The organism is Marivivens sp. JLT3646 (genome assembly GCF_001908835.1).
GTDB classification, from domain to species: Bacteria; Pseudomonadota; Alphaproteobacteria; order Rhodobacterales; family Rhodobacteraceae; genus Marivivens; species Marivivens geojensis.
Map to the genome: position 1 here is coordinate 1,950,745 of NZ_CP018572.1, position 55,905 is coordinate 2,006,649.

Consider the following 55,905-nt stretch of genomic DNA (forward strand, 5'->3'; position numbering starts at 1 on the left):
ATAGGTGATCATAACGTTCCAGAGGTGACCGTTCGGAGTACAGGGCGCCGAAGCGTCCGCGATGAAACGCGCACCTTCAAGGCACATGTACTGAACGCCCGGATGCATCAACTCGAGACGCATGTAGACGGTAAAGGCGACCGAGATGAAACCTACGATACCCGATACGAACAGGTACATAATCCCGATGTCTTTGTGGTTGGTGGACATGAACCAACGGGTAAAGAAGCCCCGTTCGTCGTGATGTTCATGGCCATGGATGGCTGCATCTGCCATGTGGCTCTCCCCTTTTGGTCAAATCATGAACGGACCGAGTCATGGACTCCGCCCGGGCTTTGGGGAGGTTCTAGTGCCTCAACGCGCTTTCGGCAATATTCGAAAGGTCTAATACGTTGAGATATTATGGCGCACCCCATCCGCAGGGGAGGTAGCGTCAGGGGGCGCCGTGGGTTCACGATGCCATTCGTACCCCCTGAAAACTTTGATGCATGTCAAATTTCACATATCCAAAAAGATTTTTTTTTCACGAACATCCCACGAATTGGGCTCTAACGGGACTGTTAGGTCAGCCCTATTGACTTAATGACAGGCCAGATCAATTCTCAAACATCGCAGACCCCACGGGAGGGAATCATGGACTGGGAACAGGTTTTCGCAACGCGCCAATCACGGATGAAGGCGTCTGAAATCCGCGAATTGCTCAAACTTCTGGACCAGCCTGATATTATTTCTTTTGCGGGCGGCATTCCTGACCCCGCACTTTTCCCAAAAGAGGCCTTTGCGGACGCCTTTGCGGACCTGTTTAGCGGCCTTCAGGCTGAACAAGCACTCCAATACTCCGTCTCCGAAGGCTATCTGCCGCTTCGCGATTGGATCGCCGGTCAGATGCGCGACATCGGGATCGACTGCACCACTGACAACATTCTGATCACATCGGGATCGCAACAAGCCTTGGATTACTTGGGCAAACTGTTCCTATCTCCTGGCGATACTGCTTTGGTGGGTTGGCCCACATATATGGGCGCACTCGGGGCATTTAACGCTTACGAACCCTCATATGACCGTCTAGACCCTGCCTCAAACCGCTCTGCGGCGGACTATGTTGCCTCTGCCGAAGAAGCTGGTGGCGAAGTGAAATTCGCCTACACCAGTTCTGACTTTGCTAACCCCACAGGGATCACATTGGATGAACGCGCACGGAATGCCCTGCTCGATCTGGCAGAATCCCTCGATATCCCTGTGATCGAAGACGCCGCCTATCAAGGTCTGCGGTATGATGGCGAGGCGGTCCCACCGATCCTCGCGCTCGACATTCAGCGGTCGGGCGGGATTGAGAATACACGCACTATATACTGTGGCAGTTTCTCCAAAACGCTCGCCCCTGGTCTGCGCGTTGGTTGGGCCGTTGCGGCAAAGCCCGTGATCCAGCGTCTCGTCCTGATCAAACAGGCGGCGGACTTGCACTCCTCTACCCTGAACCAAATCGCGATTCATCGCGTCGCCAAGGACGGTTTTGCCGATCAGGTCGCCAAACTGCGCGACGTGTATTCGAGCCGTCGTGACAACATGCTCGCCGCGCTCGAACGGGAAATGCCGGAAGGTGTGACTTGGACCCGTCCCGAAGGCGGCATGTTCGTATGGATCACCCTGCCCGCTCACATTGACGGCGCCACGCTTCTCGCCCAATCGCTTGAAACGGAACGGGTCGCATTCGTGCCCGGTCGGGCCTTTTTCGCGGATGGGTCCAACGGAAATACGATCCGCCTGTCGTTCTCGTGCGCCCGTCCGCCCGAAATCAACGAAGGCATCGCCCGCTTGGGTCGCCTGATCCGATCTGTCGCCTAAGACAGCAGAAACAAAAAGGGGGGCCAGCGCCCCCCAATTTTTTATCCCAGTTTTGCTTTGACCATCGGGCCAACAGCGCCAAAGTCCATTTGGCCGGTGTATTTGGCCTTAAGAGCCCCCATGACCTTGCCCATGTCGCGGATCGACTCCGCACCGACTTCGGCCATGGCCGCAGTAATCGCGGCATCAACTTCAGCATCATCCAACTGACGCGGCAGGAAATCTTCGATCACACTGATCTCGCCACGCTCTTTTTCTGCCAACTCAAGCCGGCCACCTTCTTCGTATTGGCGAGCGCTTTCCTGACGTTGTTTTACCATTTTGCCAAGGATCGCGAGAACCTCATCATCACCGATGACCGACTCTTCTCCATCCCCACGAGCAGCAATTTCGCGGTCCTTGATCGCAGCACTGATCAAACGAAGTGTCGAAAGACGTCCCGCGTCCTTCGCCTTCATAGCTTCCTTGAGCGCCGCGCTAATCCGTTCACGCATGTCCATCCCGTTCCCCTTGCGAGCGATAACATCCGCGCAGCTTTACCTGTCCTATCCGTTCGTGACAACCTCATCTGAGGCTTGGAACGTTACGGCCTTGACCCTATGGTGGCTCATGCCTAGTAACGCAGCAATTTGACCATAAGGAGTCGCCGCCATGCCGAACGGAACCGCCCAAAAACCGACCGCCTGCCTCGCGCTAGCTGATGGCACTCTGTTTTATGGTAAGGGGTTCGGCGCGACGGGCCAGACCACCGCAGAGCTTTGCTTTAACACAGCGATGACGGGATATCAGGAAATCATGACCGATCCGTCCTACGCCGGACAGATCGTCACCTTTACCTTCCCCCACATCGGCAACACTGGCGTCACAGAAGAAGACGACGAAACAGCCGATCCTGTTTCGGCTGGCATGGTTGTCAAATGGGACCCGACCGAGCCGTCGAACTGGCGCGCTACCGAAGAGCTGACCGCTTGGCTCACCAAGAAAGGTCGCATCGGTATTGGCGGCATCGACACCCGTCGTCTGACCCGCGCCATCCGTCAGCAAGGTGCACCGCACGTTGCTCTTGCTCACGACCCCGAGGGTAACTTCGACGCGGAAGCGCTCGTCGCTGCGGCACGTGGGTTTAAAGGTCTGGTTGGTCTCGACCTCGCCAAAGATGTGACCTGCGCACAATCCTACAAATGGAACGAAATGCGTTGGGCTTGGCCAGACGGCTATCAGCCGAACACCGCACCAAAACACAAGGTCGTTGCTGTCGACTACGGCGCAAAGCGTAACATCCTACGCTGCCTTGCCTCCGCGGGCTGTGACGTGACCGTTTTACCTGCGACCGCAACCGCAGAAGACGTTCTGTCTCACAATCCTGATGGTGTGTTCCTGTCGAACGGCCCTGGTGACCCAGCTGCGACTGGCGAATACGCCGTTCCGATGATCAAACAGGTTCTCGACACCACTGACCTTCCCGTCTTTGGTATTTGCCTCGGTCACCAAATGCTGGCGCTCGCGCTCGGCGCGAAGACCGTGAAAATGAACCACGGTCACCACGGCGCGAACCACCCTGTAAAAGACAAAGATACAGGCAAGGTTGAAATCACATCTATGAACCACGGCTTTACCGTGGATAGCCAAACGCTGCCTGAAGGTGTTGTTGAAACCCACATCTCGCTGTTTGACGGTTCGAACTGCGGCATCCGCATGGCTGATCGTCCGGTGTTCTCGGTTCAGCACCACCCAGAGGCATCGCCGGGTCCGCAGGACAGCTTCTACCTGTTTGAGCGTTTCGCCGATGCTATGGAAGCACGCAAAGCGTGATCGCGTTAACGCCGCTTTAAGTCTAATTAGAGTGAACTCCCGCCTGAAAAGTCGGGAGTTTTCTTTTTGCACCACACGCGCAGTTTCAACACGGCTTTGGCCCAACCCTTTGCTCCGTCACTAAGCCCACTGGGTAAAGAGGTGATCCGCCGTGGGTTCGCCTCTGCCCAGCGCGTGGCGGTCGCCGAACAGGATGCGAGCAGACAGGGCTGCCGATTGGCCGATACCTTGCGTCTGCGATTGTCGATTAGCGCAGCCAAAATGGCCGAGGTTGAGGCCGCTATTGCGGGTGTCGGCGTGGTTGATCCGGTCAAGCATAAACCCGACGTGCGGCTTCTGCATCAAATCGGCGCAACCTACTGTATCGAAAATGCCATTCTCCCGTGGCGGTCTATGGCGGGCGAAGTCATCATTCTCACCTCTCGCCCCGAAGATTTTGCCTGCCATCGCGAAAAACTATCCTCGCAACTCGGTGCAATTCGGTGGGCTGTGACGACCGAAGCTGCGCTTCACGCCGCAATTCGCTCCTGCGCCAATGACACTCTAGCCCGCCTTGCCGAAGAAAAAGTAGCGAGCGAGGAAAGCTGCCGCGGCTGGAATGCCCGTCAGGCGGCGAATGTCACGCTGAGCCTTATCGCGTTTGCCATCGCCAGCCTCTTTGCGTGGTTTGGGCCGACCGCGATTGCACTCTTTGGCGTCATGCTATTTTGGACCGTGGCCAATACCGCGCTCAAGGCTGCCGCCGTCATCATGCAATTCCGCCCAGAAGCAAAGCCGGCGGCCCCAACCACGCCCCATCGCTTACCAATCGTGACAATCATGGTGCCGCTCTATCACGAAAGCGAAATCGCGGTGCGTTTGGTAAACCGTCTGTCGGCCTTGGACTATCCCCACGATCTGCTCGACGTGTGTCTCTTGCTCGAAGCTGACGATCAAATGACGCGGCAAGCCTTGCTGGCGACCACCCTTCCCCGGTTCATGCGGGCTATCGTCGTGCCCCAAGGGACAGTAAAAACGAAACCGCGCGCGCTGAACTACGGACTGTCCTTTGCCAGAGGGTCCATCATCGGCGTTTACGATGCCGAGGACGCCCCCGACCCGCAGCAAATCCGCGCGATTGTCGCCCGCTTTGCCGCTGTCGGACCAGAGGTCGCCTGCCTCCAAGGAATGCTCGACTTCTACAACGCTAAAACCAACTGGCTGTCGCGTTGCTTCGCGCTGGAATACGCCACATGGTTTCGCGTCATCCTCCCCGGTCTCGAACGTCTCGGTTTTCTGATACCCCTTGGCGGCACCACGCTGTTTTTCCGACGATCGGTTCTAGAAAAGCTTGGCGGTTGGGATGCGCATAACGTGACAGAGGACGCGGATTTGGGAGTCCGCCTTGCCCGACATGGCTAGCGCACTGAAATCGTTCGAACTGTCACGGGTGAAGAGGCCAACAGCCACGTCTGGCCGTGGATCAAACAACGTTCACGATGGCTTAAAGGCTATGCGATCACCTATGGTGTTCACATGCGCAACCCGCGCCAATTGCTCTGCGATCTTGGCTGGCGAAAATTCTTAGGGTTTCAGGTGCAGTTCCTCGGCACGCTGACCCAATTCGTAACTGCCCCCATGATGTGGAGCTTTTGGGCGATCCCTCTCGGCTTTTGGCATCCAGTCAGAGAGGTTCTTCCACCGTCAGGCTTGATCACGCTCTCAGTTCTATTCGCGACCTCCGAAGCCGTCCACCTTACCGCTGCCATCCTCGGGGCTAGAGCATCGAGACGGCTGTGGCTTTTGCCGTGGGTGCCGACACTGCACCTCTATTTCCCCCTCGCCAGCCTCGCAGCTTACAAAGGGTTAGGTGAACTCCTGCACCGCCCGTTTTACTGGGACAAGACGGCGCATGGGAAATTCGGTGGAGCTTAGCTGTTTTCGACCTTCGCTGCGTCTAGCTTCAATCGCGTGACAAAAGCCTTTGAGATGTGTTCACGCAGAGCCTTATCTGCTGCATCCCCATCACCCGCCGCAATTGCTTCTACGATCGCATCATGTTCAGCAAGCGCATCATCACCGCGCCCCTCTGCTGCCAGCGATGTCGTTGCAAGCAAAGCCATGGATCGATGTACCAGGTCGAGCTGTTGGACCAAGAACCGATTGTGTGAAGCAAGGTGAATCTGTTTGTGGAACCGCTTGTTCGCACGGCTGAGCGCGGACGGATCGCCCAGCAACTTGCGGTCGGCCTGAACCATATCTTTCAACACTCGAATTTCTTCGGGTGTGGCGTGCCGCGCAGCTAGACGCGCCGCCAAACCTTCGAGTTCGCCACGCACCACATACAGCTCTGCCATTTGCGTATGATCTAAGGACGCAACAATCAGCGACCGACCGTCACGGGTCAGCAAGCTCTGCGTCTCAAGACGCTGGAGCGCCTCGCGGATGGGAGTCCGCGACACACCGAACCGATCTGCAAGGTCACTTTCCACCAACCGGTCACCCGGCTTGTAGATGTGGCTGTCGATTGCCTCGAGAATCAATTGGTAGGCGTCTTTTTGGGCGTGTTTAGGGTCTTGCATGGCCACTTTCGTCTTAATGAGTGTTAGAGCCTAGTCATCATTTCGCCCCGCAATCAAGCCAAAGCCGTTGCAGGCGTCAATGCGTCGCTTTAGCTGTGTCATCATGGTTGCTGCATCTTTCAAACATGTCCGCACGTGGGTCTTTGATTTAGACAACACGCTCTACCCACCCTCGGCTCGGCTTTTCGACCAGATCGAAGTCAAAATGACCGACTATGTGGCGAAGGCGTTGAACGTTTCAACAGAGGTGGCCGACCATCTGCGCGACACTTATTGGAAGCGATACGGGACCACCCTTGCGGGACTAATGGCCGAACATTCGATTGACCCCGACCCTTACCTCGAAGCGGTGCATGATATCGATTTTTCGGTGCTGTCGCCCGATCCAACCCTTGCTGCGCGGATTGACGCGCTCCCTGGTCGTAAGGTCGTCTACACGAACGGCGCGCGTCCCTATGCGCTCAAAGTGTTAGAGGCACGTGGACTGACGGGGTTATTTGATGCGGTCTACGGCGTTGAACACGCGGGCTATCGCCCCAAACCCGAACAAGCCGCCTTTGAGGCGATCTTTGCGCTCGACAATCTAGCGCCCGAATTCGGCGCAATGTTCGAAGACGATGTTCGCAACCTCGCGGTGCCTCATGCATTAGGAATGCGCACTGTTCACGTAGGCCCTGATCCATTGCCAGCTCCGCATATTCATCATCATACCGATGATCTCTCGGATTTTCTGTCGCAGGTGATCTAACAGACCTTTCCCCTCCTCTTAGACAGGCCTATGTCTATCCCTATGGAACGGATTTCTGCGGATATTGTGATCGCAGGTGGCGGCGTTGCCGGCCTGTCTTGTGCGGCGGCTTTTGGGGCAGCTGGTTTTTCGGTTGTCTGCGTGGATCCCGCACCACCCGTGACAGATAACAACAGCGTCGGAACCGATCATCGCACGACAGCGTTTTTCCAAGGGTCGCGGAATTTCCTCGCTGATGCGGGCATTTGGGACAAGCTGGACGCCCACGCAGCACCCCTTCAGGTCATGCGGATCGTTGATGCAGGCGGGGTCGATCCCGAACCGCGCGTCATCAAAGATTTCAACGCATCGGACATTTCGGACCTGCCGTTTGGCTGGAACCTTCCGAACTGGCTCCTCCGCCGTGAAATGGTGGCCCGTTTGACTGAATTGGATACAGTCGATTTCCGCGCTGGCGTCGGGTTCAAATCCATGACCACTCGCGAAACCGAAGCTCTCGTCATGCTGACCGATGGCACCCAAGTGCGGTGCAAATTAGTGATCGGGGCGGATGGTCGTAACTCTGCCGTTCGCCAGGCCGCTGGTATTGAAGCGAAAACAACGCGTTACGGACAAAAGGCCGTGGTCTTTGCCGTAACCCACGAGGCCCCGCACTATAACATATCAACCGAAGTTCACCGCTCGGGCGGTCCCTTCACGCTGGTGCCCCTCCCAGATCAGGACCGCAAACCTTGCTCTGCCGTTGTCTGGATGGAAAACGGCGCAGAGGTTTTGCGTCTACGCGACCTCCCCGAGGATGAGTTCAACAAGGCCGCAACCGAACGGTCCGCTAACATTTACGGTCCCCTGCGAGTGGTAGGGAAGCGTCAAGCGTGGCCGATCATCAGCCAAGTTGCCGACCGTATGACCGCGCAGCGTTGTGCACTCGTCGCCGAAGCCGCGCACGTTGTGCCGCCGATTGGTGCACAGGGGCTGAACATGAGCCTCGGCGATATGATCTGCCTTCTTGACCTCGCCAAAGAACGCCCCGAGGGCTTGGGCGACGCGCAAATGTTGGCAACCTATGAACGCCGCCGTCACAGTGAAGTCGTTCTGCGCGTCAAAGGCGTCGATGCCCTGAACCGCGCCTCAATCGCAGGCGCGCAGAGCATCCGCGATCTGCGTGCAAAAGGCATCGAGGCGCTTTATTCCGTTGCACCCGTGCGCAAGGTCCTGATGGAAATGGGCCTCGGCGCACGATGATTTTAGTGATGCCGCTGCATCATCATCTCATGAACGGCCATCATCCCGCGCTCTGCCATGGCCGACACTTCAGCCGCGTGGATATGCATTGCCTCAACCAATTCGGGATCTTCTGAGGTCTGCTTCACGACGATACCCTCGTCCGTCACGTCAATCGTTGTCTCGATCTGGTCACCACGTTCGAAAAAGATATCCAAGGTAGGGCTTTGGATAAAAATGTCGGGACTGTCTTTCGCCTCGACCCGCCCGATCATGCCGACAACGTGGCTGACCAAGGCATCCATAACGGCAGGATCAGAGCTCGTCGTGACAGAGCGGATACCATTCGGCAGGTTCTCGACCGAGCGCGATAGTGTGTTGAAATTGTTGAACATCACCGCCAATTCCGCACTTTCGTGCGGCTCCGCATTGGTTCCCTGCAATCCGGGCATATTGGTCATATCGTGGATGGGCATGCCGTTGCTATCAACAGGATGACCATGCATCGATTGCGCAACAACTGGGCCTGCAACAGCGATCACAAGTGCAATAATAGCGTATTTCATCGGCATCTCCCTCTGTTCAGGAGGTCTTAACCGATTTTAACTAGCAAGGCGCATAACAACTTTGTCACAGGGGGCCGGGTCGCCGCTCTTCGGTCAAAAGCACGTTCGCCTCAACGTTCCCTACCCCAGGGAGGGTCATGATACGTCGACGCAGGACACGTTCAAAATCGGCAAGGTCGGTCGCGACGACACGCAGGCGGTAGTCATAAAGCCCCAAGACGTGCTCCACCGTTTGCACTTCGCGAATGGCGGACACGGCACGTTCGAAATCCTCTAGGCTCACCCGACCTTTGGCGACCAGTTTAACGCCCAGAAAAACCGTCACACCGAAACCAAGCTTTTCACGGTCGAGCACCAAACGCCGCCCTGCGATGGCACCCGCCTCTTCCAGCCGTTTAATCCGACGCCATGTTGCAGGTTGCGACAGATCGAACCGGCGTCCCAACTGGCTCGCCGATTGGGTCGCGTCCTGCTGTAATGCCCGTAGGATTCTGCGGTCGATCTCATCCAGTTCTATCATAGCGGAAGAGCCTCCTCTCGTTTGACAGTCGCCACGGTCAAAAGCGATTCAATTTCGGCAATGTGAGGCAGTTCGAGCACACGATCACGATAGATGGACTGCCAATGCGCAAGGTCCCGCGCCACGATATGCAATCGCACGTCCACACGCCCGAGGAAGGTTTGGATTTCGATGACTTCGGGCACCTGACGCGCTGCCTCAAGAAAATCGTCAAAAGCGCGGCCTTGGGTCTTATCCAAAGTGCAGCGCAATGAAACCGCCACGTCGAACCCTAATGCCCGCCAATCGATCACGGCCTCCTGCCCCTTGAGAACACCCAATTCGCGCAGCTTGTCCAACCTGCGTGTTGCGCGGCCAGTTGTCAGCCCACAAGCCTCCGCCAGATCTGGCAAAGGCATCGTAGGATCAGATTGAAGTAGTCGAAGAATACGACGATCGAGGTCATCAAGCATAAAATTTATATTATCAGACCGAATAACGAATAACTATTCCGAAAATTTTGCAAAATTCATCGCTTCCGCTATCGCGTTTTCTGCAAACCAAACCTAATCTGCGCCCAATCGAAACCCGATACACAAGGAGCGCCAAAATGCGCGTTTATTACGATCGCGATTGCGATGTGAACCTGATCAAAGAAGCTAAAGTTGCTATCCTCGGCTACGGCTCCCAAGGCCACGCACACGCACTGAACCTGCGTGACTCTGGCGCGAAAAACGTTGTTGTTGCTCTTCGTCCGGGTTCGGCATCGGCTAAAAAAGCCGAAGGTGAAGGCCTCAAAGTGATGGACATCGCTGAAGCAGCAGCATGGTGCGACGTCATCATGTTCACCATGCCCGACGAACATCAGGCAGAGACCTACAAGAAATACGTTCACGACAACCTTCGTGAAGGCGCAGCGATCGCATTCGCTCACGGCCTGAACGTACACTTCGGCCTGATCGAGCCAAAAGCTGGCGTAGACGTGATCATGATGGCGCCGAAAGGCCCTGGTCACACCGTTCGCGGCGAATACCTCAAAGGTGGCGGCGTTCCTTGCCTCGTAGCTGTTCACCAGAACGCAACTGGTAAAGCTCTCGAAATCGGTCTGTCCTACTGCTCCGCTATCGGCGGCGGTCGTTCGGGCATCATTGAAACCAACTTCCGTGAAGAGTGCGAAACCGACCTCTTCGGCGAACAGGCAGTTCTCTGCGGTGGTCTCGTTGAACTGATCCGTTGCGGCTTTGAAACTCTCGTTGAGGCTGGCTACGCACCGGAAATGGCATACTTCGAATGTCTGCACGAAGTGAAACTGATCGTTGACCTGATCTATGAAGGCGGCATCGCTAACATGGACTACTCGATCTCGAACACTGCAGAATACGGCCAGTACGTCACCGGCCCGCGCATCCTGCCGTACGAGCAGACCAAAGCTGCGATGAAAGAAGTTCTGGCTGACATTCAGCAGGGCAAATTCGTTCGTGACTTCATGCTGGAAAACGCCGTTGGCCAGCCGACCCTCAAAGCGTCGCGTCGCGCAAACGACGAGCACCTGATCGAAGCAACTGGTGCAAAACTTCGCGAAATGATGCCTTGGATCTCCAAAGGCAAAATGGTCGATAAAGCGAAAAACTAATTTGGCCGCGTGGCGGGGAAACCCGCCACCCCAAATGCAAAAGCGCCCCAAACGGGGCGCTTTTTTCGTGCCTGATGCTCTAGCGGTTAGGCTGCGGTTTGAACTTCCGCCACGATACCCTCGACGACTTGCTCTAGCAGAGCCGCATCTTCGCATTCGGCCATAACGCGCACGAGCGGTTCGGTTCCCGATTTACGGATCAAGAGACGCCCCTTACCGACCAACAGTCCCTCTGCGTCAGCGATCGCTTTCTTCACGCTCTCCGCAGACAACGGATCGCTGCCTGCCGAATAGCGCACATTCTTCAGCATCTGCGGAACTGTCTCAAACGACTTTGTCAGTTCGCTGGCTTTCTTACCTGTCGCGATCATCGCAGCAAGGAACTGCAGACCAGCCAAGAGGCCATCCCCGGTCGTTGCAAAATCCGTCATCACGATGTGGCCAGACTGTTCACCGCCAAGGTTATAGCCCCCTGCCCGCATACGTTCGACAACATAGCGATCGCCGACATTGGTGCGCTCTAGCCGCAGACCGCGGCCGTCGAGATAACGCTCAAGGCCAAGGTTCGACATCACCGTCGCAACGAGCGCACCGCCCGACAGACGGCCCTCGTCCGCCCAACGTCCTGCCATCAGCGCCATAAGCTGATCGCCATCCGCGACATTACCTTTTTCATCGAGGATCATGATGCGGTCTGCATCGCCATCGAGACAGATACCAACGTCAGCGCCATGGCTCACGATTGTCTCAGCCGCAGTGCGTGGGCTGGTCGAGCCGCAGTTTTCATTGATGTTGTAGCCGTTGGGTGAAACGCCAACGGGGATAACCTCTGCGCCAAGTTCCCAAAGAACCTCTGGCGCAACCTTATGCGCCGCCCCATTCGCGCAGTCGATCACGACTTTCAACCCCTTGAGGTTCTGCCCCTGCGGGAAGGTCGCCTTGACCCGTTCGGCGTAACGGAACCGACCGTCGTCGATACGTTTCGCACGACCGATATTGATCGACTGAGCGAGCTGAATATCAGCGAACACCATCGCTTCGATCTCTGCCTCGGCCTCATCCGACAGTTTAAATCCGTCAGGGCCAAAGAATTTGATGCCGTTGTCATGGTGCGGGTTGTGGCTCGCCGAAATCATGATGCCAACGTCGGCACGCATCGTCGTGGTCAGCATCCCAACAGCGGGTGTCGGCACGGGGCCGAGCAATAGAACGTTCATACCAGTTGAGGTCAGGCCAGCAGTTAGAGCGTTTTCAAACATATAGCCCGAAAGGCGTGTATCCTTACCGATCACCACACGGTGGCCGTTCGATCCGTCGTTGCGAAAATATCGCCCAGCCGCGGCCCCAATTTTCAAGGCCATCTCAGCAGTCATCGGATATTGGTTTGCGGTCCCACGCACCCCATCCGTACCAAATAATTTACGAGTCATTAAAGTGTCCCAAACAATGCAGTCTGCAGGCTAATGGCCTGTCTGGTCTGCAAAGTATCATGCACTCGCACGATCTGCACCCCTTGGCGAATACCATCAAGCGCGACAGAGACCGATCCAGCCATCCTTTCGGCAGCATCCTGCGCACCAGATATTTCACCAATGAAACGTTTACGGCTCGCCCCGAGGAGGATCGGACAGCCCAAGCTGTGAAAGATCGACAAGCGCCGCAAGAGTGCAAGGTTATGGTGTTGGGTTTTGCCAAAGCCGATTCCCGGATCAACGATGATCTGCGATCGCTTGATCCCAGCAGAGATTGCCACCTTTATACGTTCCGCCAGATAGTCATAAACGTCGAGCACGACATCGTCATAACGCGGGTCAGCCTGCATAGTCTCAGGTGTGCCCTGCGCATGCATCAGGCAGATCGGCAAACCAGCAGAGACCGCAACCTCCGCCATCGCTGGATCATAGGACATTGCCGACACGTCATTGAGTATCTTGGCCCCCAATTCGGCGGTCTTTGCAGCGACAAGAGCCTTTCGCGTATCAATCGAAACGCAAACGCCAGCCTGCGCCAATGCCTCAACAACCTGCGCGACACGCGCCGTTTCTTCTTCGACGGGAACAGCAGCCGCGCCAGGGCGCGTGCTCTCGCCACCGACGTCAATAATCGTCGCACCTTCGCGGATCATGGTTTGCGCTTGGGTCAGCGCGCGTTCAGGATCAATGTATCGCCCGCCATCGGAAAAACTATCTGGGGTGACGTTCAGGATACCCATGACCTGCGGCGCCGCCATCGACAACCCCGCGATATCTCCACGTGGCGAGGCAATCGCATGCAGAACGCTCTGCGGAGCCTCGGTCACTGGGATAATCTCCGCCGCTTTGCCACGCGACAGAACCTCGACCCGATCAAACCAGCACCAGCCCCCCGCAATTGGCAGAGCCGAGGCGGGCCGCGCAGGATCGGTCATCGGAATGGCGCGGTAATATTTGGTCATAGCAGGCGCTCCGCCGTAACCTCCGCCGTTCGAACGGGGATTGAGGCCGTTGGCGCATCAGCATCAATCACCAATAGCTCTGCAGCTTGCATGTGTTCGGCGAACCAGGACACCAGTGCCAATGCCTCACGCGGGCTGGCCGAGGGGCTTTCGACGGCATCGAGGACGATTTTCGACGGCGCCCAAACGCAAATCTGCGAATGTTTCATCGCCCAATCCAATTCGGTGCGCGTTCCGACCACCATACAACGTCTATCGCGACCAGCCAAAACCCACGCGTTCTGTTCAATGGCCAAGAGGTCAATACGACGCTGCGCCAATGCGGCAGCAGACTGCGGCGCTGGCGTATCTGCCGCGCCAACGGCAATAATAAGTGGAGCTTTCTCTGCAGATAGCTCATCAATCCAGCCCTTCAGACGGTCGGACATGATTGCGTCATTCGACAGATACAGAACCCGAGGATGAGGCACTTGAACGTGGTCTTGTCCCTTGCGCGCAACTTCGCCTTTTGCACGAACGATTTCGACGCCAAGAGAGAACGGACCGCGATCTAGCTTTTCGATGCGAACGAAGACGCGCAGGGCTTGCGGTTCACGCAAGATGCGTTCAGCCACTCGCGCGGCCAAAGTTTCCAAAAGGTTTATGCGTTCGGCACCCAATTCGACATCAATGGATTCAGTGATCGTGTCATAGGACAGAATCCGATCCACATCGTCGTCGATTTCGCCCGTCTGAGGCGCAACTTCGACCACAACATTGAAACGCACCCGTTGCAGATGGCCGCGTTCCTGCTGAAACGCGCCGATTTCAACCTCAACAACATAGTCGCTTAGGGAAATACGGTCACAGGGTTGGGTAGCGCTGGCTTCAGCTCGTTCCGAGGGATGGGCAAAAGCCATGCGGATATCGTCAGTCATTGTCGCACTTTCGGTCGTTCGAGTGTCGGCATACTAGGCCGACACCAAAGGGACAAGCGATCACGCACGCCCCTTTGGTTCCGAAACGCGACTAGTTCGACGCCGTGCGCGTCGGCTGACGATAGAAAAGATGCGAGTCAATCGCTGCCGTCTGCGGGAAACGGCGGGCCCACGACGGATTTACGTTGCGGGTGTGATAATGGGTTGCACCTGCGGTCAGGTCACGCGGCGCACCGTCCAGCAACAGGCGAGCGACCTTACCAACTTCTTCCCATGCGCCACGTTCGTTGATCGCTTCGGCGCGACCATCGCAGGTGTAGGAAAACTGGCACGCGTGCAAACGACCTGTGCCCTGATTTACAACGCCACAGACCGAATTCGGGTAGGCGCTGCTATCAACACGGTTCAAGATTACTTCGCCTACTGCAAACTGACCTTTAAGGCTTTCACCGCGGGCTTCGAAATAGAGGGCCTCTGCGAGGCATTCCCACTGGGCACCGCCAGACGCGCTCGGCATAGCGTCGAGGGTCGCGGTTTCATAGAGGCCAGCTGGGACGGTCGCGATGTTACGCGCTTCGGGCGCGGGCGGGGTCGCCAGAGCAGTCATGCTCGACGACGAAATCTCTGCGATGGCTTCACGCTCTTGACCCAACAAAGAGGACAGGCGGCTCGCCAAAAGGTTCTGTGCGGACGCATAAGCGCTGCCCGACAAAATAAGCGCCGCAGTCATTGCGGCGCGGATCGTCATAGTGACGAGTGACTTCTTCATCACTCTGCTCCGGTTTCACGCGGTCTGCCCCACGCTGGCCGGAGGGGACTACAAGAAACTTTAGAACAGAGTCTACCCACCCATTCGTGCAAATTTAAACACGAATGAGTGTTCCAGCAATATATCGCGCGATGGCCGAACTCGACTACCGCATACTGTTTCTACGGGAGTCAGAAATTGCCAATTGTGCAGCAGAAAGTCGCGCAGATGGGACGCGGAACGGCGAACATGACACATAATCAAAGCCTTGGCGGCGACAGAAGTCGATCGCGCTACGGCTTCCGCCATGCTCACCACAGATCGAAAGCACCACATCGCGGCGTCCCAAACGCCCCCGTTCAGCCCCGATTTTGAGCAACTCACCGACACCTTCAATATCGAGCGTATGGAACGGATCTTCGGCGTAAACATGCGCATTGACGTAAGATGACATGAAACGGCCAGCGTCATCGCGGGACAAACCGTAGGTCATCTGGGTCAAATCGTTCGTCCCGAAGGACAAGAAGGCCGCGTATTGAACAATGTCTTCTGCCCGCAAAGCCGCCCGTGGCGTTTCCACCATCACGCCATAGCGATAGGTGAAATTGGTGCCTGTCTCAGCCCGCACGTGACCTGCAACGGCGTCGATCCGGCTCTTAACCAGTTCAACTTCGCGCATCGCGCTGACGAGCGGGATCATGATTTCAGGGACCACGGGGTCACCAGAACGGCTCGCCTCAACGGTCGCCTCAAAAATTGCGCGGGCCTGCATGTCGTAAATTTCAGGATAGGTCAGCCCCAACCGAACGCCGCGCATGCCGAGCATGGGGTTGTATTCCGACAGGGCTTCAACGCGAGCATTGACTTCGGATAATGGCAGCGACAGCTGTTCTGCCAATTCGCGATGACCCGATTTGTCGGCAGGCAAAAATTCATGCAAGGGCGGGTCAAACAGGCGGATGCAGACGGGTTTGCCCTGCATAATCTCGAACAATTCGATGAAATCGCCACGCTGCATCGGTAACAGACGTTCCAGTACGGCACGACGATCCTCTGAGGTATGCGCAAAGATCATCTCGCGCATCACACCCAAACGGTCCCCTTCAAAGAACATGTGTTCCGTGCGGCACAGACCAATGCCTTGGGCAAGGAAGTTCCGCGCGGTCTGCGCGTCAGCAGGGGTGTCGGCGTTCGCACGCACCCCAATGTCGCGGTATTCATCTGCCCATTTCAGCAATGTTTGGAACGCATTATCCAGCGCGGGCTCTTCGAGCGTTGCCGTCCCTGCCAGAACATCACCAGAAGAACCATCGACGGTGATCACCGTTCCTTCGGCAAATTCACGACCATCTGGCGCAATCATCACGCGGCGTTTTTTATCAATCACAAGGTCGGAGGCACCAACCACACAGGGCAGGCCAAGCCCGCGTCCGATCACAGCAGCGTGGCTTGTGATACCGCCGCGCACGGTGAGAACCGCATTGGCGGCGTGCATCCCGCGAATATCTTCGGGCGTCGTTTCGCGACGAACAAGAATACAAGGCTCGCTCCTCGCGGCACTGGCCTGTGCATCGTTCGCCGAAAACACAATCCGCCCAACAGCAGCACCGGGGCTCGCTGCGATACCACGAACGATCCGGTCGCGTTCTGTCATCGGCGCAACCTGACGGTGGAGCAATTCCGACAGAACCGCAGGATCCACTCGCATCACGGCTTCATCGGTTGGAATAATCCCATCCTCGGCAAGCGCGACCGCAATACGCACGGAAGCGCGGTTCGATCGCTGAACCCGCACACCATCGAGGATATGCAACTTGCCGTTTTCAATCGTGAATTCGATCTGCATTTCCTCACGCAGACGAATACGAACCAATTCCCCAAATCGGATAAGCTCTCCGAACAACTCGGGCAGTTCCTCTTCGACCGATGGACCGCGCCCGTCTTGAACGAGGTAAAGTGCGCCCTTCGCAGCAGATAAGGCCTCGCGGCCTTGGCTTTGGCTGAGGTAACGCCCTTTGATCCGACGTTCGCCTGTCACTTCGTCCACGAATTGGATGACGCCAGACCCAGAGGTCCCCTGCCCCACGCCCAAGGCAATCCGTTGAACGACGAGGCCGAGGCCTGCATCAATCGGGGCACCTTTGGCCTGCCGCAACAGACGCGCTGTGGTCCCATCCCATGCCCGCGCCATCGAGCGCAGAACCTCGCCCAATTGCTGAACAGGGTCTTGGGGGAAAACCTCATCGGTTTCGTATTCAAAGGCATCCAACATCACCCGAACAGATTCTGGGGTAGGTGTGTCGGGCAGATAGAACGGCTCAGGGTCCAACCGAGCGACTTGCACGGCGTAGGATTGAATAAAGCGTAGATAGATCGCCGTCGCGGCCTCTTCGCCTATTTCGCGGCTCAGCGCGGCATGACGTTCGTCATTCATCCCAATATTCAGGATCGCCGAGGGACCGCCCCAATCGGGGTCTTGGCTCGATGGACGGACAGATAGAAGAGGCGCATCCCCAAAGGGCGCGATCAGCTCGTCCATGTCAGGCATTTGGCCGCGTGCAATGTCGCGAACTGCGTCAAACGACAGCGCGACCGTCGTCGGCACCGGCATGTCCAAACGGATCAAACGCTGCAAACATTTTGCCCGTCCACCATGCACCGATGGAGACATCGAAGCGGTCGGGGTGATCAGAGTAATCGGGTCGTAAATACGGTCTTGCTGCACTGCGGCGAACTCCTTGCTGCGACGCACTTTAGAGCAAGCGCGATTCGCAGCAAGGGTAACGTGACGGTTTTATTAACCTTCGACGCGCGAAAGATCGGCTACAGAGGTACAAATCGTCCGAATGCGCGACAAAAGGTTCAGTCGGTTGCGACGGATGATCTCGTTTTCCGAATTCACCTGAACCGCTTCAAAGAATCCATCGATCGGTCCACGCAAAGACGCCATCGCCGACATAGCAACAGCAAAGTCCTCGGCCTTCATCGCGGGTGCAATCGCGGCCTCAGCGGTGTCGAGCGCCGCGAAGAGCGCCTTTTCCGCATCCCCTTCGGCGAATTTCACATCCGCACCGAACGAATATTCGACGCCGTCTTTGTCTTCGGCTTGGGACAGGATGTTCGAGGCACGTTTGTAACCTTGCAGAAGGTTGGTGCCATCCTCAGTACCCATCATGTCTTGCAGCGCCCGCGCCCGTTTGACCAACAGCGCGATATCATCGCTTCCGTCCATCGCAAGACACGCGTCGATCACGTCGTGACGAATGCCTTCGTCGCGGAGGAACACTTTCAGTCGATCATGGAAGAACGACAGGAGGTCTGCCGCATCCGCGCCAGCGGTCGCCTTTGCGATGACGTCCGACAGTTTCAATGTCAGGCCATTCGACAGGATCAAACGGATCACACCCAGGGCTGCACGGCGCAGCGCAAACGGATCTTTGGAACCTGTCGGCTTCTCGTCGATCGCCCAGAAGCCAGTCAATGTGTCGAGCTTGTCAGCGAGTGCCACCGCCACAGAAACGGCCTCGGTCGGAACGTCGTCCGACGGGCCTAGCGGGCTGTAGTGATCGCGGCAAGCATCAGCCACCGCACCAGACAGATTTGCACTTTTCGCGTAATAACGCCCCATGATCCCCTGCAATTCAGGGAATTCGTAGACCATTTCCGATGATAGGTCACATTTAGCAACTTTCGCTGCCAGCTCTGCCTCAGCCGCATCCGCACCAACAACAGGCGCGAGTTCTTTAGCGAGTGCAGCGATGCGCGCAATACGTTCAGCCTGCGAACCGAGCTTGTTGTGGAAAGTCACATTGGCGAGCGGCGCACCCATCGCCTCGAGCCCTTCGCGTTCGACTGTGCGTAGATCGTTTTCCCAGAAAAACTTTGCATCCGACAGACGGGCAAAGAGAACCTTTTGGTTGCCCTTCAGGATCGTCGCACCTTGATCGGCCGTCTCAATGTTGGCAACTGTGATGAATTTTTCGATGCGGCCCGTTTTCGGGTTCCGAACCGAGAAGAACTTCTGGTGCTCTTTCATTGAGGTTTGCAGAACCTCTGGCGGAAGACCAAGGAAGGCGTCGTCAATCGATCCCATCAGAACAACTGGCCATTCAACCAGCCCAGAGACTTCAGCAAGCAGGCCCTTGTCATCGACGACTTCCAGACCGGCGGCGAATGCCATGTTGGTGGCGTCCTGCCAGATCGCATCGGCGCGTTCGTCCGCACGCAGGATAACCTTTGCGCGTTTCAGTTTCGCCTCGTAGTCGTCAAATCCTGTGACCGTAAAAGCGTCAGGCGCCATGAAACGGTGCCCTTTGGTCGTGTTCGATGAGGTGATGCCATCGATATCAACGGGAACAACTTCGTTGCCGTCAGCATCTGACAGAATGCAAACGATGGAATGCAACGGACGCACCCAACGTAGCGGTCCGGCACCCCAGCGCATGGATTTCGGCCAAGGGAAATTGCGGATCGTTTGTTCGAGAACCTCTGCAATCACCTCTGCCGCCTTGCGGCCCGGTTTTTCGATCACAGCGAAATAGGCCTGACCCTTTTTCTGGTCACGCACTTCCAACTGATCAATTGTCAGACCTGTCGAACGCAAGAAGCCTTCGATGGCCTGTTCAGGCGCGGTGGTCGCAGGGCCCTTGCGCTCTTCACGCACGGGTTTGGACTCCGCCAGAAGATCATCAATCGACAGCGTCAAACGGCGTGGGGTCGAAAAGGCCGCTGCACCAGCATAGGTCAAACCTGCCTCAACCAGTCCGTCGGTGACCATCTTGCGCAGATCGTCAGCCGCTTTGGACTGCATACGTGCGGGGATTTCTTCAGAGAAAAGTTCGATCAGAAGATTAGGCATTAGTTTGTCCCTTCGACGGGTGTCGGGCATCCTTCGGGAAGCGGATCGCCGTTGAATTTGGCTTCGCCACATTTGTTGATCTGGTGCCAGACATAGCCATGTCCGTCGCCCGTAAAGGCCACCACGCGATCAACGCCGTAGGTGATATTTTCATGACCCATAAAGGCCACAGCTTCACCAGTTTCGAGCGCTGCGCCAACGTTTCTCGCGTCGTAGCAATCGAACCAGTTTGGACCGTTCAGCGGCACTGGGTCTGCATACATTTCATAATTGTCGGTCAACGACCCCATGCTGATCGGGGTCGAGAAACATGCGCGAAAACGGATTGGAGAGCTATCGCTGTCAATCGCCTCGAACCCTTCGGTCATGATGCCTTCGGGCTGGCCAGTGTGGATCGAAGTTAGTTCGACCTCGCCAAACGAGGCAGCGTCCACGCGATCATAGAAGGCATAGACCTGATTGTAATAAAGGACGACACCAGCCAGAAGCGCAGACACAACAATCCCCGAAAGAGCCCATTTTACCGCGTTCATTCCGCAGCCTCGGCGGTATATCCACCGGCCTCTGTCTGAACGAAGGCATCCGCACACAGTTTTGCCAACGCACGAACACGGCCAATATAGGCCTGACGTTCGGTGACCGAAATCACGCCACGCGCGTCGAGCAGGTTGAACAGATGAGATGCCTTGATGCACTGGTCATAAGCGGGGTGCGCCATCACGATACGCTTGCCCGTCTTCGGATCAACCGCGGGGTTGTCGAGGATACGCTGACATTCCGCCTCTGCATCGATGAAGTGACGCAATAGTTTTTCGGTATCCGCCACATCAAAGTTATGGCGCGAATATTCTTCTTCCGTCTGACGGAAGATGTCGCCGTATTTCAGCGCAATCGGAGCGTCCGGGTTGTTGAACGGCATCTCCATAACGTGATCGACACCAAGCACATACATTGCCAGACGTTCAAGGCCGTAGGTCAATTCGCCAGAAACCGGTTTACAGTCGTGACCGCCAACCTGCTGGAAATAAGTGAACTGCGACACTTCCATGCCATCGCACCAAACTTCCCAACCGAGACCCCATGCACCCAAGGTCGGGGATTCCCAGTCGTCCTCAACAAAGCGGACGTCATGCAGGCCAAGGTCGATCCCGATCGCCTGAAGCGAACCAAGGTAGAGGTCCTGCAAATCTGGCGGAGACGGTTTGATCAGCACCTGATACTGATAGTAGTGCTGCAGACGGTTCGGGTTTTCACCATAGCGACCATCGGTCGGACGGCGGGACGGCTGAACATAGGCCGCAGCCCATGCCCGATCACCCAACGAACGCAATGTCGTCGCAGGGTGGAAGGTGCCAGCACCGACCTCCATGTCGTAGGGTTGCAGAACTGCGCAGCCCTTTTCAGCCCAGTAAGTCTGGAGCCTCAGGATGATCTCTTGGAAAGAACGGGGTTTATCGGCCATGGTCGCCCTCTTTTCGGTTCCGCGCCTGAATAGGCTGCACATGGGGCGGGGTCAATTGGGGCGTCGGTGTCACATTCGCTTCAGTGCTTCTATTTTCGGGCGTCGGGGGCTTGGTAATGCCCGTCGAGTGGTGTCATAAAGCCCCATACTTTGACTGTAGAATTGGGAACAGTATGATCCGTCGCCTATCCGTTTTTCTTATTTTTGTATTTACGTCCTTTTCTGCGGCTGCCCAGCAGTCGTCTTGGGTTCAACTCGAAGCGCACCCCACATTGACCGCCGCACAGGATGCAGCGCGCAAATATGCGGCTGAGCTGGATAATGTGAACGGATTCTATCTGGGTTCGGATTGGTATGGCGTGGCACTCGGCCCCTACACACGTCCTGATGCCGATGCGCTCCGCCGTCAGCTGCGTAGCTCAGGCCAGATCCCGCGCGATGCATTTGTCAGCGACGGCGAACGTTTTGGCCAACAATTCTGGCCGATTGGCGTTGGCGCACCGATCAAACCGCAACCCCTGCCGACTGAAACGGCCGACCTCCCCGTCGTGACGATCGTTCCTGATGAAGCACCTTTGGAACCCGCTGTTGTCGACGAAACACTAGCCGAAGCCCGCGCAAGCGAAGCAGCGTTGGACCGTGGCGAACGTGAGATGCTTCAGATCGCGCTCAAATGGGCTGGGTTTTACAATTCCTCCATCGACGGCGCCTTCGGTCGGGGCACCCGCGCTTCGATGAGCGCATGGCAGGACGCGAACGGCTACACCAACACGGGCGTTCTGACCACGCTGCAACGTGCAGACCTCTTAGCGCAATACAACGCCGTACTCGAAGGTCTGGATATGGAACTGATCCGTGACGAGGCCACGGGCATCGCCATTGAAATCCCGACCGGCGCTGTTGAATTCAAAGCCTATGATTCCCCCTTTGCTCGGTTCGAGGAAAAGGATGGGTCGGGTGTAACGGTCCTGCTAATTTCTCAACCCGGGGATCGTACACGGTTCTTTGGTCTCTATGAAATCCTACAAACGCTGGAAATCGTGCCGACAACGGGCGACCGAAATCGCCGTGACAGTTCGTTTGAAATCGAAGGCGTGAATGACAGCATCCACACCTACGTGACTGCGTCGCTCTCTGGTGGTCAGATCAAAGGCTTTGCCCTCGTTTGGCCCGCTGGTGACGACGAGCGCCGCACCCGCGTGACCGAGATCATGAAGGCGAGTTTTGAAACGCTGGACGGTGTGCTCAACCCCGCCCAAGCTGCCAACGAGCAGTCGATTGATCTGGTCTCTGGCCTCGCGATCCGTAAACCGCAACTCGCACGCTCTGGGTTCTATGTGGATGGCTCAGGCACTGTTGTCACGGCAGCTACCACTGTTGCGAATTGTGAGCGGGTGACGCTGGACGATAGCTTTGACGCGGATGTTGTGTTCAACGACGGCAGCGTTGCCGTTCTGCGCCCACAGAGCCGTCTTGCCCCGATGGGATCGGCAGACATTCAAACCGCCCTGCCCCGCATCCAGTCGCAAATCACCGTGGGGGGGTACCCCTATGGCGGCGCGCTTACTTTGCCGACGCTGACATTTGGCACGCTCGCTGATGTGCGTGGCTTGGATGGGTCTGACAGCACCCTGCGCCTGAACATGCAGACCGAGGACGGCGACATCGGCGGTCCTGTGTTCGACAATGGCGGTGCTGTGATTGGCATGCTCTTGCCGCACCCCGCGACGGGTAATCAAGTCCTGCCCGAAGAAGTCAGCTTTGCCTATTCCGCTCAAGGCATTTTGAACGCGCTCAGCACTGCAGGCGTGGCGGCAAAAACAACGGACTCGATGGCTTACATGCCGCCAGAGACGCTCACATCAATGGCGTCCGACATGACCGTCTTGGTCAGCTGCTGGTAACGGATTGGGGCGCTTCGGCGCCCCTTTTTACGACCGCCAGAACCGTGGCAGGATGAGAACGATCACCGATACGATCTCTAGCCGTCCAAGGAGCATCCCCAAGATCATCAACCATTTGGCAGTATCTGGGAACGGATGCACAGCGCCAGACGGTCCCACCTCTGGGCCGAACACCGGGCCAATGTTGAAGATCGACGTCCACGCCCCAGTGATCGCCGCAAAAAAACTCAGCCCTGTCATACCCATCAGAACGACCAGAATACCAAAGGTCATCACAAAGCAGCTAAACAGCAGCATGACGGAACTTAGAACCTCGTCGCTCACGGCACGGCCTTCGAACCGAACAGAGACAACGCGGCTCGGGCTATAGAGGCGCCGAATTTGGGCCGAGATCGCACGCAGCATGAACTGATAGCGGAAGACTTTGATCGAACAACCTGTCGATCCCGAGCAGCCGCCAATCATCCCAACGGCAAATAGGATCGCAAAGGCAAATGGGCCCCAAGCGACCACATCCCCGTCCCCGAATCCAGTCCCAGAAAAGATCGAGACAACATTGAACAAGGTCGAGCGGAACATCTCTTCGCTGTAGTCCCCATTGGCGAACATACGGTATACTACAATCAGCGCCGTGGCGTAGAGGGTCCACGTGAAATAGGCCCGCACCTGTGCATCTTGGAACAAGGGTTTTGGATCACCCGTGACCATTTGCAAAAATCGCAAAAACGGCACTGAGGCGAGGAACATAAAGACCACAGCCACATACTGCGGCGCACCGGGGAACGCGGCGAATGATGCATCCGAGGTCGAATACCCACCCGTCGCAATCGTCGTGAAGGCATGCACGATCGATTCCTGCATGTTCATCCCCGCGATCCCGTAACAAAGGGCACAAACGACCGTCAAACCGATGTAAATGTTCAGCAACCCCTTAGCGATATCCAGGGCACGAGGCAGAGATTTCCCCGAAGTATCAAAGCCCTCGGACTGGAAAAACTGCATCCCGCCGACTTTCATCACAGGCAGAAAAATCATCGCGACGATGACAATCCCAAGCCCGCCTAGCCATTGCAGAATGCCGCGCCAGAGCAGAATGCCGTAAGAGTGCGTCTCTAGCCCTTCAATCGCCGTAGCCCCTGTCGTGGTCATACCGGACATAGATTCGAACATCGCATCAACGAGCGAAAGCTGGGTTTCCCCTATCATAAACGGAATAGCCCCGAAGGCGGGCAACGCGATCCACACACCTGTGGTGAGGATAAAGCTCTGTTTCAGGGTCAGCCCATCGCCCAATTGGTTCGAACAAGCCAAGGCGAGAAAAACCCCCGCCATGGTCGTTAGAACCGAACTTTGCAGAAAGGTCTGCCATTCGGGGTCCTTATGAAAAAGGTCGAACAGCATCGGGGCGACCATGGTCACCCCCATTACGGCTGTTAGCAATCCGATCACGTATCCAACTGGGCGCATATCAATCATGGCCGAAGGCTTGGCGTTAGGCTGCTGTTCTGTCAACCCGCGACGCAGGCAAATTCCCTGCCGCGGATCACAACATCATCAAACGTAGAACATGTCGCGGAAAACGTGCACGGCGATCTGATCGCGGCGAAGACCCATCGCAGCCAACTGATCATCGGTTTTTGCGTTAAGAACGGCAATTTCACCAGCGCGCGATTTATGCGCTCCATATGCCTTAACGCCACGACCCAGTGCAGAAAAGAACTCGTCGATTTTTCTGCGAAGCGCTGATGCATCAAAGGTCGATTTTTCTGCGATTTGTGCCATTTAGGAGCATCCATGTAGAGCGGGCCGTTTCCCCGATACATGAACGATAGCACCAATAGCTCCGCATGTGCACCGCTGCTTTTTGCATTGCAGCATTTCATCTGCTGCAATGCAGAAATTATCCGACGTGGAACAACGTTGTGAACAAACGCGGGTCAATGCTGTCGCTGTCAAAGGTCTCCCCTTCGACCAAGACCGACACAGCGTCATGACTGTGCAGGCTCTCTTGATGGCTGGCCACAACGCGGAAGTCGCCGACGCGCGGATCCTGCTGAAGCTGTTCACAGAACAAACGCGCCGCATCCTCGACAAAGATAGGATTGGCCGCGTTGAGTTCAGCGAACGCCTGTTCGTCTTCGCGTTTGACCATCACTTGGGTCTCGGTCGGGACAGCAACGCGCGCCATGTCGATCAAATCTTCGAACCACAACATAGGGCCGTCTTCCATCACCGCCGACATACGCGCCACAGAACGTTGCGAATGCGGCGTGGCCAACTGACCACGGAATTGACGAGCGTGCTCGGAAAGTTCCAACGAACAGGGGCAAGTCGACGAATAGACGTAATCGAGATGGATTATCTTTTTACGCACGCCGGCGCGTTCGACCAATTCGAGCGCGATATCGTAATACTGGAACCCTTCGAGCCCAGAGCGCAACGAACGGACTTTCATTGGGAAACGGAACCGCATCTGGATACGTGCGTCGAAACTTTCGAGGTCTGCCATATAGGCGTCCAGCGCGTTCTCCATCACTTCAAAGCTAAACGTCTGCTCTGAGTGTTTATAGAAGGACCGCATGATGCGGGACATGTTGATGCCCTTCTTTTCCGCCTCTAGGCTCACCGTTCCCGTCACAGACGTCTCGAGCGTCACATCCCCATTGTCGCGGGTGTGAAACCGGATCGGCAGGCGGAAGTTTGAAATCCCGACGTGCTGGATTTGCTGCTTTGCCCCTTTGATCAGGCTACTTGGCCCGTTCTGGAGGTCAGGCATCGACGCCTTGTAATCCTCATCCACAACGAAATCTTCGGGATAAGCGCGAGCAAGGGCTGGGTAATTCGAAACTTCCTGCCCCGGGATCAAACGTGACACGAGAGGATCGAGCGTTGCCACCTCTTCGGGTGTGGCATCGCCAGCCCAGCGCCGCAAAAGCGCCAGAGCCGCCTCGGCTTCTTCGCGCGACGGTTCACGGTCCATATCGGACGAATGGATATTCATGTCGGAGCCTCCCGCAGGTGCAGCACGCCCCACTATATGGGATGCGCGCGACAGTTTTCCATCAAATGCGAAGGGAATACGCTTGGAACCGTCGCGCGGATCACTCATCAGATGGCATCCAATGCTTGTTTCAGGTCTGCCAACAGATCGTCAGCATCCTCAAGGCCACAGGACACACGCACCAAACCAGGTGTGATACCTAGCGTGTCTTTCTGATCCTGCGGCAAACGCTGGTGCGTTGTGGTCGCAGGGTGGGTCACCAGTGATTTGCTGTCCGCAAAGTTATTGGTGATTGTGAAAATCTTGAGCGCGTTGAGAAAACGGAAGCATTCTTCTTTGCCACCTTTCACGTCAATCGCCAGAACAGTACCGACGCCCTCGTATTGCGACTTCGCCAGTTCATACTGAGCATGACGCGGATCGAGAGGGTAGCTCACCGAGTTCAGTTTAGGATGACCTGCAAGCGCATCAGCCAACTTCAGTGCGGTTTCGGACTGCTGACCCACACGAAGGAACAAAGTATCGAGCGATTTTAGCATGACCCAAGCGTTGAACGGACTCATCGCGCCGCCTGTATGTTTAAGGTATGCCTCGACCGGCCCCCGAACGAGCTCTTTCTTGCCCAAAACCATACCGCCAAGGCAGCGGCCCTGACCGTCCACGTGTTTGGTCGTCGAATAGACAATGAGATCAACGCCCAGTTCGCCCGCGATCGAATACGCAGGCGTGACCATCGCATTGTCACACACAACAATCGCACCATTGGCGTGCGCCAGTTCGACGACTGATTTCATGTCGATCACTTCGAGCGTCGGGTTCGAAATCGATTCAAAGAAGACAACTTTGGTGTCGGGACGGATCGCAGCTTTCCACGCATCCAGATCACGACCATCGACCAGCGTCAGTTCGACGCCAAACCGCTGAAGCACGTCCTCGAGAATATAGAGGCACGATCCAAACAAAGCGCGGCTCGACACGATATGATCGCCCGCTTTGAGCATGGACATCAGCGCGCCGTTCACCGCGGCCATACCCGAAGCGGTGGCAAATCCTGCCTCAACGCCCTCAAGGTCTGCCATACGATCTTCGAGCATGGCAACAGTCGGGTTGCCATATCGTGCATAGATGAATTCGTCTTCGCCGAGTTTCACAAAACGGGCTTCAGCCTGTTCTGCCGTTTCGTAAACAAACCCCTGTGTCAGAAAGATTGCTTCTGACAGTTCGTTATACTGGCTACGACGAGTACCCGAATGCACAGCGCGAGTGCGTTTGGAAAGTTTGTCCATGTCTTTGTTCCTTACGGCCATTAAAAAACCCCTACACCGAATAAAGGGAGCAGGGGTTGGCCTGTTTCCTTTTTAGCGGCTTATTTAACGTGGCCCGCAATCCGGTTCAAATCGCCACGGCGGAGTGGTTACGCCGTTGTGACATTCTGGTCAAGGAAAACGCCTTGCAGCCCCCTGTGAAACCCGCATTGTGACCTCAACTTGCGAACAGGAGTTTCAGATGACCGCTGCAATCGATCTCTACTACTGGCCGACGCCAAACGGCAAAAAGATCACCATCGCCTTGGGCGAGATGGGCTTGGACTACAACCTGATCCCAATCAACATCGGTGCTGGCGACCAGTTTGCGCCAGACTTCCTCGCCATTGCGCCGAACAATCGCATGCCCGCCATCGTCGACCGTGATGGCCCCGACGGCGAACCTATCTCTATTTTTGAATCGGGCGCGATCCTGCAATATCTTGCGCGAAAAACTGGGAAATTCGGTGGCACGACAGAGCGTGAACGGGTGATGGTCGAACAGTGGCTGATGTGGCAAATGGGCGGCGTCGGACCGATGGCTGGTCAGGCGCATCACTTCCTCAAATACGCTCCCGATATGTCTCCGCCCCAAGTGCTCCCGTATGCGCAGGACCGTTACCGCAACGAGGTCGGCCGCCTCTATCGCGTCTTGGACAAGCAGCTTCAGGACCAAGACTATGTCTGCGGCGAATACTCCATCGCGGATATGGCGATCTATCCGTGGGCCGCGAGCTGGGAGGGTCAGCAACAAACGCTTGACGATAAACCAAACTTTGCCGCTTGGATGGCGCGCATGGCGGAACGTCCCGAAGTTGCAAAAGGGATGGAAGTCGGCGCCGAACTGCGCCAAAAGGCCTTCTCAAAAGAAGAAATGGAACGGCTGTTCAAACAAAAATGATACGTCACATCGTCTTTTTCACAGCGAAGTCAGCAGATGATCGCGACGCTGTTTTCCAAGGGCTTAAACTCTTGGAAAACATCAAACAGTGCCGCCATATCGAAATCGGGGAAAACCTGAACTCTGACCCCATCAGCCCCGATGGCCCAGACTTCATTGTCTATGCTGAGTTTGACGATACCGAACAGCTAGCAGCCTATAAGGCCGACCCGCTCTACGCTGAATCGATCCGCATTGTGCGCCCTCTGCGCGACATGCGGATCGCCGCGGATTTCTTTACTTAGGCTCTTCGATCAGGAACCGCTGGAGCGTTACGATCTGCGACCATAGGAACAAGAACAGGACCACGGGGAACGCAAAGGTTTCGAGCGTGACCCAAAGTTCCTCGCTCTGCGTGCGCCAGATGAATTCGTTGGCCGCGGCCAATCCCGCAAAAAATAAAGTCAGTCGGCGGGTGAGGATCATCCAGCCCTCGCGCTGCATAGGCAGGAACTCTCCCATCACGTATTCGAGCCAGCTCTGACCACGTAGTAGCCCGATCCCAAGCAGCAGCGAAAACAGCCCGTAAACAATCGAGGTCTTCATTTTAAAGAAGGCCTCATCGTTGAACCATGCGGTCAACCCACCGAAGAAAATCACCATAATCGCGGTGAATACTTGCATCCGTGAAAGCTTTTTCGTGAGGAACCAGAGCACCGCCATGGCTGCCAGAAGCACAGGAATAAACACGACTGCCGCGACGATAAAGCCGGAATAGTCAGTGCCCATAATGGTATAGGTGTTATCCTTGATCTTAATGTAGAGCAGGAAGAACGCCAATGTCGGCCCCAGTTCCAGCACCTGTTTCAGGATCGGATTGATCGGTTTTGCTGACATTCTAGCCTCCCATTTCCACAATGATTGCTCCGATGGCGATCAAAGTCATCAGCGCCAAACGGCGCGGCCCCACCTTTTCGCCCAAGATGAACCATCCAATCAAGGCCGCAAAAACGGTAGATGTTTCACGAAGCACCGCCGCTTCGCCGACCTTATCCAAACGCGTCGCGATCATCACTCCACCAAAGCTGATCCACCCAATCACAGCCCCAGCAAAACCGCGCCACATCAACGGGCCAATTTGCGGACGATCACCGGACTTGCGCAACTTCATGATCGCGATGATGGGCATATCGACGCCCGATAGGAAAAAGAACCACGCAAGGAAGGTGAACGGATCGGTCGCCTGACGAATGCCCCACGCGTCATAAGTCGTATACACCGCGACCATCAATCCGCAGAGCACTGCCCAAACCAGAGCGACTTTGACCCGCCAAGGGTCGATGACCTCTTCGCTCAGATTGCGTAGTGCTAAAAGGAGAATGCCCCCTGATAAGCAAGCCACGCCGAGCCACTGAACCAGCGTGAAATGTTCGTGAAAGACGACCGAGGCAAAGATCACGGTGACCAGCGGGCCAGAACCGCGTACAACGGGATAGACCACCGTGTAGGCCGCGTATTCATAGGCTAACGCCATTGTCACTTTGTAAATGAAATGGATCACCATCGCGCCAGCGAGAACGCCCCACATCGCCCCTTCGGGCCACGGGACAACGAATAGTGCGACAGGGGCTGAAACCAGCGTGAACCACAGGTCAATCGACCCACGCGCCACCCACGGATCATGTTTGCCCTTTTGCAACGCGCCAAAAGCCGCGTGTGCCAAGGCCGCCGTCAAAACCAACAATGTCGCCAGTTGTCGACCTTGGTCCGTGCCTTCGAGAGAAACGAGCCACTCACCCATTGAACAGACGGACCAGTATCGGCATTTAGTTCAGACCAACCAGCGCTTTGGCAAAATCTTCGGGATCGAAGGGCGCAAGGTCGTCGATCTGTTCACCCACACCAATCGCATGGATCGGCAGACCGAATTTGTCAGCGAGCGCGACCAGAACACCGCCTTTGGCCGTGCCGTCGAGTTTTGTCATAACGAGGCCCGATACATCCGCCAATTTCTGGAACGCATCGACCTGCATGATCGCGTTTTGCCCAGTCGTCGCATCCAACACCAGCAGCGTGTTATGCGGCGCATCGGGGTCTTTCTTGCGGATCACGCGAACGATTTTCGACAGCTCTTCCATCAAATCCTGACGGTTCTGCAAACGACCCGCCGTATCGATCATCAGCAGATCAGCGCCATCCTCGTGAGCCTTTGTCATCGCGTCAAAAGCAAGGCTCGCAGGGTCAGACCCTTCGGGCGCGGTCAAGACTGGCACGCCAGCGCGCTGCCCCCAGACCTGCAATTGTTCTACGGCCGCAGCGCGGAACGTATCGCCAGCCGCGATCACCACGGATTTACCTGCAGCCTTAAACTGGCTCGCCAATTTTCCGATGGTCGTGGTTTTGCCCGACCCATTCACACCGACCACTAATACGACCTGCGGTTTCTTCGCATAGATCGGCAGGGGACGCGCCACTGGCTCCATGATGCGGGTCACTTCATCGGCGAGAAGCTGTTTGATCTCGTCGACGGATAGCTTTTTGCCCATCCGCCCTTCGGCCATGCTCGACGTGACGCGGAGCGCGGTATCGACCCCCATGTCAGCGGCGATCAACAACTCTTCGAGCTGTTCGAGCATGTCGTCGTCGAGCGTCCGACGCGGCGCATCGGGCTTACGCCCGAGCATACGACCTAAGATGCCTGGCTTCGCGGTTTCATCGGCGGGCGCGTCTTCGATCATCGGCATCGGCGTGACGGTTAGCTGAACCGGAACGACAGGCGCAGGGGCAACTTCATGCTCAATATCTGCCTCAAGCTCGTCTTCATCGTCGTCCTCAACGTCAACAAACGGCTCTTCGACCATCTCTTCAACGATAGGCTCGTGCTCTTCCTCGGGAGGCAGATCAACCTCTGCCTCTTCGACAATAGCCTCCAGCCCTTCATCGATTTTCGACGAAGATTTGGTCAAACGGTCACGAAGTTTCTTGAAGAACGACATAAGCAAGCCCTGAACCGGTTTTACCATCACCTAATGGCAACGGAGGGCGATGGAAAGACCTGCACCACTGGTCAGTCGCGATTAGGGGGCATATCACTGCACCAACAGGAGAGTCCCATGCGCCCAATGACGCTTTTTACGATTGCGACACTGACACCCCTGCCCCTGATCGTGCTTGCTGCACTGACGGGCGGATGGTGGGCCGTTTTAGCGCCGCTTTACATGACCCTGATGACCGCATCTCTGGACGAATTGGTGAAACGGATCACCCCAACCGTTCCCGAGGCGGAATTTCCGGTGGCAGATCGTTTATCAGCCGTAATTGCCATCGGTCAGTTTTGTTTATTGGGTGCAGTCACTTACGGGATGGGACACGGCTTAAACAGCTGGGAAAAGGTCGGAGTATTTGTCGCCACTGGACTGTACCTCGGGCAGGTCGGCAATTCTAACGCCCACGAACTGATCCATCGCGGCAGCCGTTTTCTACATAACTTGGGCATGTGGGCCTATATCTCTGTTCTCTTTGGCCATCACACCTCTGCCCATGTGCTAATCCACCACCGCTTTGTCGCGACAAAGTCTGACCCCAATTCCGCTCGCAAAGGTGAAAGTTTCTACCGATTTGCCCCTCGTGCATGGATCGGGTCCTTCCATGCAGGCCTCAAGGCGGAATCAGAGCGGTTGAAACGTGCGGGGCGGGCCTGGTGGCTGCATCCCTACATCACCTACATCGGTGGGGCGATTTTGATGATCTGCGCAGCTTATTTGATTGGCGGCAGGATTGGACTCCTCTGGTATCTCGCGATCGCTGGTTTTGCCCAAGTGCAGTTGCTGATGTCGGACTATGTTCAGCACTACGGCCTCCAACGCTATGTGGCCGAGGATGGTAAAGCTGAACCTGTCGCAGGTCGTCACAGCTGGAACAGTCCGCATTGGTTTTCATCAGCTCTTATGCTGAATGCCCCGCGGCATTCGGACCATCACGCGCACCCTGCCCGACCTTACCCTGCGTTGGAGCTGGGTGAAAATCCTATGCTGCCGCGATCGCTCCCCGTTATGGCCTGCGTCGCGCTGTATCCACGGTTCTGGCGCAAGATCATGGACCCACGCGCAGCAAAATGGCGTTCGGTCACCAAAACCTGAATTGAGCGTAGACGGAAAACAGGGGACACTCCCATCATGCGGATCATCACACTCATCCTCGCCCTCTGCGCCCTGCCCGTTTCGGCACAAACAGCCCTGACAGCCGACGAATTCGAAGCACGCGTCGAAGGCAAGACGCTCGACTTTGGATATGACGGCGAAACGCCCTATGGCTTAGAACGCTACCTCCCCGACCGCCGCGTTTTATGGAGTTGGGGAGACAACACCTGCGAGCCGGGGAATTGGCACGAAGAGAACGGCGAGATTTGTTTCGTCTACGACTTTGACCCCACACCCCAATGCTGGACCTACTACGACATGGACGGGCGTCTCATGGCCGTCTTTATGAATGACATCGATACCGCCACGGGCACGGTTGTCTATGAACTCTCGCCCGTGGCCCGTGAATTGATTTGCGATAACTTTGGTATGTGATCAGACAGGGATCAGCGCATCATCGCGCAGAACAGTCGCCACGCTACGGATATCTGCAGCAGAAAAACCCGCTTCAACGGTAAAGCTGCCCGCCTCAATGCGCCATTGCCCCGCGGTCACGTCAAAGAACGCAAAGGCCCTTGGCTGCAGTGTCATCCGAACGATCTTGGTTTCACCTGCGTCTAAGGTAACTTTCGCAAAGGCTTTCAATTCTCGCGCTGGCCGCTCGACCGAGGCTTCAAGATCACCAACGTAGACCTGCACCACCGTTGAACCGCACCGCGCCCCAGTATTGGTGACAGGGATCGTGCAAATGACGTCGTCACCGTCGTCTGACAGGTCCATCTGTCCAAGATCAAAGTCCGTGTAAGACATGCCAAAGCCGAACGGGAACATCGGTGCGATACCGTGTTTTTCGTAGTGGCGGTATCCAGTCATCACCCCTTCGGCGTATCGAACATGGCCATCAAGACCGGGATAGATTTCAGGATCTTGCGAATGGGCTGGATTATCCGACAGCTTGATTGGGAAGGTCTGGGGCAAACGCCCTGCGGGCTCCGCGTCCCCATAGAGAACATCAACAATAGAGTTCCCCGCCTCTTGCCCACCATACCACGCTTGCAAAATCGCTGCGACATCAGAGACCCAAGGCATCTCAACCGGCCCACCCGTCTGCAGAACCACAACCGTATTCGGATTGGCTGCCGTTACCGCAGCGACCAATTCATTCTGACGACCAGGAAGGTGGATATCCTCCATATCCCAACCTTCGGTATCCCATTCGCCCGAACGCCCGATCACAACAACAGCCACATCGGCCTGCGCTGCAATCTCAGCCGCCTGCGCGATATCAGCCTCGGTCATCGGCACAGAAATACCGACACGCAACGCAGAATGGTTCAGGTTGTCAGGCGTTTTCGAACGGAACTCGATCCGAATGTCATGGGCGCGACCCGCCGTTAGCTCGACCGCACCGACGACTTCATCGTTCCCTTCTTCAAAGAAAGTGCGCCCTTTGGTCCATGCATCTTCCCAGCAATCCACGATCAACTCGTCATCAACGTAGACGCGCGCATAGCCCGCAGCATGTGCACCGATATGATGGATACCCGATGTGGTCGGCGTATAAGTGCCCGTAATTTTAGCCGCAAAGTTGGTCGGATCGACCTGACCGCCCGCGAAGGGCGGGACCCAGAAGGCATTCACACTATCCATCGATTGAGTATGGGCGGGTTCAGAAGTGAGGTCGTGACCACGATAGAACGAAAGTTCGAAATCACCCGTCAGGATCGGTTCCCAACGGTGATTGGTGCAGCCCTTGGCAAAGCTGAGGTTTTCAACCCCAATGCGGGCCAGAAGCGCATCAAAGGGCGACACCATATAGTGCGGGTTCAACTGGGCAGAGCCGCCCCCCATGATCTTAACCTCTTTGGCGTTCGGACCGATCAAAGCGACCTTAGCCTCGGGCGATAGCGGTAAAACACCATCGTTTTTGAGCATAACCATGCCTTCCGCCCCCGCCTTACGGATCAAGGCGCGGTGTTCGGGCAGATCATCCGCGCGTTCTCTGAACGGGGTCGTGTCGTTGAGGCTACCCACCCGCTCCATAAGACGCAGCATGTTCAGGGCCGCAGAGCGCACTGTTTCACGGCTCACCTCACCCGAATGAACGGCAGCCACTAGTTTGTCACCACGATCACGAGTTGGACCAGGCATTTCTAGATCGAGCCCCGCGTTGACGGTCGGCGCGGTGCTACGCGACCCAAACCAGTCAGACATGACGATGCCGTCGTAACCCCACTCTTTGCGCAGCACATCGGTGAGCAGCCATTCGTTTTCAGCAGTGTAGGTGCCGTTCAAACGGTTGTAGGACGACATAATCGCCCAAGTGCCCGCCTTTTTCACAGCATCCTCGAACGGGCGCAGATAAAGCTCGCGCATGGTGCGCTCGTCGATATCGGAACTGATGGTCGTGCGCTCAATCTCGCTTTCGTTGCCGGCGAAATGCTTGGGTGATGCGGCGACACCCTTGGACTGCAGACCACGAATATACCCGACCGCGAGAGCCGAGGTCAGTTCGGGGTCCTCAGAATAACATTCGAAATTTCGCCCGTTGGTCACCCCACGATGTAGGTTAATCGTAGGGGCCAAAGCGACATGCGCACATTTTGATTTCACCTCATCCGCAATGGCGCTGCCAATCTGTTCGGCCAATTCAGGGTCCCACGAGGCGCCAATCGCGATACCGACAGGGAAAGCTGCGGCTGTAACGCCACCGAACAACGATCCGCCCCCGCGCGCTCCATTAGGGCCATCGGTGACGCGCATCTTTGCAATGCCGAGGCGTTGGTTCTCTGGCGTTGACCAAAAATCTGCCCCCGCCAGAATGGCGACTTGTTCTTCAAGCGTCATCTCGTCCACGATAGCTTCAATCGATTGGGTCGCCATTTCAGGTGCTCCTTTAGCGGGATTCTAAAATCTAAAACGTTATAGATTTTTCTATAACGTTTATGTAGGGTCCAACAATAGGAATAAAAGGAACCTTTGAAACATGACCGACGCGCGAAAGAACACCGACACGAATGCCGCGCAGGTCACAGGGAAACCCACACTCAAAACGATTTCAAAACTAAGCGGATTGGCGATCCCAACGGTGTCACGTGCTCTCAGTGATGCGCACGACATCAGCGAAAAAACAAAGAAAAAGATCCGAGAAATCGCCGCAGAGATTGGCTATGTGCCCAATCGTGCTGGGGTTCGACTGCGGACAGGCAAAACGCTGGTGATCAGCCTGATCCTCGCGCCAGATTCCGAACTGATGCCCCATACCGCACAGCTTATCGGATCAATCGCCCGCACCTTGCGAGAGACACCTTATCACCTAAACGTTACGCCTTATCTACCGGACGATGACCCGATGAAGCCCATTCGGCAGATCGTCGAGAATAGGCTGGCGGATGCGGTAATCCTAAACAGAACCCAAGCGGACGATCCTCGTGTCGCTTATCTATTGGAGAAGCAATTTCCCTTTGCCACGCACGGACGCACCAATATGTCCGACCGTCATGCCTACTTCGACTATGACAACGCGGCATTTGGGGACTTTGCCGTTCGTCACTTGGCAGCGCGTGGGCGCAAATGCATCGCACTCCTCGCGCCGAAACGGGACCAGCTTTACGCAACTCACATGATAGACGGGGCCTTGGCCGCTGCCACAGAATGCGGCGTCTCGTTGACAGTTTTGGATGATGTCGATAGCGACGCACGGATTAACGAAATTCGAGCTGCGATTGCACTACGGCTGAAGGACAACCCAGAAGTCGATGCGTTGATAACCGCATCGGGTGTTGCAGCAATGGCCGCCGCCGCAGGTGCCAAAGAGGCAGGACGACACGTCGACATCTTTGGCAAAGAGGCAACGTCGATCCTAAGGTTCTGCAACCCCAACATCCTCACCCTACGCGAAGATGTCGCACGCGCTGGCGCGTTTCTAGCCGAGGCCGTGGTTGCGGCGCTCAACGACCCGCTTGGCCCGCCAAAACAAGGGCTTCAAGTACCAAGCGAGGCTGACTTCAACCTCGCTTGAGATTGATATTTCAGAGTGCCCGCCAGCCGATATCGCTACGATAGAAACCTTCGACCCAGTCGATCTGCTCTACCATCGCATAGGCGCGCGCGCGGGCCTCAGCCAAGGTCGCACCACGTGCGGTTACGTTCAGAACACGCCCACCCGTCGCAACAATCGCGCCGTCTTTTTCGGCGGTGCCCGCGTGGAAGCAATATTCGCTGCTAGTTTCAGGCAAGTCGCCCAGACCCTTAATCATGGTACCTTTCTGATAGGCGCCCGGATAGCCGTTCGACGCCATTACGACGGTGAGCGCGTGATCATCGGCCCATTGCGCCTGAACTTCGTTCAAACGGCCCTCAGAGCAGGCAAGCATCAGGTCAAGAGCCTGACCACCTAAGCGCATCATCAGAACCTGACATTCAGGGTCACCGAACCGGCAGTTGTATTCAACCAGTCGAGGTTGCCCGTCTTTGATCATCAGACCCGCATAGAGGACGCCTTGATAGGGCATGCCCTGATCTTTCATCGCTTTCATGGTCGGAATAACGATTTCGTTCAGAGCTTTCGCGGCAACCTCATCGGACAAAACAGGCGCAGGCGAATACGCCCCCATCCCGCCCGTGTTCGGACCAGTGTCGCCGTCACCCACACGTTTGTGGTCTTGGGCGGTACCAATCGGCAGCACGTTTTCACCATCCACGAGGAGAAAGTAGGACGCCTCTTCACCGTCCATAAACTCTTCGATCACGACCTCAGCGCCAGCGTCACCGAACTCACCACCGAACATATCGTCGATGGCATCCAGCGCGTCTTGTTCGTTCATCGCAACGATCACGCCTTTGCCCGCCGCTAGACCGTCGGCCTTAACCACGATCGGCGCGCCCTGTTCGCGGATGTAGTCTTTCGCTGGGTCCGCCGAGGTAAAGCGCGCATAAGCCGCCGTCGGTGCATTCGCCGCATCACAGATTGCTTTGGTAAAGGCTTTAGACGCTTCCAATTGTGCAGCAGCCTTGGACGGACCAAACACCTTTAGTCCAGCCTCGCGTAGGCGGTCAGCGACACCGGCGGCCAAAGGTGCCTCAGGCCCGATGATAACAAAATCAATCGCGTTCTCTTCGGCGAAGGTCGCAACAACATCGCCATCCAGAATGTCGATTGCCGCACATTCGGCGATTTGCGCAATACCAGCGTTCCCTGGCGCAACGATCAGTCGATCACATTTCGGGTTCTGCTTCACAGCCCAAGCAAGACTATGTTCACGTCCACCACTACCCAAAATTAGGATGTTCATTGCGCCCTCCGCTTGGCCTTTGCTTGCGGGCGTTCTAAGGTTGCAGGACGAATATAACAAGGGCGAGCAGATGGACCTTTTCGAAGAGCCGAACGACAACGCACATGAATTTTCCGTCTCGGAAATTTCTGGGGCGATCAAACGCACGCTCGAAGGTGAATTTGGCAACGTCCGTGTCAAAGGCGAGGTTGGCCGCGTGGTCATTGCCCGCACGGGTCACATGTATTTCGACCTCAAAGATGATCGTAGCGTTATCGCCTCGGTCAGCTGGAAAGGCCAAGTTTCCAAGCTATCCCACATGCCCGAAGAAGGGATGGAGGTTGTCGCCACTGGCCGCCTGACGACCTTTGGGCCGCAATCGAAATACCAGCTCAACGTCGAAGACATTCGCCCTGCGGGTGCTGGTGCGCTTATGGCGATGTTGGAAAAACGCAAAGCAGCGCTCGCTGCTGAAGGGCTGTTCGCGACTGAACGCAAACGCCCCCTTCCCTACCTGCCCGAAGTCATCGGCGTTGTCACGTCTCCGACTGGCGCAGTCATCCGCGATATCCTCCATCGTCTGCGGGATCGTTTCCCGCGCAAAGTGCTCGTTTGGCCTGTCGCCGTCCAAGGCAAGGACTGCGCCCTTCAGGTCGCCCAAGCCATCGAAGGGTTCAACCACATGACACCGGGTGGCGCACTCCCCCGACCAGACGTCATCATCGTCGCCCGCGGTGGTGGCAGTATCGAAGACCTTTGGGGCTTTAACGAGGAAATCGTTGTTCGCGCCGCAGCCGCGAGCCAGATCCCATTGATCTCTGCTGTGGGCCACGAAACTGACACGACGCTGATCGACTATGCTTCGGACATGCGCGCGCCAACCCCGACGGCCGCGGCTGAATTGGCTGTACCTGTGCGCCTAGAACTTTTGAACTGGGTCGAAAATCAGGGAATGCGCCTCACCCGTTCGGGAACGCAAGCCGTCACGTTGCGCCAACAACGCTTGTCTGACCTGTCCCGCGCCATGCCAAAAGCGACCGAGCTTCTCGAAGGGCCGAGCCAGCGGTTGGATATCCTGTCCGACAAACTCGACAACGCGTTGCGGGACTTCACCAGCCAAAAGCGCCTCAATTTGACCGAGGCTTCAGGTCATCTCCGCCCGTCAGTCCTGACAAGCCGGATCGCTGAACAAAACCGCCGCCTCTATGATCGTTCGGCTCGACTGGCACCTGCACTGTCTCGCGGAACACGTCAGCAGCGCCGTGATTTCACGGCATTGACCAGCCGTATCCGCCCCTCTGCTCTGAAAGAGAAAACAGCCCTTTTATCGGAACGCCTCATCCCGCTTGCCCGCCGACTGACAGACCACGCGAACCGCGATTTCGCAGATCGCAAGGCAAAGCTAATCGCATTGGACCGCCTGCGCCTGACCCTCGGCTACGAATCTACGCTACAACGGGGCTACGCCGTGATCCGCGACGGCGACAAAGTCATCACAACAACCAAAGAAGCGAAGTCCGCCAACGCACTCGAAATCCAGTTCGCGGACGGACGGATCACGCTCGACGACACCCCAAAAGCTGCCCCCAAGGCCAAGAAGCCAAGACCACCAGAACAAGGCAGCCTCTTTTAACCTACCTTTGTGCCGTAAATATCTCGGGGGATTTGGGGGCAGCGCCCCCATGAGTTAAAAACGAAAAAGCCGCGCAATTTGCGCGGCTCTTCCATCATCAAAATATCACCGGATCAGGCGGCGCGACCAACCAGAACGCTATCGATTTCTTTCGCAGCGTCTTGCTCGTTGTGACCACCGACAGCCGCGATTTCGCGGGTCAGGCGCTCGAGCGCAGCTTCGTACAGCTGACGCTCAGAATAGGACTGCTCGCGCTGATCGTCTGCGCGGTGCAGGTCACGAACAACCTCAGCAATCGCGATCAAATCGCCAGAGTTGATCTTCTGTTCGTATTCCTGAGCGCGACGCGACCACATCGCTTTCTTCACCTTCGCTTTACCCTTCAGGGTTTTCATCGCATGAGCGACAACGTCAGGCGACGAAAGGCTACGCATCCCCACTTCGGTTGCCTTGTTTGTCGGCACGCGAAGAGTCATTTTGTCTTTTTCGAAGGAAATCACGAACATTTCGAGTTCGAACCCAGCGACTTCCTGCTTTTCGATGTTCACGATCTGGCCAACGCCATGAGCGGGATAGACCACAAATTCGTTCGGGCTGAAGTCGTTCTTCTTGGATTTAGTCATTTTCGTCCTTCCTATGGGCCGACCCCAAACAGTCACAAAAGCCGGCGGGGCAAAGGCCTCCGTCGGGGTAAGTTGGATATAGGGATGGGTCAGTTTTCCGGCAGCATTTGTAAAACTTATATCACAAAATCCGACTTCTTGGAAGCGCCGCACCGCAGCAGGGGCAAACCGCCTAGCCCCATATAAAACAAGGCGATTCTATCGCGTGGACAGAATCGCCTCGAATCAACTCAGTCGAATCAGATCAGTTGCCTTCGCCAGGAGCCTCAGAGAAGAGTTCCATCTTGCCGGGCTTGCCGTCCATCTCTTCTGCGGTCGGCATCGGGTCTTTCTTGGCCGTGATAACAGGCCAAATTTCCGAATACTTGCGGTTGAATTCAACCCATTTTTCCATATCCGGCTCAGTGTCCGGACGGATTGCGTCTGCAGGGCACTCCGGCTCGCAAACGCCGCAATCGATGCATTCATCGGGATGGATGACGAGGAAATTCTCGCCTTCGTAGAAACAGTCTACTGGGCAGACTTCAACGCAGTCTGTGTATTTGCAGGCAATGCAGTTTTCCGTAACGACGTAGGTCATGGATCGGTCCTATGATGTTCGGGCGCCTTGCTAGACCGCCCTGCCCAATCATTCAAGCGCGAATGGATCGTCAGGGCTCAGATGCGACGCCATGTTCCGTCTCTCGCGTTTTCCAGGGCGTCCTTTCCCATCAAATGCGGGATTTTTGGGAGCTTTTTCTGATGTGTCTTTGGTGATCGGCGCCAAATCTTCATAGAGCGCCTGCGCTTCGGGGGCTGGACCGCGCCGTTCTCCGATCGCAAGGATTCGAACAACGCGGATATCGTGCCCTTGGGCAAAGGTCAGAACGTTGTCTGGACCGACCATGCGCGCTGGTTTGGAAATGGGTTGGCTGTCGATCCGCACCTTGCCCTGTTTGACCACATCGGCAGCTAGCGTGCGCGTCTTGAAAAAACGCGCATGCCAGAGCCATTTGTCGATGCGGATAGTGGGCCGCGGATCGTCCACGCCTTACTTGGCCTTAAAGCCCGACAGTGCGGCCGCGAACGGGTTGTTCGGGTCGATCTGTTTTTCTTTGCGAGGTTTCGCTTCGAACGACTGAGGCTTGTTGCCACCTTTGCCGCCCTTGCCTTTCGGGCCACCTTTGCCACCTTCGCGGCGCGGCTTGCCTTGCTGGCCCTGCGGTTTACCGCCCTGACGACGTGCGCCAGCTGGGCGACCACCCCAAGTAAATGTGAAGAAGACTTCCATTTCCTCGGGCGCAACCTCTGCTGGGGTCTCGGCAACCTCAGCAACAGCTTCTTCGGTCGCTTCGGCTTCGGGCTTTGCGGCGTCGGACGCTTTTACCTTTGCACGCTCACCACGTTCGGCCTTGTAGCCGAGACCTTGCATCAGGTCAGCGAACTGTTCGAGTGTCATACCCGTGATCGACAGCATGTCAGGGTTCGCTTCGAACCCGCCACGGCTGTCTTTATCGCGCAGCATGTCCGCGAGACGTTCCAGCATGTCGATACGCACAGCGCGTTCGCCAGCAGCACGATAGCCCGCCATCGCGTAGTAACCCGGCTCCGCGTCTTTGGACGCAGGAACAGTCACCAAACCCGGAGGCGGAGCTTCGGGGAATTCATCGAGTTTGTTTGCCAGCGACCAGAGAACCAGACGCAGACGTGTCGGCGCAGGTTTCAGCAAAAGCGGCATGAAAATGGTGAACTGACCAAAGCGAACGCCGTGTTTACGCAGCGCGCCACGGGCATCTTGGTCGAGTTGCTTAACGTCATCAGCAACTTCGCCACGAGGCAAAATACCGAAACCTTCGGCCAGACGGAACGCAAAGCCTTTGGCCATACCAGACAGGGCCTCGTCACGCTGCATGTTCAGCATAGGTTCGAACAGCGCAGCGATCTTACGGTCGATGAAGTGTTGCAGACGACGCTGAACCTTTTGGGCCACGTCATCGCCAGCTTCTTCGTCAACAAAGGCAACGACCTGCGGCTTCATCGCGTCTTGGGTCGCGACCAGTTTACCAACCGCGTGTTCACCCCACATCAGCCCACCCTGTTCGGTGTAATCAATTTCGGTGTCCGGCGCGTTGTAGAAACGGTCTGCGCGCAGATGGAACTGCGGTGCCAATGCCTGAACCGACGCCTGACGCAGGGTCTTGGCCTCGTCTGGGCTGCCAGTTTTGTCCATACGGAAACGGAAGCCTTCCAACTTGCCGACGTATTCACCGCCAACAGTTACTTCACCCTGATCGTTTACTTCGGCCACAAGGCCCTCCTTCTGCTTGAGCCGGCGAAGCAATACGCTGGTCCGCCGGTCCACAAATCTTTGCGTTAACGCGTCGTGCAACGCGTCAGATAGTCGGTCTTCTACAGCGCGAGTCGCGTCACGCCAATGGGTTTCGTCCCTCAGCCACTCGCGGCGTTGCGCCACATAAGTCCAAGTGCGGATATAGGCCAATCGTTTTGACAGAGTGTCAATGTCCCCGTCTGTCCGATCAATGCGCTTCACTTGCCTCGCAAACCAATCATCAGGCACCTGTCCATGCTGGTGAAGAAAGTTGAAGATCTCGCGCAACAGGTTCGCATGTTCATTGCGCGAAATTCCGCGGAAATCGGGAATGCGGCAGACGTCCCACAACAATTGAACGGACGGCCCATCGGTCGCTCGTGCTACAACTTCGGCGTCCTGCGACAGGTTTCGCAGCGCGGCGAGGTCATCTGATTCCCGCACCCGCGTCAGCCAAGGATCGTCGGTGCGCTGTTCGAGTGTCTGGATCAACCGTGTCACCGATCCAAACTGAAGCCGCCCATTCCGCCACTGCAGTTTCTTGATCGGGCGGAACTGGTGGTTCTCAATCGCTTTGACGACCTCATCATCGAGATCATGCGCCTCTCCCGTCACGCCAAAGGTGCCATCCGTCATGTGGCGACCAGCGCGTCCCGCGATTTGCGCCAACTCGTCAGGTTCGAGATACCGCATACGCTGCCCGTCGAACTTTGTGAGAGCAGAGAAAGCGACATGATTAATATCGAGGTTCAGACCCATACCGATCGCATCAGTGGCAACAAGGTAGTCCACGTCCCCGTTCTGATACATTTCAACCTGAGCGTTTCTGGTTCGCGGCGACAGCGCGCCCATGACAACAGCGGCACCGCCTTTAGTTCTGCGAAGAAGCTCAGCAATCGCATACACATTTTCGACCGAAAACCCGACAATCGCAGTTCTTGCCGGCATCCGACTTATCTTTTTCGAACCTGCGTAGGTAAGGGTCGAAAAACGGTCCTTTTTCATGAACTGCGCATCAGGCACCATGGCGGCAATCGCGTTGCGCATGGTTTCCGAGCCAAGGAAAACAGTCTCTTTCAACCCACGGGCGTTCATCAAACGGTCAGTGAAGACGTGGCCGCGTTCAGGATCAGAGCAAAGCTGGATCTCATCAACCGCCAGAAAATCACAGCCCATCCCGGGGGGCATCGCTTCGACGGTGCAGACCCAATATTTGGCGCGGGGCGGCACGATACGCTCCTCGCCCGTGATCAATGCCACCACCATCGCACCGCGTTTTTCAACGATCCGATCATAGACCTCGCGCGCCAAAAGGCGTAGCGGCAGGCCGATGATCCCTGTCGGATAGGCCAACATCCGTTCAATCGCGTAATGCGTTTTACCCGTGTTGGTGGGGCCTAAAACGGCCGTGATGCGCGAAGGCGTCGTCATGTGCATCCCCGGCGGTGCGGAAGGTCAGAGGGTCTGTCCTTCAAGGTCGAGTTTCAATCGCTCAATGGCTTCTTGCACATTTGTAGCGGCGGGGACCAGATCAAGAATCTGCTCATAGACCTCAAGTGCCTCTTTGGGGCGGTCGAGTTCTTCGAGGATGACCGCAAACCCGCTCATCGCCCCAAAGTGACGTGGGTTAAGAACGAGCGTCTCGCGAATATCATCGAGTGAGGGACCGATCTGGTTCGTCAAATAATAAGCCGTCGCGCGACCATTATATGCCTCAGCAAAGGTCGGATCATGGTCAATGGCCGCTGTGAAATGTTCAATCGCGGCTGCAAAATCGCCCGCCTCAATCGCAGCACTGCCCCGCCGCACCAGCAAATCAATCGTGGCAGAGCCGCTCTTGCTCCATTCCTCGTAGATTTGACCCTCAATTCGGGACCAATCTGACGGATCAGCGTCCTGAAGCTGTTCGAACAAATCATCCACGACCGCCGAATCCGCCCTAGCGGGTCCGGAAATCCCCACTGCAACCATCAGTGCCGCAACGGTAAGTTTGCTAGACTGTTTCAATACGCTCATAACAATACTGTAGCGGAAACACCGCCGTCCGCCAGTGGCGGCGTGAACACATCGACGAAAGGTATTAATATGAGCGATATCGTGACCGAGGCCGTAGCAGCCCTGACCGAAAAACTGGGATATGAAGGCTTTGACGGTTCGGCGAAATTTATCATCGAAGGCGAGGGCGCACTGGTTATTGACGGATCGGGCGTTCACGCAGGCGACGATGACACCGATGTGACTCTCACCGCTTCTGCAGAAACGTTCAAAGCGATCTTGGATGGTGAAGAGAACGCCACCACAGCGTTCATGACAGGCAAACTGTCGGTGGACGGCGATATGGGCACCGCGATGAAACTCGCGGGCGTGCTCGCTTAAGATGTCTCAGATTGCGCCCCTTTTTAACGATTTAGCGGAAGGCCCTGATGGTGGGTCCGCCGCTTGGTTAACCACCAAAGACGATGTCACGATTCGCGTGGGCCATTGGCACCGCGACGGGTCCAAAGGCACCGTGCTGTTATTTCCGGGGCGCACTGAATACGTTGAAAAATATGGCAAGGACGCCGGGCTTCTGCTGGATCAGGGGCTCGACGTCATTGCCATAGATTGGCGCGGTCAGGGGCTATCAGACCGCGCCTTACCGAACCGCCTATTGGGGCATGTGGAGAAATTCTCGGACTACCAGCACGATGTTGATGCGGTGGTTGCCTATGCTCGCGCACAATCCTGCCCTGAGCCGTTCTTTCTCTTGGCTCATTCGATGGGGGGATGCATTGGCCTCCGCGCCTTGCACAACAGGCTGCCGGTTAAGGCTGCCGTTTTCTCTGCACCTATGTGGGGCATCAAATTCGCGCCCTTTATCAAACCCGTTGCGTGGGGGCTGACTTCGCTCGCTCGACCTATTGGGCTATCGCGCATTTTGGCACCTGGGCAGCTCGAGGAAACATACGTCGCCCGTGCGCCGTTTGAGGGCAACAGCCTGACCACCGATAAATCGATGTTCAACTTCATGAAACGTCAGGTGGAATTGATGCCTGATCTGGCCTTGGGTGGGCCGACAATGCAATGGCTCCACGAGGCGATGGTTGAAATGAGTGCCCTCGGCGACATGACCCCGCCGCCGATCCCGACGATCACTCTGCTCGGCACAGATGAATCGATCGTCGATTCCAACGCAGTTAGAGCCATCATGCAGCATTGGGCCAACGGCATGCTCCATATGTTCGACGGGGCACAACACGAAATTCTGATGGAGCGACCTGCGATCCGCGAGGCGGCCTTTGCCCTGCTAGCCGCACATTTTCACGCACATCTGACCGATTCAAACATCCCCGAACCTGCCTGAGCCTTTCATCTGTCGATCACCGCGACTATCTGTTGATCAACAGATAAAGAAAAGGATCCGTCATGTTCGCAAAGACCCGTGTTTTCGACGCTAACCCTTCGGGCGGCAAAGACCTTGGCCAATTGCCTGAATGGGACCTGACCGACCTCTATACCGCTGACGATAGCGCGGAATTGAAACGGGACATGGCATGGCTCGAAGGGGAATGTGCCGCATTCGCTGCCGATTATGAAGGCAAGCTCGCCACCCTATCCGCAGACGAACTACTGACCGCCATCCAGCGTAACGAAAAGATTAGCGAGATCGCAGGCCGCATCATGTCTTATGCAGGGCTGCGTTATTATCAACTGACCACCGACGCGGGCCGCGCGAAATTCATGTCCGACTGTCAGGACAAAATCACGACCTTCACCACACCGCTTGTGTTCTGGAGCCTTGAGTTCAACCGCATTGAGGACGCCCATTACGACGCGCTTATGGCATCCAACGCTGACCTCGCGCGCTATAAACCTGTTCTCGACCGTATGCGCGCGATGAAGCCTTATCAGCTTTCGGATGAGTTAGAGAAATACCTGCACGATGCCTCTGTGGTGGGATCAACCGCTTGGAACAAACTGTTCGATGAAACCATCGCAGGCCTGAAATTCACGATCGACGGTGAAGAGAAAAACATCGAAGCGACGCTGGACCTGCTGTCCGATCAAAACCGCGACGAGCGCGAGAAAGGTGCGCGTGAATTGGCGCGTGTCTTTGGCGAAAACATCAAAACCTTTGCCCGCGTTCACAACACGCTGGCAAAAGAGAAAGAGATCGACGATCGCTGGCGTGGGTTCGAAAGCCCCCAGATGGCGCGGCACCTGTCAAACCACGTTGAACCAGAAGTGGTCGAAGCGCTGCGTACCGCTGTTGTTGAAGCCTACCCGCGCCTATCCCATCGTTACTACGCGCTCAAGGCAAAGTGGATGGGCCTCGAAAAACTGCAGGTCTGGGACCGTAATGCGCCTCTGCCGATGGAAGCGGATCGCACCGTCAAATGGGACGAAGCCGAGAAAATCGTCATGGATGCCTACGGCGCCTTTGACCCGCGCATGGCCGATATTGCTGAACCGTTCTTTACCAAGGGCTGGATCGACGCAGGAGTCAAAGCAGGCAAGGCCCCCGGTGCATTTGCACACCCGACCGTCACGACCGTGCACCCCTATGTCATGCTGAACTATCTGGGCAAGCCTCGGGACGTGATGACTTTGGCTCATGAACTGGGGCACGGCGTCCATCAGGTGCTTGCTGCAAAACAAGGCGAATTCCTATCAGACACGCCCCTAACACTTGCGGAAACCGCATCAGTGTTTGGCGAAATGCTGACCTTCCGCAAACTTCTGGCAGGCGCAAAGGATGATACCGAACGCAAAGTGATGCTGGCGGGCAAGGTCGAGGACATGATCAACACGGTCGTCCGTCAGATCGCTTTCTACGACTTCGAATGCAAACTCCACGCGGCCCGTCGCGACGGCGAACTGACGCCCGAGGATATCAACGCGCTTTGGATGAGCGTTCAGGGCGAGAGCCTCGGCCCTGTTTTCGAATTCATGCCAGGATATGAGACGTTCTGGGCGTATATCCCGCACTTTGTGCATTCGCCGTTCTACGTCTACGCTTACGCCTTTGGTGATAGCCTCGTGAATGCGCTCTATACAGCTTATACCGAACAGGGCGAGGCGTTTAAGGACAAGTATTTCGACATGCTGTCTGCGGGTGGATCCAAGCACCACAAAGAACTGCTCGAACCCTTTGGCCTAGATGCGTCCGATCCAGCGTTCTGGAACAAAGGTCTGTCGATGATCGAAGGCTTCATCGACGAATTAGAAGCCATGGAAGACTAACAGTTTCCCCGAGGTTTCGCTTGCGCGAATGGATTGGCTAACGCACCCTCCTCCACAACTTGGGGGAGGGTTTTCTTATGCTGCGGATCATCAAACGTCTCTTGGCCGTCGTGCTGATTTTGATCATCGTCGGTGCGGTCGGGTTCTTCACGTTCGCGCCAGCCTACGTCGAAAAGTCCCGTAACAATGTCATCGCACACGCCCCCTACCCTGTGTCCGATGCAGGTGCTGCGCTGCACGCCAACCTCATCATTGGAGATTGGCACGCCGATAGCCTGTTATGGAACCGCGACCTGACTGAACGCGGTGACTATGGCCAAGTCGACCTGCCACGTTTGACCGAAGGCAATGTTGCGGTCCAAATGTTCACCGCCGTCACGAAATCCCCTGCAGGTCAGAACTACGACGAGAACTCGAGCGATGCGCTCGACAACATCACGCTCTTGGCCATCGGGCAGTTGTGGCCGCCGCGCACGTGGAACAGCCTATTGGAACGTGCTCTCTACCAGTCTGAGAAACTTCATGCATTTGCCAAAGACGCTCCGGATCAGCTGTATATTGTGACAACAAAAGCCGAGCTGGACGCCGTGATTGCGGAACGTGCGGCAGGGTCACAGGTCACCGCTGGCCTTTTGGGGATCGAAGGTGGGCATCCGCTAGAGGGCGAATTGGCAAATATGGATGTACTTTACGCTGCGGGCTATCGCCTTATCGGGTTACAGCACTTCTTCGACAACAAACTCGGCGGGTCATTGCACGGCACAGGGAACCACGGCCTCACCGTATTTGGTAAACAAGTGATTCAGAAAGCCGTGGCTGACGGCTGGATCATCGACCTCGCCCATTCGTCCGAACAAGTCGCCCGCGATGTTCTGGCCATGACTGATGTGCCGATTGTGGTCAGCCACGGCGGGCTCCACGGTCATTGCCCTGTCAAACGTAACTTCCCTGATGCGTTGATGCGCCAGATTGCGGGAACGGGCGGCGTGATTGGAATGGGGTATTGGGCGGATGTGGTCTGCGGGGACATAACGCCCGAGGGCATCGCAGACATGATCGTCGCTGCGATAGCAGCGGTGGGTGAGGATCACGTATCGCTGGGATCGGACTTTGACGGATCGGTTGAAACGGCGTTCGATACCTCCGAACTGCCCGCATTAACGACGGCGCTTATGAACCGTGGTCTGGGCGATGACACCATCGCAAAGGTGATGGGCGGCAACATGCTCCGCGTGCTGCGCGCCCGTCTGAATTAAGCGCTACTCAGCCGCCAGAACCATATCGGTCATCGCCTGTGTGCCACGGCTGAACTCCAGCGGGCATGGATAGGCAGCGCCTGTGCGGATCGTTTTGCCAAAGTTTTCGACCTGAAGCACATACTGGTTCACCGTCGGCCAGCGTTCAACGTGGCGTTCGGTTGCAGGTGCTTCGAGGATGAGTTCGGCAATATCGTAGACGCCCGCATTGAACGGTGCCGTGAGAGTGATATGGCCCGCAGTCCCGTGGAACGTGATGTGCTGACGGTTCGCCATGCGCATCGACACGGTGCCCTGATAGGCAAACGATGGGAATTCGGCCATGACTTGGGTGAACACATCGACGCCATTTTCGCGAACGATATGCGCGTTGCGGATGCTGACAGGTTCCTCGCCCGTCACAAAACGGGCCGAGCCAAAGGCATAAACACCGATATCGCCCAATGCACCGCCACCTGTTTCAGGTTTGTTGCGGATGTTGTTGGTGTCCTCCGCGTTGTTAAAGCTGAACACGGTATCCACAAGCATCAGATCACCGATCACACCGCTTGCGAGCAGTTCTTTGGCGCGGGTGAATTGCGGGTGGTGAACGATCATATAGGCCTCAGCCGCCAAAAGACCCGACGCATCACGTGCAGCGATGATCGCGTCAAAATCCGCCTCTTTCATCGCCATCGGCTTTTCGCAAAGAACGTGTTTGCCTGCAGCTAGCGCCTTGAGCGTCCATTCGACATGGAGGTGGTTCGGCAACGGAACATAAACGGCTTCGACCTCAGGATCAGCGAGCAGCGCATCGTAGCTGTCATGGATCACAAGGTTCGGGTTGAAAGCCTGAAAATCAGCGGCTTTTTCAGAGCTGGATGTAGCGAGCGCGTAGAACTCTGCACCCTCGGCCGCATGGATCGCCCGAGCCATATGTTCTCGCGCGAATTTCGCGGCCCCCAAAATACCCCACTTTACAGATTTCATTGCGGACCTCCCTGTTCGCGCTAACAAAAACAACCTAGACCGCACCAAACCCGAGGGCAAGGTGCGGCCAAGGCCGAGGGAGGAAACAGTAGGTTATGCTGGGATCAGCATACCCTTTTCGATAGCCAGTTCTTGCATCCGCTTTTGGAGCTTTTCAAAAGCACGGACCTCGATCTGGCGAATACGTTCGCGGCTGACGTCATATTGCGCCGACAAATCCTCGAGAGTGACAGTCTCGTCGGCAAGGCGACGTTGAACGAGAATATCTTTCTCGCGGTCATTCAGGACTTCCATTGCCTGCGCCAACAGCTCGCGACGGGCGGTGAGTTCATCGTGCTCTTCATAAGCAACAGCCTGATTGGCATCTTCGTCTTCGAGCCAATCTTGCCATTGGGTCGAACTACCGTCCTCAGTGCCGACGGTCGCGTTCAGCGATGCGTCAGCCCCTGACATACGGCGGTTCATGGAGATCACTTCTTCCTCTGTCACGCCCAGATCAGTTGCGATCCGCTTGACGTTATCAGGATGCAGATCACCCTCTTCGAGCGCACCAATGCGGTTCTTTGCTTTGCGCAGGTTAAAGAACAGCTTCTTCTGCGCAGAGGTCGTCCCCAGTTTCACAAGGCTCCACGAACGCAGGATGTATTCCTGAATGGACGCACGGATCCACCACATGGCATAGGTCGCCAAACGGAACCCTTTTTCAGGGTCAAACCGTTTGACCGCCTGCATCAAACCAACGTTCGCTTCAGAGATCACCTCGGCCTGCGGCAAACCATAGCCACGGTAGCCCATCGCGATTTTCGCCGCGAGGCGCAGGTGCGAGGTCACAAGTTTATGTGCCGCACCGCTGTCTTCGTGATCCACCCACCGTTTGGCGAGCATATATTCTTCTTCAGGCTCCAGCATCGGAAAACGCCGAATTTCCTGCATATAGCGGTTCAATCCTTGTTCCGGCGACGGTGCCGGCAGGTTGGTGTAACTACTCATTCCAATCCCCCAATTCACTCGAACCCTTCGATGTTTAAGGGCTTAACATCCATATGGTGGCGCTATCATCCCCATTCAAGGGGTCAACAACGATCCTTCTACGCAAATGTAGCAAGCCTCCGTCGCTCTGCTAGGGGCAAAGCGGCGCAGTCACGCAGTCGGGAAAGATGTTTCAGTCGATTATGAACCGCCCAAAGCGGTCAAAAGCGCCTGCATATCCTCGGGCAAATCGGATTCGAATTCGATCCATTCACCTGTAACGGGGTGCTCAAATCCTAACGTCGCGGCATGGAGCGCTTGACGCGAAAAGGCTGCAGCCGCTTCTGCACCCGCTTCACCGATGGCTTTGACGTTCAATTTGCGACGGCCACCGTAAACGGGATCACCGATCAACGAGTGTCCAACGTGGGCCATATGCACACGAATCTGGTGCGTGCGACCTGTTTCGAGCCAACACTCAAGCAGAGCAGCCACAGGCGGCACTCCAAGAGATTCGATAATCCGCGCCCGCGTCACCGCGTGACGACCTTGGGTAAAACTCACCGCTTGCCGCTGGCGATCGGTTTTATGGCGACCGAGGAAGGTTTGCACCTTGAGAATATTGCCAGGTTCAAAGTTAGTCCCTTTGACGCCGTGGATGCGCGGGTCATTCTGGTCAGGCGCACCGTAACAAATCGCAAGATAGCGACGATTGACACTGTGATCCTCGAATTGCGCGGCGAGGCCATGGTGGGCGCGGTCGCTCTTTGCAGCAACCAAAAGGCCACTCGTATCTTTGTCGATGCGATGCACGATACCAGGGCGCTTTTCACCGCCGACACCCGAAAGGCTATCGCCGCAATGGTGGATCAAGGCGTTAACCACGGTGCCGTTCGGCGTGCCGGGTGCGGGATGAACGACCATCCCCGCAGGTTTATCAATCACGATCAGATCGTCGTCCTCATAAACCACGACCAGCGGGATATCTTCACCAACGATGTCACTCTCGGTGGCCGCTTCGACGGTTACGGTGATTTCATCGCCCTCAGAGACCTTGAACCGTGGGTTTTCCACAACAGCCCCGTTGACTGTTACAGCCCCCGTTTCGATCAAACGTCCCAGACGCGAACGGCTCAGATCGGCCTCGGCTGGCACATCGCGCGAAAGCGCCTTATCAAGACGCGGAGGCGGATTTTCCGCGATGGTAAACGATACAAGGGTATGGGCCATGGATCAGGCTCCTGAAAACGATAGCGACCAGCCGCTCGTCACCTATCTGAAACGATTGGTCACGGCGATGGCCATTGTGATGATTGCGGGGTTCGTAGTCCTTATCGGCACGCTTGTCATCCGCTTGAACGCCGATCCGATCCCCTTACCCGACCGCGTCACCCTTCCAGCCGGTGTTTCGGCCGTCGCATTTACCCAAGGCACGGACTGGTATGCAGTTGTGACCGACGCGGATACGATCCTTATTTACGACCGTGGCACAGGCGCGCTGACACAAACTGTCGGCATCGACCGCTAACCTACTGCAAGTAAGGGATGGTACCACCTCCCCGGCTCGAACGGGGGACCTCTTGATCCACAATCAAGCGCTCTAACCAACTGAGCTAAGGCGGCACTGGCGCGGGATTTAGACCGTGTGCCGACGGATTGCAAGCGGCTAACACCGCTTTTTCTCACATCCCCTTGCAAGTTTCTTATTCGCTGGGATAGTCACGACCATCGACAGACAGGAGGCCACCATGGGCATCAATACCGAACGCGACATCGAAGCGAATCTCCAGATTGGGCCGACCGACGCAGGTATGGTCCGTTTGTTCATCGAAGCTGATGGTGTAGAAATTCCGATGGATTTCGAACCAGAAGAAGCAGAAGAAATCGCAGAAGAAATGCGCGCTGCTGCAATGGCCGCCCGCGCAGCATCTAAGAAGCGCTAAATTTCGGATCTCGCGCCGCCATCTGCCGCAAGGCTGCATGGCGGGCGAATTTATGAGTCATGGCCTTACGGCGCGCTGGGGCCAGCTTTGATTCGGGCCCCATGCGCACGACCTCGCCGCCATAACTGTCGGCGATAATCAGGCCTGTATCATCGGGTAAAAGGTCCGTTGGGAAATCGGCATCGACCGCCCAAAAGAACCGATCACACCATTCCAGATAGCCCTGCCATTTGTTGTCGGACTGAAAATCCGCGCGACTGGATTTGCATTCGACCACCCAAATTTCGCCTTTAGGCCCCAGTGCCATAACGTCGACGCGTAAGCCGCGGGTCGGAACCAACTCTTCGACCGTGACAAAATCATAGGTCAACAAATGCCGACAGACCCCACGGGCAAGCAATTGTCCGGGCATCATCAGGCGGTCATCTGGCATCTCTAAGGTCATGCCCGAAACATGAACAATAGGTGAACATTGGTCAAGTCGTCTTGCGGGGCTTGATTGACGGAACACTGAGTACTATCTGCTCTCTTGGCGAGTTTCTGCTCTTCACGTGCGCAAGCCCTTACATTCCAGTGGCCTTAAGCAAATCCGAGGGAGCTGGCTCTGTCCTTGCCCTGGCCTGGTTATCTGGCGCCCACCTGTAAAAACAGGTCCTCGGGAATAAAGGGTGCACGGTTGCTGTGGTTCTCGCCACTTTCCCCATACAAAAAGACTAAGGGCGCCCCAGTGGACGCCCCTTAACGAATTTGAAGCGGGATCTAGTGGCGCAGATTGCGCGCACGATATGTGCGTTTCGCCTGAACTGGCACGCGCACCAAAGCAGGCTCACGGTTCATGCTGTGCTGACGAAGACCACCGCGCGGTTCGTCATCATCATCATTCATATTCATGATGCGGATCGCAAACTGAACACCCGCAAAGACAATGCCGTTGAACAGCCAGAGCAGGAATACGGCCAAAAGCCCCTCTTTGGAGCTGGCAACGAGATGCGCGAGGTTCGCAACGTTAAACCAGAGTAGCAAACCCACAAACACCGCCGAGACGATGAAACCGATGATCACCTGAGTGATATACATCTTGATAAGTTTGGGCATGGTCGCACCTCCGTTACAAAACCGAACGTAGTCGCTTCCCCTCGCGCTGCAAGGGGATTCGCCCAAATGAGCAGAGTTGTCGCAGGAAACGGCGGGGAACCGCCTGTTAGAACGCCTCCGGGCGTGCTTCGCGGGCCATGTGGTCCAAAACAGCGTTCACGAATTTAGGTTCACGACCTTCTGGGAAGAACGCCTCAGCAACCTGTACGTATTCAACGATAGCGACTTTGGGCGGAGTGTCGCCAGCCACCAATTCGGAACCAGCCGCACGGAACAATGCACGCAGGGTCGGGTCGATGCGATCAATCGGCCATTTTGCGACCAAAGCGCGGTCGGTCATTTGGTCGATCTTTGCCTGTTCATTCACTGCAACGTCGACGATCGAACGCAGCACTTCGATGTCGCCATCTTGCAGCGTGTCGCCTTCGATGGTTTCGCCGAAACGATAGTTCGCAAATTCGCGCACAACCGCTTCGACGGTTTGGCCGGAAACTTCCATTTGGAACAGCGCCTGAACCGCGTAAAGACGCGAGGCTGATTTCATCTTGCGGCGTTCGTTATTGGAAACGTTCATGGCTTGGGCAGTCCTCAGGCCTTTTGGGCCAGCAATATATCGTTGGTGAAGCCGATCTTGCCGGCGCGGCCCCACTTACGGCCCAAGGCGATCAGGTGCAAGGCCGCAGCGGCTGCACCGCCCCCTTTGTTTTGATCTTTCGGATCTGACCGAACGGCAGCTTGCTCATAATTCTCTACGGTGAGGATACCGTTCCCGATGCAATGGCCCTGAAGCCCGAGCAACGTGATGGCTCGGCTCGAATCATTACAAACCGTATCGTAATGGGTGGTTTCCCCACGGATCACACAGCCCAGCGCAACATATCCATCAAAGTTCGACATGCGTGCGGCGATGCCAATGGCCGTCGGAATTTCGAGCGCACCCGGCACTTCGATCACCTCATAGGTGCCACCAGCGGCCTCGATCTCGGCCTTTGCGCCAGCGACCAGACCATCGGTGATGTCTTTGTAATAGGGTGCGACGACAATCAGCAGCTTGATCGGGTCGTCGAACTCAGGCCGATCAAGGATATAGTGCGATGCGCCAGCCATCAGTTTGCTCCGTCAATCATACGTGTACCGACAATCTCGAGACCGTAGGCATCAAGCCCAACCACTTTGGGCTGGGGCGAATTCGACAGCAGTGTAATACGCGACAAGCCCAAGGACGACAAAATTTGTGCGCCAAGCCCATATTGGCGGAGCGTCTGCGGAGATTGGCCTTCTTCGGGAACCAGTTTCATCTGCAGATCGCGCAGCAAAACAACGGCCCCGCGCCCTTCGGCGGCGATGGTTTTCATCGATTGCGAAAACTCAAACGCGCGCCCCTCGTGGCCGACACCAACCATATCCAGCATCGGATCAAGCGAATGCATCCGCACCAAAACGGGTTCATCACCGCCGATGTCGCCTTTGATGAGGGCGATGTGTTCTGCGCCTTGGGTCTGGTCGGTGTAAATCCGCATAGTCCAGTCGCCGCCGAACTCTGACGTGATCTGCTGTTCGTCCCGCAATTTCACGAGGTTATCGTGCCGACGACGATAGGCGATCAGATCGCTGATCGTCCCGATCTTGAGGTTATGCCTTTGCGCAAAGGCAACCAGATCGGGCAGACGGGCCATTTCGCCGTCTTCCTTCATGATCTCGCAAATCACGCCCGATGGGTTCAAGCCAGCAAGGCGGGAAATGTCTGTGGCCGCCTCTGTATGACCAGCACGCACCAACACACCACCGTCACGCGCACGCAGTGGGAAAATGTGCCCGGGGGTCGCAATATCGGCAGGGCCTTTGGAGGCATCAATCGCCACCGAAATCGTTCGTGCGCGGTCACCTGCGGAAATGCCCGTCGACACCCCCTCACGCGCTTCGATCGAGACCGTGAATGCGGTTTCATGACGCGACGAGTTGGTCGATGCCATAAGTGGCAGACCGAGCTGCGCGATACGTTCGCTCGTCATGGTAAGGCAAATTAGACCACGCCCGTGGGTCGCCATAAAGTTCACCGCATCTGGCGTTGCCATCTGCGC

Annotated in this window: 56 protein-coding genes, 1 tRNA gene and 1 riboswitch (2 of these 58 cut by a window edge); of the genes, 20 read left to right on the forward strand and 37 right to left on the reverse strand. The window is 56.2% G+C overall.

Going from position 1 to position 55,905, the window contains the following annotated elements; genetic code table 11:
* Positions 1-276, reverse strand: partial view of a cytochrome c oxidase subunit I gene (gene ctaD / locus BSK21_RS09720; protein ID WP_067550981.1) — the 5' portion only. Its footprint begins 1,398 nt before the window's first position; only the first 276 of its 1,674 coding nucleotides appear in the window; the start codon lies at positions 274-276; its stop codon lies beyond the left edge, outside the window.
* Between the two features lie 357 nt (positions 277-633).
* On the opposite strand from ctaD, the gene BSK21_RS09725 reads away from it, so the two are divergent.
* Entirely contained in the window at positions 634-1,845 is a 1,212-nt protein-coding gene (locus tag BSK21_RS09725; RefSeq protein WP_197498199.1) for a PLP-dependent aminotransferase family protein, read from the forward strand.
* Positions 1,846-1,886: 41 nt separating this feature from the next.
* Here the strand turns inward: BSK21_RS09725 and BSK21_RS09730 are convergent, their stop codons facing one another.
* The gene (locus BSK21_RS09730) at positions 1,887-2,345 is read right to left on the reverse strand and encodes a GatB/YqeY domain-containing protein (RefSeq protein ID WP_067550984.1); all 459 of its coding nucleotides are present in this window, start codon (positions 2,343-2,345) and stop codon (positions 1,887-1,889) included.
* A gap of 151 nt (positions 2,346-2,496) precedes the next feature.
* On the opposite strand from BSK21_RS09730, the gene carA reads away from it, so the two are divergent.
* The 3 genes from carA to BSK21_RS09745 all read left to right on the forward strand — a co-directional run bounded on the left by carA (position 2,497) and on the right by BSK21_RS09745 (position 5,571).
* On the forward strand, positions 2,497-3,657 hold the full coding sequence (gene carA, locus BSK21_RS09735; protein WP_067550987.1) for a glutamine-hydrolyzing carbamoyl-phosphate synthase small subunit: 1,161 nt from the start codon (positions 2,497-2,499) through the stop codon (positions 3,655-3,657).
* Positions 3,658-3,723: 66 nt separating this feature from the next.
* Positions 3,724-5,058, forward strand: a complete 1,335-nt coding sequence (locus BSK21_RS09740) for a glycosyltransferase (protein ID WP_156529605.1) — start codon at positions 3,724-3,726, stop codon at positions 5,056-5,058.
* A 114-nt stretch (positions 5,059-5,172) separates the two neighbouring features.
* Complete coding sequence (locus tag BSK21_RS09745; protein WP_067550993.1) at positions 5,173-5,571, forward strand: hypothetical protein; 399 nt, start codon at positions 5,173-5,175, stop codon at positions 5,569-5,571.
* On the opposite strand, the gene BSK21_RS09750 is transcribed toward BSK21_RS09745, so the two are convergent.
* Positions 5,568-6,218 (reverse strand): GntR family transcriptional regulator, encoded by a 651-nt coding sequence (locus tag BSK21_RS09750; protein WP_067550996.1) that lies wholly within the window; start codon positions 6,216-6,218, stop codon positions 5,568-5,570. The two genes, BSK21_RS09745 and BSK21_RS09750, sit on opposite strands and share 4 nt — an antisense overlap.
* A gap of 103 nt (positions 6,219-6,321) precedes the next feature.
* Here BSK21_RS09750 and BSK21_RS09755 point away from each other — a divergent pair, with 103 nt between their 5' ends.
* The gene (locus tag BSK21_RS09755) at positions 6,322-6,966 is read left to right on the forward strand and encodes a pyrimidine 5'-nucleotidase (RefSeq protein ID WP_067551629.1); all 645 of its coding nucleotides are present in this window, start codon (positions 6,322-6,324) and stop codon (positions 6,964-6,966) included.
* A 42-nt stretch (positions 6,967-7,008) separates the two neighbouring features.
* Positions 7,009-8,208 carry a UbiH/UbiF family hydroxylase gene (locus BSK21_RS09760; RefSeq protein ID WP_067550999.1) on the forward strand — a complete coding sequence of 400 codons (1,200 nt, stop codon included), beginning with the start codon at positions 7,009-7,011 and terminating at the stop codon, positions 8,206-8,208.
* 2 nt (positions 8,209-8,210) lie between these two features.
* On the opposite strand, the gene BSK21_RS09765 is transcribed toward BSK21_RS09760, so the two are convergent.
* From BSK21_RS09765 to BSK21_RS09775, 3 genes are all read right to left on the reverse strand, one after another.
* Positions 8,211-8,753 carry a hypothetical protein gene (locus tag BSK21_RS09765; protein ID WP_231924820.1) on the reverse strand — a complete coding sequence of 181 codons (543 nt, stop codon included), beginning with the start codon at positions 8,751-8,753 and terminating at the stop codon, positions 8,211-8,213.
* Positions 8,754-8,817: 64 nt separating this feature from the next.
* Positions 8,818-9,273 carry an Lrp/AsnC family transcriptional regulator gene (locus BSK21_RS09770; RefSeq protein ID WP_067551002.1) on the reverse strand — a complete coding sequence of 152 codons (456 nt, stop codon included), beginning with the start codon at positions 9,271-9,273 and terminating at the stop codon, positions 8,818-8,820.
* Positions 9,270-9,725, reverse strand: coding sequence for an Lrp/AsnC family transcriptional regulator (locus tag BSK21_RS09775; RefSeq protein WP_067551005.1), 456 nt, complete (start codon positions 9,723-9,725; stop codon positions 9,270-9,272). The genes BSK21_RS09770 and BSK21_RS09775 overlap by 4 nt, the downstream gene beginning before the upstream one ends.
* 137 nt (positions 9,726-9,862) lie before the next feature.
* Here BSK21_RS09775 and ilvC point away from each other — a divergent pair, with 137 nt between their 5' ends.
* Positions 9,863-10,885 carry a ketol-acid reductoisomerase gene (gene ilvC / locus BSK21_RS09780; RefSeq protein ID WP_067551008.1) on the forward strand — a complete coding sequence of 341 codons (1,023 nt, stop codon included), beginning with the start codon at positions 9,863-9,865 and terminating at the stop codon, positions 10,883-10,885.
* A gap of 86 nt (positions 10,886-10,971) precedes the next feature.
* Here the strand turns inward: ilvC and glmM are convergent, their stop codons facing one another.
* The 8 genes from glmM to BSK21_RS09820 form a co-directional block, all read right to left on the reverse strand.
* A complete protein-coding gene (gene glmM / locus BSK21_RS09785; protein ID WP_067551010.1) occupies positions 10,972-12,315 on the reverse strand; it encodes a phosphoglucosamine mutase in 1,344 nt (447 codons plus the stop codon).
* The gene (gene folP, locus BSK21_RS09790; RefSeq protein ID WP_074039018.1) at positions 12,315-13,319 is read right to left on the reverse strand and encodes a dihydropteroate synthase; all 1,005 of its coding nucleotides are present in this window, start codon (positions 13,317-13,319) and stop codon (positions 12,315-12,317) included. Before folP ends, glmM begins: the two co-directional genes overlap by 1 nt.
* On the reverse strand, positions 13,316-14,236 hold the full coding sequence (locus BSK21_RS09795; protein ID WP_067551013.1) for a dihydroneopterin aldolase: 921 nt from the start codon (positions 14,234-14,236) through the stop codon (positions 13,316-13,318). The genes folP and BSK21_RS09795 overlap by 4 nt, the downstream gene beginning before the upstream one ends.
* Positions 14,237-14,327: 91 nt before the next feature.
* Entirely contained in the window at positions 14,328-14,966 is a 639-nt protein-coding gene (locus BSK21_RS09800) for a cell wall hydrolase (protein ID WP_231924828.1), read from the reverse strand.
* Between the two features lie 184 nt (positions 14,967-15,150).
* The gene (locus BSK21_RS09805) at positions 15,151-17,655 is read right to left on the reverse strand and encodes a putative PEP-binding protein (RefSeq protein ID WP_156529612.1); all 2,505 of its coding nucleotides are present in this window, start codon (positions 17,653-17,655) and stop codon (positions 15,151-15,153) included.
* Between the two features lie 126 nt (positions 17,656-17,781).
* Positions 17,782-19,842: a glycine--tRNA ligase subunit beta gene (gene glyS / locus BSK21_RS09810; protein ID WP_067551019.1), complete on the reverse strand. Its 2,061-nt coding sequence runs from the start codon at positions 19,840-19,842 to the stop codon at positions 17,782-17,784.
* A complete protein-coding gene (locus BSK21_RS09815) occupies positions 19,842-20,375 on the reverse strand; it encodes a DUF6446 family protein (protein ID WP_067551022.1) in 534 nt (177 codons plus the stop codon). The genes glyS and BSK21_RS09815 overlap by 1 nt, the downstream gene beginning before the upstream one ends.
* Positions 20,372-21,304, reverse strand: coding sequence for a glycine--tRNA ligase subunit alpha (locus BSK21_RS09820; RefSeq protein WP_067551025.1), 933 nt, complete (start codon positions 21,302-21,304; stop codon positions 20,372-20,374). Before BSK21_RS09820 ends, BSK21_RS09815 begins: the two co-directional genes overlap by 4 nt.
* A 173-nt stretch (positions 21,305-21,477) precedes the next feature.
* On the opposite strand from BSK21_RS09820, the gene BSK21_RS09825 reads away from it, so the two are divergent.
* A complete protein-coding gene (locus BSK21_RS09825) occupies positions 21,478-23,208 on the forward strand; it encodes a trypsin-like peptidase domain-containing protein (RefSeq protein ID WP_067551028.1) in 1,731 nt (576 codons plus the stop codon).
* A gap of 27 nt (positions 23,209-23,235) precedes the next feature.
* On the opposite strand, the gene BSK21_RS09830 is transcribed toward BSK21_RS09825, so the two are convergent.
* The 4 genes from BSK21_RS09830 to metZ all read right to left on the reverse strand — a co-directional run bounded on the left by BSK21_RS09830 (position 23,236) and on the right by metZ (position 27,495).
* Positions 23,236-24,684 carry a TrkH family potassium uptake protein gene (locus tag BSK21_RS09830; protein ID WP_067551031.1) on the reverse strand — a complete coding sequence of 483 codons (1,449 nt, stop codon included), beginning with the start codon at positions 24,682-24,684 and terminating at the stop codon, positions 23,236-23,238.
* A gap of 78 nt (positions 24,685-24,762) precedes the next feature.
* The gene (locus BSK21_RS09835) at positions 24,763-24,990 is read right to left on the reverse strand and encodes a hypothetical protein (RefSeq protein WP_067551034.1); all 228 of its coding nucleotides are present in this window, start codon (positions 24,988-24,990) and stop codon (positions 24,763-24,765) included.
* Positions 24,991-25,108: 118 nt separating this feature from the next.
* Positions 25,109-26,209: a GTP cyclohydrolase FolE2 gene (gene folE2 / locus BSK21_RS09840; protein WP_067551638.1), complete on the reverse strand. Its 1,101-nt coding sequence runs from the start codon at positions 26,207-26,209 to the stop codon at positions 25,109-25,111.
* A 107-nt stretch (positions 26,210-26,316) separates the two neighbouring features.
* The gene (gene metZ, locus BSK21_RS09845; protein ID WP_067551036.1) at positions 26,317-27,495 is read right to left on the reverse strand and encodes an O-succinylhomoserine sulfhydrylase; all 1,179 of its coding nucleotides are present in this window, start codon (positions 27,493-27,495) and stop codon (positions 26,317-26,319) included.
* A 51-nt stretch (positions 27,496-27,546) separates the two neighbouring features.
* A riboswitch (SAM riboswitch) is annotated at positions 27,547-27,623 on the reverse strand.
* Positions 27,624-27,715: 92 nt separating this feature from the next.
* On the opposite strand from metZ, the gene BSK21_RS09850 reads away from it, so the two are divergent.
* Positions 27,716-28,414: a glutathione S-transferase N-terminal domain-containing protein gene (locus tag BSK21_RS09850; protein ID WP_067551039.1), complete on the forward strand. Its 699-nt coding sequence runs from the start codon at positions 27,716-27,718 to the stop codon at positions 28,412-28,414.
* Positions 28,411-28,698 (forward strand): Dabb family protein, encoded by a 288-nt coding sequence (locus BSK21_RS09855; RefSeq protein ID WP_067551042.1) that lies wholly within the window; start codon positions 28,411-28,413, stop codon positions 28,696-28,698. Before BSK21_RS09850 ends, BSK21_RS09855 begins: the two co-directional genes overlap by 4 nt.
* Here the strand turns inward: BSK21_RS09855 and BSK21_RS09860 are convergent.
* Genes BSK21_RS09860 through ftsY form a run of 3 tightly spaced genes read right to left on the reverse strand, consistent with a single transcriptional unit; the run spans position 28,691 to position 31,389 of the window.
* Entirely contained in the window at positions 28,691-29,290 is a 600-nt protein-coding gene (locus tag BSK21_RS09860; protein WP_067551045.1) for an inner membrane-spanning protein YciB, read from the reverse strand. The two genes, BSK21_RS09855 and BSK21_RS09860, sit on opposite strands and share 8 nt — an antisense overlap.
* Before the next feature lies 1 nt (position 29,291).
* Complete coding sequence (locus BSK21_RS09865) at positions 29,292-30,194, reverse strand: DMT family transporter (RefSeq protein ID WP_067551048.1); 903 nt, start codon at positions 30,192-30,194, stop codon at positions 29,292-29,294.
* A 25-nt stretch (positions 30,195-30,219) separates the two neighbouring features.
* Positions 30,220-31,389: a signal recognition particle-docking protein FtsY gene (gene ftsY, locus BSK21_RS09870; protein WP_067551051.1), complete on the reverse strand. Its 1,170-nt coding sequence runs from the start codon at positions 31,387-31,389 to the stop codon at positions 30,220-30,222.
* Positions 31,390-31,506: 117 nt separating this feature from the next.
* On the opposite strand from ftsY, the gene BSK21_RS09875 reads away from it, so the two are divergent.
* Positions 31,507-32,532 (forward strand): alkane 1-monooxygenase, encoded by a 1,026-nt coding sequence (locus tag BSK21_RS09875; protein ID WP_156529606.1) that lies wholly within the window; start codon positions 31,507-31,509, stop codon positions 32,530-32,532.
* A gap of 36 nt (positions 32,533-32,568) precedes the next feature.
* Positions 32,569-32,967, forward strand: a complete 399-nt coding sequence (locus tag BSK21_RS09880; RefSeq protein ID WP_067551054.1) for a hypothetical protein — start codon at positions 32,569-32,571, stop codon at positions 32,965-32,967.
* On the opposite strand, the gene BSK21_RS09885 is transcribed toward BSK21_RS09880, so the two are convergent.
* Positions 32,968-35,415 (reverse strand): glycoside hydrolase family 3 protein, encoded by a 2,448-nt coding sequence (locus BSK21_RS09885; RefSeq protein WP_067551057.1) that lies wholly within the window; start codon positions 35,413-35,415, stop codon positions 32,968-32,970.
* Between the two features lie 103 nt (positions 35,416-35,518).
* Between BSK21_RS09885 and BSK21_RS09890 the strand changes: the two genes are divergently transcribed.
* A complete protein-coding gene (locus tag BSK21_RS09890; RefSeq protein ID WP_067551059.1) occupies positions 35,519-36,553 on the forward strand; it encodes a LacI family transcriptional regulator in 1,035 nt (344 codons plus the stop codon).
* Positions 36,554-36,563: 10 nt separating this feature from the next.
* Here the strand turns inward: BSK21_RS09890 and purD are convergent, their stop codons facing one another.
* Positions 36,564-37,826: a phosphoribosylamine--glycine ligase gene (purD, locus tag BSK21_RS09895; protein ID WP_067551062.1), complete on the reverse strand. Its 1,263-nt coding sequence runs from the start codon at positions 37,824-37,826 to the stop codon at positions 36,564-36,566.
* Between the two features lie 70 nt (positions 37,827-37,896).
* Between purD and xseA the strand changes: the two genes are divergently transcribed.
* The gene (xseA, locus tag BSK21_RS09900) at positions 37,897-39,438 is read left to right on the forward strand and encodes an exodeoxyribonuclease VII large subunit (protein WP_067551065.1); all 1,542 of its coding nucleotides are present in this window, start codon (positions 37,897-37,899) and stop codon (positions 39,436-39,438) included.
* A gap of 113 nt (positions 39,439-39,551) precedes the next feature.
* On the opposite strand, the gene BSK21_RS09905 is transcribed toward xseA, so the two are convergent.
* The 5 genes from BSK21_RS09905 to BSK21_RS09925 all read right to left on the reverse strand — a co-directional run bounded on the left by BSK21_RS09905 (position 39,552) and on the right by BSK21_RS09925 (position 44,385).
* Positions 39,552-40,061 carry a CarD family transcriptional regulator gene (locus BSK21_RS09905; RefSeq protein WP_067551068.1) on the reverse strand — a complete coding sequence of 170 codons (510 nt, stop codon included), beginning with the start codon at positions 40,059-40,061 and terminating at the stop codon, positions 39,552-39,554.
* A gap of 244 nt (positions 40,062-40,305) precedes the next feature.
* The gene (fdxA, locus tag BSK21_RS09910) at positions 40,306-40,641 is read right to left on the reverse strand and encodes a ferredoxin FdxA (RefSeq protein WP_067551071.1); all 336 of its coding nucleotides are present in this window, start codon (positions 40,639-40,641) and stop codon (positions 40,306-40,308) included.
* A gap of 48 nt (positions 40,642-40,689) precedes the next feature.
* Positions 40,690-41,088, reverse strand: a complete 399-nt coding sequence (locus tag BSK21_RS09915) for an RNA-binding S4 domain-containing protein (protein ID WP_067551074.1) — start codon at positions 41,086-41,088, stop codon at positions 40,690-40,692.
* Between the two features lie 3 nt (positions 41,089-41,091).
* On the reverse strand, positions 41,092-43,800 hold the full coding sequence (locus BSK21_RS09920) for a helicase-related protein (RefSeq protein ID WP_067551644.1): 2,709 nt from the start codon (positions 43,798-43,800) through the stop codon (positions 41,092-41,094).
* Between the two features lie 24 nt (positions 43,801-43,824).
* Positions 43,825-44,385: a tetratricopeptide repeat protein gene (locus BSK21_RS09925; protein WP_067551077.1), complete on the reverse strand. Its 561-nt coding sequence runs from the start codon at positions 44,383-44,385 to the stop codon at positions 43,825-43,827.
* 69 nt (positions 44,386-44,454) lie between these two features.
* Here BSK21_RS09925 and BSK21_RS09930 point away from each other — a divergent pair, with 69 nt between their 5' ends.
* From BSK21_RS09930 to BSK21_RS09945, 4 genes are all read left to right on the forward strand, one after another.
* A complete protein-coding gene (locus tag BSK21_RS09930; protein ID WP_067551080.1) occupies positions 44,455-44,745 on the forward strand; it encodes an SCP2 sterol-binding domain-containing protein in 291 nt (96 codons plus the stop codon).
* A 1-nt stretch (position 44,746) separates the two neighbouring features.
* A complete protein-coding gene (locus tag BSK21_RS09935) occupies positions 44,747-45,712 on the forward strand; it encodes an alpha/beta fold hydrolase (protein WP_074039019.1) in 966 nt (321 codons plus the stop codon).
* 62 nt (positions 45,713-45,774) lie between these two features.
* The gene (locus BSK21_RS09940; protein ID WP_067551083.1) at positions 45,775-47,592 is read left to right on the forward strand and encodes a M3 family oligoendopeptidase; all 1,818 of its coding nucleotides are present in this window, start codon (positions 45,775-45,777) and stop codon (positions 47,590-47,592) included.
* Positions 47,593-47,669: 77 nt separating this feature from the next.
* Positions 47,670-48,848, forward strand: coding sequence for a dipeptidase (locus BSK21_RS09945; protein ID WP_067551086.1), 1,179 nt, complete (start codon positions 47,670-47,672; stop codon positions 48,846-48,848).
* A 3-nt stretch (positions 48,849-48,851) separates the two neighbouring features.
* Here the strand turns inward: BSK21_RS09945 and BSK21_RS09950 are convergent, their stop codons facing one another.
* From BSK21_RS09950 to BSK21_RS09960, 3 genes are all read right to left on the reverse strand, one after another.
* Entirely contained in the window at positions 48,852-49,817 is a 966-nt protein-coding gene (locus tag BSK21_RS09950) for a Gfo/Idh/MocA family protein (protein ID WP_067551089.1), read from the reverse strand.
* Positions 49,818-49,910: 93 nt separating this feature from the next.
* Positions 49,911-50,807 (reverse strand): RNA polymerase sigma factor RpoH, encoded by an 897-nt coding sequence (rpoH, locus tag BSK21_RS09955; RefSeq protein ID WP_067551092.1) that lies wholly within the window; start codon positions 50,805-50,807, stop codon positions 49,911-49,913.
* A 180-nt stretch (positions 50,808-50,987) separates the two neighbouring features.
* Complete coding sequence (locus BSK21_RS09960) at positions 50,988-52,016, reverse strand: RluA family pseudouridine synthase (protein ID WP_067551095.1); 1,029 nt, start codon at positions 52,014-52,016, stop codon at positions 50,988-50,990.
* Here BSK21_RS09960 and BSK21_RS09965 point away from each other — a divergent pair.
* Positions 52,015-52,314: a DUF6476 family protein gene (locus BSK21_RS09965; RefSeq protein ID WP_067551098.1), complete on the forward strand. Its 300-nt coding sequence runs from the start codon at positions 52,015-52,017 to the stop codon at positions 52,312-52,314. The two genes, BSK21_RS09960 and BSK21_RS09965, sit on opposite strands and share 2 nt — an antisense overlap.
* 18 nt (positions 52,315-52,332) lie before the next feature.
* Here BSK21_RS09965 and BSK21_RS09970 read toward each other — a convergent pair.
* Positions 52,333-52,409: transfer RNA gene (locus BSK21_RS09970), tRNA-His, on the reverse strand.
* 125 nt (positions 52,410-52,534) lie between these two features.
* Between BSK21_RS09970 and BSK21_RS09975 the strand changes: the two genes are divergently transcribed.
* A complete protein-coding gene (locus tag BSK21_RS09975) occupies positions 52,535-52,729 on the forward strand; it encodes a DUF6324 family protein (protein WP_067551101.1) in 195 nt (64 codons plus the stop codon).
* Here the strand turns inward: BSK21_RS09975 and BSK21_RS09980 are convergent.
* The 5 genes from BSK21_RS09980 to ribB all read right to left on the reverse strand — a co-directional run.
* Positions 52,716-53,174 carry an MmcB family DNA repair protein gene (locus tag BSK21_RS09980; RefSeq protein ID WP_231924821.1) on the reverse strand — a complete coding sequence of 153 codons (459 nt, stop codon included), beginning with the start codon at positions 53,172-53,174 and terminating at the stop codon, positions 52,716-52,718. The genes BSK21_RS09975 and BSK21_RS09980 overlap by 14 nt on opposite strands.
* Before the next feature lie 314 nt (positions 53,175-53,488).
* Entirely contained in the window at positions 53,489-53,824 is a 336-nt protein-coding gene (locus BSK21_RS09985) for a hypothetical protein (RefSeq protein WP_067551107.1), read from the reverse strand.
* Positions 53,825-53,930: 106 nt separating this feature from the next.
* The gene (gene nusB / locus BSK21_RS09990; protein WP_067551110.1) at positions 53,931-54,398 is read right to left on the reverse strand and encodes a transcription antitermination factor NusB; all 468 of its coding nucleotides are present in this window, start codon (positions 54,396-54,398) and stop codon (positions 53,931-53,933) included.
* 14 nt (positions 54,399-54,412) lie between these two features.
* On the reverse strand, positions 54,413-54,931 hold the full coding sequence (locus BSK21_RS09995) for a 6,7-dimethyl-8-ribityllumazine synthase (RefSeq protein WP_067551113.1): 519 nt from the start codon (positions 54,929-54,931) through the stop codon (positions 54,413-54,415).
* Positions 54,931-55,905, reverse strand: partial view of a 3,4-dihydroxy-2-butanone-4-phosphate synthase gene (gene ribB, locus BSK21_RS10000; protein ID WP_067551116.1) — the 3' portion only. The gene runs 156 nt beyond the window's last position; only the last 975 of its 1,131 coding nucleotides appear in the window; its start codon lies off the right edge, out of view — the gene reads right to left on this strand; it ends in the stop codon at positions 54,931-54,933. Before ribB ends, BSK21_RS09995 begins: the two co-directional genes overlap by 1 nt.

What these genes read in the sequence shown, in the direction of transcription:
- BSK21_RS09875 (WP_156529606.1), top strand. Translation starts at nt 31,507, where the DNA reads ATGCGCCCAATGACGCTTTTTACGATTGCGACACTGACACCCCTGCCC.
- BSK21_RS09890 (WP_067551059.1), top strand. Translation starts at nt 35,519, where the DNA reads ATGACCGACGCGCGAAAGAACACCGACACGAATGCCGCGCAGGTCACA.
- fdxA (WP_067551071.1), bottom strand. Translation starts at nt 40,641, where the DNA reads ATGACCTACGTCGTTACGGAAAACTGCATTGCCTGCAAATACACAGAC.
- metZ (WP_067551036.1), bottom strand. Translation starts at nt 27,495, where the DNA reads ATGGACAAACTTTCCAAACGCACTCGCGCTGTGCATTCGGGTACTCGT.
- BSK21_RS09765 (WP_231924820.1), bottom strand. Translation starts at nt 8,753, where the DNA reads ATGAAATACGCTATTATTGCACTTGTGATCGCTGTTGCAGGCCCAGTT.
- nusB (WP_067551110.1), bottom strand. Translation starts at nt 54,398, where the DNA reads ATGAACGTTTCCAATAACGAACGCCGCAAGATGAAATCAGCCTCGCGT.
- BSK21_RS09745 (WP_067550993.1), top strand. Translation starts at nt 5,173, where the DNA reads ATGCGCAACCCGCGCCAATTGCTCTGCGATCTTGGCTGGCGAAAATTC.
- purD (WP_067551062.1), bottom strand. Translation starts at nt 37,826, where the DNA reads ATGAACATCCTAATTTTGGGTAGTGGTGGACGTGAACATAGTCTTGCT.
- BSK21_RS09885 (WP_067551057.1), bottom strand. Translation starts at nt 35,415, where the DNA reads ATGGCGACCCAATCGATTGAAGCTATCGTGGACGAGATGACGCTTGAA.
- BSK21_RS09905 (WP_067551068.1), bottom strand. Translation starts at nt 40,061, where the DNA reads ATGACTAAATCCAAGAAGAACGACTTCAGCCCGAACGAATTTGTGGTC.
- folP (WP_074039018.1), bottom strand. Translation starts at nt 13,319, where the DNA reads ATGACCAAATATTACCGCGCCATTCCGATGACCGATCCTGCGCGGCCC.
- BSK21_RS09725 (WP_197498199.1), top strand. Translation starts at nt 634, where the DNA reads ATGGACTGGGAACAGGTTTTCGCAACGCGCCAATCACGGATGAAGGCG.
- BSK21_RS09860 (WP_067551045.1), bottom strand. Translation starts at nt 29,290, where the DNA reads ATGTCAGCAAAACCGATCAATCCGATCCTGAAACAGGTGCTGGAACTG.
- BSK21_RS09865 (WP_067551048.1), bottom strand. Translation starts at nt 30,194, where the DNA reads ATGGGTGAGTGGCTCGTTTCTCTCGAAGGCACGGACCAAGGTCGACAA.
- BSK21_RS09960 (WP_067551095.1), bottom strand. Translation starts at nt 52,016, where the DNA reads ATGGCCCATACCCTTGTATCGTTTACCATCGCGGAAAATCCGCCTCCG.
- BSK21_RS09815 (WP_067551022.1), bottom strand. Translation starts at nt 20,375, where the DNA reads ATGAACGCGGTAAAATGGGCTCTTTCGGGGATTGTTGTGTCTGCGCTT.
- glmM (WP_067551010.1), bottom strand. Translation starts at nt 12,315, where the DNA reads ATGACTCGTAAATTATTTGGTACGGATGGGGTGCGTGGGACCGCAAAC.
- BSK21_RS09940 (WP_067551083.1), top strand. Translation starts at nt 45,775, where the DNA reads ATGTTCGCAAAGACCCGTGTTTTCGACGCTAACCCTTCGGGCGGCAAA.
- BSK21_RS09945 (WP_067551086.1), top strand. Translation starts at nt 47,670, where the DNA reads ATGCTGCGGATCATCAAACGTCTCTTGGCCGTCGTGCTGATTTTGATC.
- BSK21_RS09930 (WP_067551080.1), top strand. Translation starts at nt 44,455, where the DNA reads ATGAGCGATATCGTGACCGAGGCCGTAGCAGCCCTGACCGAAAAACTG.
- BSK21_RS09750 (WP_067550996.1), bottom strand. Translation starts at nt 6,218, where the DNA reads ATGCAAGACCCTAAACACGCCCAAAAAGACGCCTACCAATTGATTCTC.
- BSK21_RS09755 (WP_067551629.1), top strand. Translation starts at nt 6,322, where the DNA reads ATGGTTGCTGCATCTTTCAAACATGTCCGCACGTGGGTCTTTGATTTA.
- rpoH (WP_067551092.1), bottom strand. Translation starts at nt 50,807, where the DNA reads ATGAGTAGTTACACCAACCTGCCGGCACCGTCGCCGGAACAAGGATTG.
- BSK21_RS09730 (WP_067550984.1), bottom strand. Translation starts at nt 2,345, where the DNA reads ATGGACATGCGTGAACGGATTAGCGCGGCGCTCAAGGAAGCTATGAAG.
- xseA (WP_067551065.1), top strand. Translation starts at nt 37,897, where the DNA reads ATGGACCTTTTCGAAGAGCCGAACGACAACGCACATGAATTTTCCGTC.
- ftsY (WP_067551051.1), bottom strand. Translation starts at nt 31,389, where the DNA reads ATGTCGTTCTTCAAGAAACTTCGTGACCGTTTGACCAAATCTTCGTCG.
- BSK21_RS09800 (WP_231924828.1), bottom strand. Translation starts at nt 14,966, where the DNA reads ATGACTGCGGCGCTTATTTTGTCGGGCAGCGCTTATGCGTCCGCACAG.
- BSK21_RS09835 (WP_067551034.1), bottom strand. Translation starts at nt 24,990, where the DNA reads ATGGCACAAATCGCAGAAAAATCGACCTTTGATGCATCAGCGCTTCGC.
- carA (WP_067550987.1), top strand. Translation starts at nt 2,497, where the DNA reads ATGCCGAACGGAACCGCCCAAAAACCGACCGCCTGCCTCGCGCTAGCT.
- BSK21_RS09925 (WP_067551077.1), bottom strand. Translation starts at nt 44,385, where the DNA reads ATGAGCGTATTGAAACAGTCTAGCAAACTTACCGTTGCGGCACTGATG.
- BSK21_RS09965 (WP_067551098.1), top strand. Translation starts at nt 52,015, where the DNA reads ATGGATCAGGCTCCTGAAAACGATAGCGACCAGCCGCTCGTCACCTAT.
- BSK21_RS09820 (WP_067551025.1), bottom strand. Translation starts at nt 21,304, where the DNA reads ATGGCCGATAAACCCCGTTCTTTCCAAGAGATCATCCTGAGGCTCCAG.
- BSK21_RS09830 (WP_067551031.1), bottom strand. Translation starts at nt 24,684, where the DNA reads ATGATTGATATGCGCCCAGTTGGATACGTGATCGGATTGCTAACAGCC.
- BSK21_RS09760 (WP_067550999.1), top strand. Translation starts at nt 7,009, where the DNA reads ATGGAACGGATTTCTGCGGATATTGTGATCGCAGGTGGCGGCGTTGCC.
- ilvC (WP_067551008.1), top strand. Translation starts at nt 9,863, where the DNA reads ATGCGCGTTTATTACGATCGCGATTGCGATGTGAACCTGATCAAAGAA.
- glyS (WP_067551019.1), bottom strand. Translation starts at nt 19,842, where the DNA reads ATGCCTAATCTTCTGATCGAACTTTTCTCTGAAGAAATCCCCGCACGT.
- BSK21_RS09855 (WP_067551042.1), top strand. Translation starts at nt 28,411, where the DNA reads ATGATACGTCACATCGTCTTTTTCACAGCGAAGTCAGCAGATGATCGC.
- BSK21_RS09825 (WP_067551028.1), top strand. Translation starts at nt 21,478, where the DNA reads ATGATCCGTCGCCTATCCGTTTTTCTTATTTTTGTATTTACGTCCTTT.
- folE2 (WP_067551638.1), bottom strand. Translation starts at nt 26,209, where the DNA reads ATGAATATCCATTCGTCCGATATGGACCGTGAACCGTCGCGCGAAGAA.
- BSK21_RS09980 (WP_231924821.1), bottom strand. Translation starts at nt 53,174, where the DNA reads ATGACCTTAGAGATGCCAGATGACCGCCTGATGATGCCCGGACAATTG.
- BSK21_RS09850 (WP_067551039.1), top strand. Translation starts at nt 27,716, where the DNA reads ATGACCGCTGCAATCGATCTCTACTACTGGCCGACGCCAAACGGCAAA.
- BSK21_RS09995 (WP_067551113.1), bottom strand. Translation starts at nt 54,931, where the DNA reads ATGGCTGGCGCATCGCACTATATCCTTGATCGGCCTGAGTTCGACGAC.
- BSK21_RS09950 (WP_067551089.1), bottom strand. Translation starts at nt 49,817, where the DNA reads ATGAAATCTGTAAAGTGGGGTATTTTGGGGGCCGCGAAATTCGCGCGA.
- BSK21_RS09805 (WP_156529612.1), bottom strand. Translation starts at nt 17,655, where the DNA reads ATGTCTCCATCGGTGCATGGTGGACGGGCAAAATGTTTGCAGCGTTTG.
- BSK21_RS09770 (WP_067551002.1), bottom strand. Translation starts at nt 9,273, where the DNA reads ATGATAGAACTGGATGAGATCGACCGCAGAATCCTACGGGCATTACAG.
- BSK21_RS09935 (WP_074039019.1), top strand. Translation starts at nt 44,747, where the DNA reads ATGTCTCAGATTGCGCCCCTTTTTAACGATTTAGCGGAAGGCCCTGAT.
- BSK21_RS09880 (WP_067551054.1), top strand. Translation starts at nt 32,569, where the DNA reads ATGCGGATCATCACACTCATCCTCGCCCTCTGCGCCCTGCCCGTTTCG.
- BSK21_RS09985 (WP_067551107.1), bottom strand. Translation starts at nt 53,824, where the DNA reads ATGCCCAAACTTATCAAGATGTATATCACTCAGGTGATCATCGGTTTC.
- BSK21_RS09795 (WP_067551013.1), bottom strand. Translation starts at nt 14,236, where the DNA reads ATGACTGACGATATCCGCATGGCTTTTGCCCATCCCTCGGAACGAGCT.
- BSK21_RS09920 (WP_067551644.1), bottom strand. Translation starts at nt 43,800, where the DNA reads ATGACGACGCCTTCGCGCATCACGGCCGTTTTAGGCCCCACCAACACG.
- BSK21_RS09775 (WP_067551005.1), bottom strand. Translation starts at nt 9,725, where the DNA reads ATGCTTGATGACCTCGATCGTCGTATTCTTCGACTACTTCAATCTGAT.
- BSK21_RS09975 (WP_067551101.1), top strand. Translation starts at nt 52,535, where the DNA reads ATGGGCATCAATACCGAACGCGACATCGAAGCGAATCTCCAGATTGGG.